We start from the raw sequence: 50,456 nt of genomic DNA, 5'->3' as shown, positions 1-50,456 counted from the left end.
CGACCTCCGGCGTGACAGGCCGGCGCTCTAACCAACTGAGCTACACCCGCTCTCTAGCGAGGAGGCGGCTGTTACGGTGCCGCCTCCCACCCGTCAACAGATTCGCGAAATTTTCTAACCCTGCCCCGAAGAAATGTCGTCGCGGCGTTCGGTTCGCATCCGCAACTCGCCCGGTTCTTGGACCAGCGTCCCATGCTCGAACAGGAAGCCGGCGATATCCGGGCGGCCGGCTGCGTCGAGGATCGTCTGGATGATGATGAGCAGCGGCACCGCCAGCAGTGCACCCGGCGTCCCCCAGACCCACCCCCAGAAGCTTAGCGAGATCAGGATCAGGATCGGGTTGATCGTCAGACGATGCCCGACGATGAACGGCGTGATCGCATTCGCCTCGACCAGATGCGCGCCGACCATGATCGCCGCCGGCACCAGCGCCAGCCAGATGTCGTTGAACGTCATCAGTCCGCCCAGCGCCAGCAGCGCGGCTGCCAAAATCGGCCCCAGATACGGGATGTAGTTCAGCAGCGCGACGATGCCGCCCCACATCAGGGGCGTCGGCATGTCGATCGCCCACAGGCCACCGGCAACCACCAGGCCCAGGCACAGGTTGATGACGGTGATGGTACCGAGATAGGCGGAGGTATCGTCGACGACCTGCTGGATCACCCGCGCGGTCGCCATGGCGCCGCCGAAGCTGGTGCGCCGCGTGATCGCCGCGCGGCGGGTGCGGGTCCAGCCGGCCAGGAAGAAGTAGATGACCAGCACCGCATAGAACATCTCGACGAAGGCCGAGGGGGCCGACGTGGCGAACAGCTCGACGATCGACTGCGGCGGTGCTGCGGGGGCGACCTGCTGACGCTGCGGCGACGCCGCCATCTGGCGCAGCGTCTTGTTCACGAACTTCTCGAGATTGGAATACAGGTCGATCAGCGGCGACAGGTTATGCTGGATCTGGTCGATCCGTTCGGGAAGTATCCGCACCCACTGCCACGCCGGTACGACGATCGACGCGAGCGCGGCGTTGACGACGCCCAGGAACAGCAGCACGCAGAACAGCGCGGCCAGTCCCGAGGGCAGACGCCGCCGCTCCATCCATTCCAGCATCGGCACCATCGCGATCGCGATGACGATGGCCGCGGTCGTCGGCAGGAAGAACACCGATCCCGCCTGAAGCGCGAACGGCACGGCGACGACCAGGCCGACACCCGCGATCAGCGTCAATCCGGCGAGCAGGCGGTCGCGGCGCAGCACCTCGACATGAGACCCGTCGTCGGCGGCTAACGGTGTCGGTGCGGGGGCGTCGGCCACATGTCTCTCCTGAAGGTGGCGTGTCTGTAGCGCCATTCCCTGTCCCTGTAATCCCGGTTACGATACTGGGCATGGGAGAGATTTTGCTGGTCATCGATGCCGGGACGACATCGACCCGCGCGATGCTGTTCGCGCCAGACGGCCGCTGCCTCGGCGCGCAGGCCGCCGACCTGACGCAATCCTACCCCGCCCCCGGCCGTGTCGAACATGACGCGGCCGAAATCTGGGAAAAGACACGCGACTGTACCGCGGCGATGGTGGAACACGCGGGCGGCGCCGACCGGATCGCCGCGATCGGTATCACCAATCAGCGCGAAACGGTCGTCTTCTGGGATCGCACGACCGGCGAACCGCTTGCGCCCGCGATCGTCTGGCAGGACCGCCGCACGGCCGAAACCTGCCGCGCGCTGAAGGATGCGGGTGAGGAGCCCGGCGTGCAGGCGCGCACTGGACTGCTGCTCGACCCCTATTTTTCCGCGACCAAGATCGCTTGGGGCCTGCGCGAATGGCCGCAGGTGCGCGCAGCGGGCGACCGGCTGGCGGTAGGGACGGTCGAAAGCTGGCTGGTCTGGAAATTGACCGCAAATGCGTCCCAGGGCGGCACGCACGTGACCGACGCGACCAACGCCTCGCGCACGCTGCTGATGGGTCTCGGCAGCGGCCAGTGGGACGACGGGCTGCTCGCGCTGTTCGACGTGCCGCGAGCGGTGTTGCCCGCGATCGTCGACAGCGCAGGTGAGATCGGGCGGACCACGGCATTCGGCGGATCGATCCCGATCTGCGGCCTCGCCGGCGACCAGCAGGCCGCGACGATCGGCCAGGCGTGCCTGCAGCCCGGCATGACCAAGGCGACGTTCGGCACCGGCGCGTTCGTGCTGACGCAATATGGCGACCGCCTGCCCGCCTCGCGCAACCGCTTGCTCGCGACCGTCGCCTGGCAGATCGCGGGCAAGCGGGCCTATGCCCTCGAAGGATCGGTGTTCGTCGCCGGCAGCCTGATGCAATGGCTGCGCGATGCGGTCGGGCTGATCGGCGCGGCGGGCGACAGCGAAGCGTTGGCGCGCAGCGTTGCGGACAATGGCGGCGTGTATCTGGTGCCCGCGCTCGCCGGCCTGGGTGCGCCCTACTGGCAGCCGGACGCCCGCGCGACGCTGACGGGCCTCAGCTTCGGTGCCACCCGCGCGCATATCGTCCGCGCCGCGCTGGAGGCGATGGCGCATCAGGCGCACGATCTGAAACGCGCGTTCGCGGCCGATGGCGCGGACTGGAGCCGCCTGCGCATCGACGGCGGCATGGTCGCCAACGACTGGATGGCGCAGGATCTGGCCGACATGCTTGGCATTCCCGTCGAACGCCCCGCGTTCGTCGAGACGACTGCGCTGGGTGCAGCGATGCTGGCGGGCGTCGGCTGCGGGATGTTCGAAACGCTCGCGCAAGCGGCGGCGATGCGGGGCGCGGTCACGACGTTTACCCCGGCGATCGACGACGCGACCCGCGAGCGACGCCTGACCGGATGGACGGATGCGGTGCGGCGAACACTGGCAGGTTGACGAAAAAACGCGCTGACCGATGTTAATCGGTGGAGGCACTTATCGATGCCTGCCGCATTGAGCGGGCCATGCAGACACCCGCCTTCCAGAACGACCACCCCCTCGCCCTCGATTTCCAGTCCGCCGTCCGCGACCCCGCCTTTCCCTGCGTCGGCGCGAAGTCGGCGCTGTCGCGCGGCAACATGCAGTTTCTGGTCGCCCGCAATATCGAATCGGCCTGGGACGATCTGCGCGTCCACGCCGCGATCCGCGCCTTCGTCGCCGATTATCGCGCCGACCCGGGGCTGTTCCGGTCGTTCATCCTGCTGTTCGAAAGCGACCGCGGGCTCGACGAAACGGGGTTCGAACAGGCGATGTGGGATCGCCTGCAATCGCTCTCCGACAAGGACGAGTGGCTGGGCCAGGCGGCCGACCCGCGTGTCAGCGACGATCCCGACGACCCGCATTTCTCGCTGAGCTTCGCCGGCGAGGGATTCTTCGTCGTCGGCCTGCATCCGAAAGCCAGCCGCCCTGCCCGCCGTTTCCCGCAGCCGGCGCTGGTCTTCAACCTGCACGACCAGTTCGAACGGCTGCGCGCGGAGGGCCGCTACGAAAAGCTGCGGACGTCGATCATCGACCGCGACGTGGCGCTCGCCGGATCGGTCAACCCGATGCTGGCGCGCCACGGCACCCTGTCGGAAGCGCGCCAGTATAGCGGGCGTGCGGTCGGCGACGACTGGCGCTGTCCCTTCTCGGGCCGGAGGAATTTCAGCGATGCGGCATGAGATCGCACCGCGCACGGGCGCAGGCTTCGAACTGCGCGAAGGACAGACGCTGACGGTGTACGACCCGCGCGGCGAGCAGGTGGCTGACCTGCTCGCCTACGCCAGGCACGACCTGCGCGAGGTCATCTCGTCGGGCCGAACGCTGGACTACGCCAGCCGCCTGTTCCTGACGACCGGCGACCCGCTGTATTCGAACCGGTCGAACGTGATGCTGGAGATCGTCGCGGATACCGTTGGACGCCACGATTTCCTGCTGACGCCATGCAGCAAGGACACGTTCCGCATCATCTACGGCGACACCGATCCGCACCGCGGATGTTTCGGCAATCTCGCAGCGGCGCTGGCGCCGTGGGGTATCGAGCCGGACAGCATCCCGACCGCGTTCAACTGCTTCATGAACGTCGGCGTGAACGGCGACACCGGCGAAATCACCGTAGATCCGCCGACGAGCCGGGCCGGCGATCACATCGCCTTCGTGGCGCGGATGGATCTGGTGATCGGCCTGACCGCCTGCTCGGCGCTGCAGTCGAACAACGGCAGCTTCAAGCCGATCGAATATGAAGTGACTGGTTAAGACGGTGCCTATCCCGCTTCGAACAGCGCCTTCAGTTCCTTTTTCAGGATCTTCCCGTTCGCGTTGCGCGGCAGCACCGTGTCGGAGAAGCGGATCGCGACAGGCACCTTGAACGCCGCCAGCCGCTGGCGCACGAAGTCCTGCAACTCGGCTTCGCCAGCCTGCGTGCCCGCGGCGAGATGCACTACCGCCACGGGCTCCTCACCCAATGTACGATGCGGTATGCCGACCAACGCCGCATCGGTTACCGCTGGGTGCGCGTAGAGGACGTTCTCGACCTCGATCGAATAGATGTTCTCGCCGCCGCGGATGATGATGTCCTTGGCGCGATCGACGATGTAGCAGAACCCCTCGTCATCCAGCCGCGCGAGGTCGCCGGTGCGGACCCAGCCATCGATGAAGGTCTCCGCGGTCGCCTCCGGCTTGTTCCAGTAGCCCTTCACGATCATCGGCCCGCGCGCCCACAGCTCCCCCACCTCGCCGACGGGCAGCTCGTGGGTACCCTCGACGCTCATGATCTTCAGGTCGGCGCTCGCGACCGGCGGACCACAGCTGTCGGGACGGTTGATGTAATCCTCACCTCCATGCTGGGTGACGGTCGCCATCGTCTCGGTCATGCCCCAGCCGTTGGCGGGCAGCGCGCCGAATTCTTCGTAGATGCGCTTGACCAACTCAGGCGCCGAGGGAGCCCCGCCATAGGCGATCATCTCCAGGCTGGAGAGGTCGTAGTTCGCGCGGTCGGGATGTTCGAGCAGCTGCCACGCGATCGTCGGCACGCCGCCGGTCACGTTGACCCGCTCGCGCTCGATGATCCCCATCGCCTCGACCGGGTCCCATTTGCGCATGAAGACGAGCGTCGAACCCGACACCAGCGTCCCCATCATCGTCGCCGAGCACGCGGTCACGTGGAACAGCGGGATCACCGCCAGATAGACCTTTGGCATCGGCTCGGGCGGAACCTCCCCGCGGCGCAGCGACACGCGCGCCTGGACATAGCCCGATGACAGGATGTTGGTCGTCAGGTTACGGTGTGTGCCCAGCGCTCCCTTCGGCGCGCCCGTCGTGCCGCTGGTATAGAAGATCGTCGCATCGTCGTCGGGTTCGATCGCGGTTTGCGGGAAGGGAATGTCGGCTAGCGTCGCCCAAGTCGGTGCCGCCCCGATCAGCGCATCGAGCGCCGTCGCCTTGCCGGCCAGCTTGCCTTGCGGCCGCGCGACGAGGACGTGTTCGAGCTCGGGCAAGCGATCATAGACGTCAACCAGCCGCGCATGCCGCTCGCCGTCGACGATCAGCACCTTCGACCCCGAATCGGTCAGGCCGTATTCGAGCTCGCCGCCGGTCCACCAGGCGTTCAGCGGCACGCAGATCGCGCCGAGCGAGACGATCGCGAAGAACGCCACCGGCCATTCGGGCAAGTTGCGCATGGTCAGCGCGACGCGGTCGCCCTTCCTGACGCCCATCCCGCTGAGCTTCGTCGCAAGATGCGCGACCGCACGAACCGCGGCATCGAAGCTGATCCGCTCGTCCTGATAGATGGTGAACGGCCGCTCGCCATGGCTGCGCGCGAACTGGACGAGCAGCGCCAGGTTCGGCGGCGCGTTCTTCCACACCCGCGTCGGGATGCCACGGATATCGACCGTCTCCATCTCGAACTTCTGCCCCGCCGCGCAAAGCGCCGCCTCAGCCTGCGCCAGCGTCATCTTCGGCCAGGCGGGATCGAGCTGGATCAGCGGTTTGTCGGACACGGGCTTCCTCTCGTCACTAGAAGATCGGGTTTGCTCGACCCGACCTCATTTTCCGGCAAGGTTAGTGTTGATTTGCGCGCGGCTCAAGCGATAGAAGCAGGGTAACGGCGTCGAACCGGCGACGAAGCGTTTCGAATGAGAGGTATGTCACGGCGATGGAACTGGCGAAGCCCGAGGATCATGGCTTCGATGCCGGTCGCCTGCGCGCGATCGATGCGTTTCTCGCCGAACGCTACGTCGATTCGGGGCGGTTTGCGAACACCCAGCTATTGATCGGTCGTGACGACGCGATCGTGCATTTCTCGTCGAACGGCGTCGCGCGCGACGGTGGAACGGCGCCGGTCGATGCGCAGACGATCTATCGCATCGCCAGCATGACCAAGCCGGTGACGTCGGTCGCCTTCATGCAGTTGCTGGAGGAAGGCCGCGTCGCGCTCGACACGCCGGTGCATCACATCCTGCCCGAGTTGAAGGGCGTCGGCGTCTATGCCGGTGGCGGCGGCGACACGGCGTTCACCACGACGCCGACTGTCGAGCCGATGCGGATGATCGACCTGCTGCGCCACACCGCGGGTCTCACCTACGGCTTCCAGGAACGTACCCCGGTCGATGCTGCGTACCGCGCAGGCCGGATCGAGAACTGGCACGGCAATCTCGACCTCGACGGTTTCGTCGCGGCGCTGGGCGAACTGCCCTTGGAATTCTCGCCGGGCGAAGCGTGGAATTATTCGGTGGCCACGGACATACTCGGTCTGGTTGTGCAGCGCATCGCCGGCAAGCCGCTGGGCGACGTCTTCCGGGAGCGGATCTTCGCCCCGCTCGGCATGGACGATACGGGCTTCATGGTGCCCGCCGACAAGATCGACCGTCTGCCGGACTGTTACGCCTTCGTCCCCGGCAAGGGCCGCGTGATGTACGATCGCGGCGCGGACTCCGCCTGGTGCCACGCGCCGAAGCTGGTGTCCGGTGGCGGCGGGCTGGTATCGACGTCACTCGACTATTACCGCTTCTGCCGGATGCTGCTGAACACGGGCACGCTGGACGGTGCGCGCATCCTGTCGCGCAAGTCGGTCGAACTCATGACGATGAACCACCTGCCGGGTGGCCGCGACCTCGCCAGCATGAGCCGGTCGCTGTTTTCGGAAAGCACCAACGCCGGCGTCGGCTTCGGCCTGGGCTTTGCCGTGACGACCAACGTGCCGCCAACACTTGTGCCCGGGTCGGTCGGCGAATTTTATTGGGGCGGCATGTTCTCGACCGCCTTCTTCGTCGACCCGGTGGAACGGATCATCATGATCTTCATGACGCAACTAAGCCCCAGCAGCACCTATCCGGTGCGGCGCGAGATCAAGACGCTGCTTTATTCGGCTTTGACATAATCAACCTCGCCCCCGCGCAGGCGGGGGCCCATCTCCCGGACTGGCCATGTGGGCAGCGCCGGAGATGGATCCTCGCCTCCGCGGGGATGACGACAGAGAGGAACTGGCATGACCGACCCGATCACCACCCGCAAGGACGGCGACGTCCTCATCATCACTTCGGATAACCCGCCGGTGAACGCTCTGGGCGCCGCCGTCCGCCAGGGCCTTGACCGCGCGGTCAAGGAAGGCCTTGCCGACGACGGCGTGAAGGCGATGGTCATCGCGTGCGATGGCAAGACGTTCTTCGCCGGCGCCGACATTACCGAGTTCGGCAAGCCGATGCAGGAGCCGGGCCTGCCCACGCTGGTCGACAGCATCGAGGCATCGGACAAGCCGATCGTCGCCGCAATCCACGGCACGGCGCTCGGCGGCGGATGCGAAGTCGCGCTCGCCTGCCATTACCGCATCGCCGTCCCTTCCGCGAAGCTCGGCCTGCCCGAAGTGAAGCTGGGCATCCTCCCTGGCGCCGGCGGCACGCAGCGCCTGCCGCGTGTGGCCGGCGTCGAATTCGCGCTCGAGCTCGCAACCAAGGGCGATCCCGTTCCTGCATCGAAGGCACAAGCCGCCGGCCTGGTCGATCGGCTTGCGGGCGAAGACAGCCTGCTGGCCGACGCGGTCGCCTATGCCCGCGAAATCGCCGACGCCCGCCCCCTGCCTCGCGCCAGCGAGAAGCCGGTCACGGTCGAGCCCGGCGTGTTCGACGCCTTCCGCAAGACCAACGCCAAGCGCTTCCGCGGCTATGACGCGCCCGCCGAAATCATCTCGGTCATCGAGGAAACCGCATCGCTGCCGTACCCCGAGGGCGTGCAGCGTGAACGCAACGGCTTCATGAAACTCATCATGGGCGTCCAGTCTGCCGCGCAGCGCCATATCTTCTTCGCCGAGCGCAAGGCGTCGAAGATCGATGGCGTCGCCGACGACGTCCAGCTCCGTCCGATCAAGCGCGTCGGCGTCATCGGCGCCGGCACGATGGGCGGCGGGATCAGCATGAATTTCCTGTCGGCCGGCATCCCGGTGACGATCGTCGAGATGCAGCAGGACGCGCTCGACCGCGGCACCGGCACCATCCGCAAAAACTACGAAGCGACCGCCGCCAAGGGCCGGATGAAGCCCGAACAGGTCGAACAGGCGATGGGCCTGCTGACCCCGACGCTGAAGATGGAAGACCTCGCCGACTGCGACCTCGTGATCGAGGCCGTGTATGAGGAAATGGGGGTGAAGAAGGACATCTTCGGCAAGCTCGACGGCATCTGCAAGCCGGGCGCGATCCTCGCGTCGAACACCAGCTATCTCGACATCAACGAGATCGCGAGCGCGACGCAGCGGCCCCAGGATGTGCTGGGCCTGCACTTTTTCTCGCCGGCAAACGTCATGAAGCTGCTGGAGGTCGTGCGCGGCGACAAGACCGCAGACGACGTGCTGGCAACCGCGATGGCGCTGGCCAAGAAAATCCGCAAGGTCGCCGTCGTGGCCGGCGTCTGCTACGGTTTCATCGGCAACCGGATGCTCATCCCGCGCCAAATGGAAGCGATGAAGATGCTACACGAAGGCGCGACGCCCGAGCAGGTCGACCGCGTTCATGTCGAATTCGGGATGCCGATGGGCCCGTTCCAGATGAGCGACCTGGCCGGGGTCGATATCGGCTGGCACCGCGACCCGTCGCGCATCGAGAATATCCGCGACGCGCTGGCCGCCGAAGGCCGCTGGGGCCAGAAGAAGAGCGCGGGCTTCTACGACTATGACGAGAAGCGTCGCCCGTCGAATTCCCCCCGCGTCGCCGAGATCATCGAGGACTTCCGCACGAAGACCGGCACGCCGCAGCACGAGATCACCGACGAGGAAATCGTCGAGCGGACGCTGTACACCATGGTCAACGAAGGCGCGCTGATTCTGGAGGAAGGCAAGGCACAGCGGGCGTCGGACATCGATGTCGTGTGGATCTACGGCTATGGCTGGCCCCCGTACCGCGGCGGGCCGATGTTCTGGGCGGACACGGTCGGGCTGAAGACGATCGTCGCCGGCCTGGAAAAGCACGGCTTCCCGGTCGCCAAACTGCTCCGCGACAAGGCGGAAAAAGGTGAGCGATTCAACTAAACTAAGAATCCTCCCCGCTCGCGGGGAGGGGGACCATGCGCAGCATGGTGGAGGGGGTTCGCCGCGAGCGACCCCGGTGCGGCCCGCCCCCTCCACCACTCAGCTATCGCTGAGCGGTCCCCCTCCCCGTTTCGGGGAGGAGCAAGAGAGGATGCCATGACCGACCTCGACACCTTCCGCACCGAAACCCGCGCCTGGCTGGAGGAAAACTGCCCGCCATCGATGCGCGAGCCGGTGCGGTCCGACAAGGACGCCTGCTGGGGCGGCCGCGATCAGTCGATGCTGACGCCGGACCAGAAACTCTGGATGGACCGGATGGCCGCGCGCGGCTGGACCGTGCCCGACTGGCCCAAGGAATATGGCGGCGGCGGGCTCAGCGCGGCGGAAACCAAGATCCTGCGCGAGGAAATGGCGCGCATCCGGGCGCGCAATCCTTTGTCGAGCTTCGGCATCTCAATGCTCGGGCCGGCGCTGCTGAAATACGGCACGCACGAACAGAAGCTGGAGCATCTGACCAAGATCGCCCGCGGCGAAATCCGCTGGTGCCAGGGCTATTCCGAACCGAATGCGGGGTCGGACCTCGCCGGGTTGCAGACCTCCGCCGAGGACAAGGGCGACCACTTCCTGGTCAACGGCCAGAAGGTCTGGACCAGCTACGCCGACAAGGCCGACTGGATCTTCTGCCTGGTCCGCACCGACAGGACGACCAAGCAGGGCGGCATCAGCTTCGTGCTGTTCGACATGGCCAGCGAAGGCGTGTCGACCAAGCCGATCCTGTTGATCAGCGGCTATTCGCCGTTCTGCGAGACCTTCTTCGACAATGTGAAGGTGCCGAAGAAGGACCTGATCGGCGAGCTCAACAAGGGTTGGGACGTCGCGAAATATCTGCTGGGCCATGAACGCGAGATGATTTCGGGCATGGGTCTGGCGGCGCATGGCGGCAACCCGCTGATCGAAGGCGCGATCGCGACGATCGGACTTGACGACCAGGGCCGGCTGGCCGACCCGCTGCTGCGCGCGAGCCTGGCGATGTTCGAAGTGCGCGCCAAGGCGTTCGGCGCGATGAGCGAGAAGTTCATCGACGAACTGAAGGCGGGGCAGGCCCACCCCGCCCAGCCGAGCATGATGAAATACTACGGCACCGAGCTGAACAAGGCGCGGTACGAACTCATCATGGCGAGCGGCGGGTCGGACGCGCTCGAATGGGAAAGCGAGGCTTCGGCGAAGGGCGCCAAGCCGCGCGCGTGGCTGCGCACCAAGGCGAATTCGATCGAGGGCGGGACCAGCGAAGTCCAGCTCAACATCATCGCCAAGCGCATCCTGGAAATGCCGGGCGCCTAACATCCGGTGCTCCCGCGCAGGCGGGAGCCTAGAGCCACATACGCTGCGCTCGGGGCTCTGGATCCCCGCCTGCGCGGGGATACGAGGACTTTGAAATGCCCCTGTACCTCAACGACGAACAGACGATGCTCCGCGATACGGCAAAGGACTTCGTCGCCGACGCCGCACCCGTCTCGCATTTGCGCGCGCTGCGGGATGCGAACGACTCCGCCGGTTTCAGCCGCGACCTGTGGAAGCAGTTCGCCGAAATGGGCTTCACCGGCATCCTGATTCCGGAGGGCGACGGCGGCCTGGGCCTCGGCCATGTCGAGGCGGGCGTGGTGCTGGAGGAGATCGGCCGCAACCTGTCGCCCTCCCCGTTCCTCACGACTGCGGTCGCGGCGGTCGAGGCGCTGAAGGGCAGCGCGCACGCTGCGCAGCATTTCCCCGGCATCCTGTCGGGCGAGACGGTCGCCGCGCTCGCGATCGACGAAGGCCCCAAGCACCGCGCCACCGTCGCGATGCGCGCCGAGCGTGCCGGGAACGGCTTCCGCCTGACCGGCGCCAAGCAGTTCGTGACGCACGGCCATGTCGCCGATCTGCTGATCGTCGCGGCGCGCACCGCCGGCAGCGCGGATGAAGACGACGGGATTACCCTGTTCGCCATCCCGCGCGACGCCGCCAATCTGACCACCACGCCCGAGCGGCTGGCGGACAGCAGCATCGCCGCGCGAATGGAGTTCGACGGGGTCGAGGTCGATGCCGACGCGGTCATCGGCGAGGTCGATGGCGGTGCCGCCAATCTGAAGCGCCTGCTCGCCGCCGGGCGCACCGGGGCCGCGGCCGAGATGATCGGCGTCGGATCGGGCGCGATGGACATGACCGTCGGCTACCTCAAGGAACGCAAGCAGTTCGGTGTCACCATCGGCAGCTTCCAGGCGCTCCAGCACCGCGCCGCGCACCTCTATTCCGAAATGGAGGTCGCCCGCGCCGCGACGTTGAAGGCGCAGCAGCTGCTCGACGCCGGTGACGAACGCGCGGCGAACGCGGTGTCGGTCGCAAAAGCGATGAGCGGCCTCGCCACGACGCTCTCGGTGCAGGAAGCCATCCAGATGCACGGCGGTATCGGCATGACCGACGAATATGACATCGGCTTCTACATGAAGCGCGCGCGCGTTCTGGCCGAGATGTTCGGCGATACCAATTTTCACGCCGATGCGCTGGCGACGGCGGGCGGGTATTGACGATCACGATCCTCCCCGTATCGGGGAGGATGCAGGATGACCGACGACACCACGCCCCCACCCCGCGCCGAAACGCCTGAAGACCTCGTCGCGCAGCTCGTCACCCTTCTGGACGTCGAGACGATCGACACCGATCTGTACCGCGGGCCTCGCCAGCCGGGCGGGGTCGGGCGCGTGTTTGGCGGGCAGGTGATCGCGCAGGCGCTCCAGGCCGCGCAGCGCAGCGTCGAGGACAAGGCCGCGCATTCGCTCCACGCCTATTTCATGCGGCCGGGCGACGAGAATTTCCCGATCATCTTTCGCGTCGTGCGCGACTTCGACGGCGGCAGTTTCGCGACGCGGCGGGTGATCGCGATGCAGAAGGGGCAGCCGATCCTGAACATGGCGGCGTCGTTCCAGCGCGCCGAGGACGGGCTGCACCACCGCGACGCGATGCCCGACGTGCCGCCGCCCGAAGCCCTGCGATCGGAAACCGACCTGCGCCGCGAGCATATCGAGGAAATTCCGGAGCGGATGCGCCCGTTCTTCCTGCGCGCGCGCCCGATCGAGATGCGCCCGGTCACGCCGCGCTCGCTCATCAGGCCGCAGCCTGCCGATCCGGTCTGGCACGCGTGGTTCCGCGCCAGCGCGCCGCTGCCCGACGATCCGGCGCTCCACCGCGCGATCCTGAGCTATGCGTCCGACATGGCGCTGCTCGGCACCGCGATGATGCCGCACGGCAAAAGCTGGCTGAGCGGCAAGATGCAGACCGCCAGCCTGGATCACGCGGTCTGGCTGCACGAACCGTTCCGCGCCGACGACTGGCTGCTGTACACGACCGACAGTCCGTGGTCGGGCCATGGTCGCGGGTTCAACCGCGGGCGCATCTTCGCGCGCGACGGCCGCTTGGTCGCGAGCACCGCGCAGGAAGGCCTGATCCGCGTCCGCGAGTAACCCCCGCGGCCGGCCTCAGTCGATGATCGGCGGTGGCGGCGGCGGTGGCGGGGTCCGCATATCTTCGTCGCCCTCCGGCAGCTTGAAGCGCACCCGCTCGACGCAGCCCGATGCCCCGCGGGTCGACGGCGCGCGGCGCGCGCTTGACAGGATCTGGCGGGCCTGATCGCCGAACGCGGCGGCCGGTTCGCTGGCGATGACGCTGACGTTGCCGACCTGCCCCCAGGGCGCGACATCGTAGCGCATGATCGCCCAGCCCTCGATCCCGCGGCGGCGGAACGGTTCGGGAAAGGTCATCCGCGGCAGGTTCGCCCAGGGCGCCGCCTCCAGCGGGCAGCCATCGCCCGCGGTGCGGAAGCCATCGAGCGATGGGGACTCCGGCGCTTCCAGCGGGTCGCGCTGGCGGCGCATCATCGGCAGCACACATCCGGTTCGGGCACGATCCGTCTTGAAGCGCGATTTCGCAGCGGCCTGGCGCGTCGCGGCGTCCAGCGCGGCATTTCCGTCGCTCTGCACGGTGCGCACCCGGACCGGCTTCCCGTTGCGGTCGAGGTCGAACCCGGCAACCGTCATCGACAGGGTCCCGGCCGCCTGCGGGACCGCGTCCAGATCGGGATAAGCGCGGAGCAGCGGCGCCAGGCCTCGCCCGTCATAGCAATCACCGTCGGCATCCTGCGCGCGCTTCCGCATCTCGCCTTCGAAATAAGCTGCGTCGTGCGGCAGCGTCAGATACCGGCGGACCAGTTCGGCCGGGGCATCGGCGATCGGGCGGGCCTGAACATCATACTCGATCGTGCATCGCGCTTGCGGTGCCCCCGTGGCAAAGCGCGACGCGGCCAGCGCCGGTTGCAGATCGGGGGTCGGGACATAGGGGCCCGACCCGACCCGCGTTTCGGGCACGACACCAAGCACGCGTCCATCGTCGGCGATCCGGAAGCGAAAGCGATACGGCGCGATCGCCTGACCGGGCGTCATGACTCCGGCGGACGGGATCGGTCGCGCAACGGCAACCGGTGCCGGCGTCCCGCCGTCGCACGTTGCCGTGCCGGGCATAAATTCGAATATCGCGCGGGTCGATCCGCTGACGACCGGCGGGATCGGCGGTGCGGGCGGCACTTGCGGATGCGCGGTGGCGACGACGGTGAGCATTGTCAGGATCGGCATGGCGGCATCCTGCACCGGAGCCATGACATTGCCAAGACGACGCAGCTACACGGCGGTCTTGCCGTAGTCCTGTCGATTGAACGGGTGGCTCGACGACAGTCCGCCATCGACGACGATCGCCTGGCCATTGACATAGCTCGCCGCATCGGAGGCAAGGAAAGTCACGACTTCGGCCAGTTCCTCGGGTTCGGCTCCGCGGCGCAAGGGATTGAGCTGACCCAGCCGGTCGCCCTTCCCCGCGGCGCGCGCGCTGTCGAAGATGAATTGCGTCATCCCCGTCTCGGTCAGGCCCGGGCACACCGCATTCACCCGCACGTTCGATCCGCTCAACTGCTGCGCGCCGACCTGTGCTAGGTTGATGACGCCCGCCTTCGAAGCCGAATAGGCGGGCGAGCCCGCGCCTGATCGCAGGCCAGCGACGCTGGCGGTCAGGATGATCGACCCGCCGCCGCCGGCGACCATGTGGGGCGCTGCGTGCTTCAGCGCCAGGAACGGGCCGATCACGTTGACGCGCAGCACGTCGGTGATGAGTTCGACCGAGGTGTCGAAGATATTGGCGAGCCCGCCCGAAATCCCGGCATTGGCGAACATTACGTCGAGCCGCCCGTGCCGCTCCATAGCCAGATCGACCGCGCTGACGACATCTTCCTCACGCCCCGCATCGATCCGCAGCGGCGTTGCAGCGTCGCCGATCATCGCTGCCGTCGCGTCCGCGCCCTCGGTCAGGTCGGCGCAGATCACTCGCCCGCCCTCGCGCGCGAACTGGATGGCGGCGGCGCGCCCGATGCCCGAGCCCGCTCCGGTCACGATGATCGACTTGCCTTCGAAGCGTTGCACTGCCCTCTCCTATAAACCTACGTCACCCCCGCGCAGGCGGGGGTCCATCTCCCGGACACGCCGCGCGGATAGCGCGGGAGATGGATTCCCGCCTTCGCGGGAATGCCGGCTGTTATGCCGCCCCCGCCTTCTTCGCGAAGTCCCACGCCGCGCCGGCCAGCCGGTACACCTGCGCCGCCGATGCCTCCGCCTGCGCGCTGGATGCCGTGCCGTCGACGATGCGCTTCTTGATCCCCTGGACGATGCCGGTCAGGCGGAAGAGGTTGTAGGCGAAATACCAGTTGAGGTCGGGCACGCCGTCGCGGCCGGTGCGTGCGCAGTAGCGCTCCACCATCGCGTCGATCGTCGGGATGCCCGTCGCCGGCCCGGTCCGGCCCATGACGCCCGACCGCCCCTCGGGCTGGGTGACCCAGCTCATCAGGAAATAGCTGAAATCCGCCAGCGGGTCGCCGAGCGTCGACAGCTCCCAGTCGAGCACCGCGATGACGCGCGGGGCGTCGGGCGCAAAGATCATGTTGTCGATGCGGTAGTCGCCGTGGACGATGCTGGTCGCGGTCTGCGGCGGCAGCGTCGCGGGCAGCCATTCGATCAGCCGGTCGACCTCGGGCATCGTCTCCGTCTCGGACGCGCGATACTGCTTGGTCCACCGTGAGACCTGGCGCTCGAAATAATTACCCGGCTTGCCGTAATCGGCGAGGCCCGCCGCGACGTAATCCGTCGTATGCAGGTCGGCGAGCGTGTCGCACATCGCCTCGTAGATCGCGGTACGCTCGGCCGGCGCATAGCCCGGCAGCGTTCCGTCCCACAGATTGCGCCCGTCGGCGAACCCCATGACGTAGAATTGCGCGCCGATCACGCTTTCGTCGGTGCACAGGCCGTGGGGCTTCGCGACCGGAAAGCCGGTGGGATGCAGCCCCGCGATCAGGCGGTATTCGCGATCGACCGCATGGGCCGAGGGGAGCAACGACCCGAACGGCTTGCGCCGCAGCACATAGCGCGCGCCATTGGCGTCCTCGATCAGATAGGTCGGATTCGACTGGCCGCCGGAGAATTTCCGATACGTCAGCGGCCCGCCGAAATCGGCGACATTCGCCGCCATCCACGCGGTCAGCGCCGGCTCGTCGAGCCGGTCCCTGTCGGCGACCGCGGTAGTCTGCGGGGCCTCGGCCGGCGTCACGAGGCCGCCCCACCCCATTTGCCGAACTCGTTGCGCGCGATGGCGCGGTTGTGGACCTCGTCCGGGCCGTCGGCGAAGCGCAACGTCCGGACGTTCGCCCAGTCGTGCGCCAGATGGAAATCGCCTGACACACCGGCACCGCCGTGTGCCTGCACGGCGTCGTCGAGGATCTTCAGCGCCATCGTGGGCGCCTGGACCTTGACCATCGCGATTTCGAGCTGGGCGGACTTGTTGCCCGCCTTGTCCATCATGTCGGCCGCCTTCAGGCACAGCAGGCGCGTCATCTCGATGTCGATGCGGGCGCGCGCGATACGCTGTTCCCAGACGCTCTGGTCGGCGATCCGCTTGCCGAACGCGACGCGCGACAGCAGCCGCTTGGCCATCGCCTCGATCGCAGACTCCGCCACGCCGATCGTGCGCATGCAGTGGTGGATGCGGCCCGGCCCGAGGCGCCCTTGCGCGATCTCGAACCCGCGCCCTTCGCCCAGCAGGATATTCTCGGCCGGCACGCGGACGTTCTCCAGCACGACCTCGCCGTGGCCGTGCGGCGCGTGGTCATAGCCATAGACCGACAGCATCCGCTCGATCCGCACGCCGGGTGCGTCCATCGGCACCAGGATCATCGACTGCTGGGCATGGCGCTTCGCCGATGTGTCGGTCTTGCCCATCAGGATCGCGACCTTGCAGCGCGGGTCCCCGACGCCCGACGACCACCATTTGCGGCCGTTGATGACATAGTCGTCGCCGTCGCGGACGATGGACGTCTCGATGTTGGTCGCATCGGACGAGGCGACCGCGGGCTCGGTCATCAGGAAGACGGAGCGGACCTCGCCTTCCATCAGCGGTTTCAGCCACCGGTCCTTCTGCTCGCGCGTGCCATAGCGGTGGAACACTTCCATGTTGCCGGTGTCGGGCGCCGAGCAGTTGAAACATTCGCTCGCCCAGACGATCCGCCCCATCTCCTCGGCGCACAACGCGTATTCGAGGTTGGTCAGCTGTTCGCCCTCGAACACGAAGCTGTCGTCGACATGCGCCTGGCCCGAATTGGGCGGCATGAAGAAATTCCACAGCCCGGCCGCCTTGGCCAGGGCCTTGACCTCCTCGATCACCGGCAGCACCTTCCAGCGCTCGCCCGTCGCACACTGGCGGTGGTATTCGGCGTCGCGCGGGGCGATCTCGCGGTCGATGAAGGCGCGCACCCGGTCGCGCCAGTACGTCTCGCGCTCGCTCAGCGTGAAGTCCACGGGCCTCTCTCCTCGAGATCGTCGTTCGCCGCCGAGGGTAGGGCGTACCCGTTTTTCGGTAAACCCCGCTCATCCGATTTTTATCGCCTGCGGTCGCGCGTACCGGCTTGTGCAAAAAGCCTCTAGGCGTTTCACGCGACGATGCTATCCTCGCTGACAAGATGACGGCGACCGTGACCAGAGAAAGGGGGACCAAGCGGTTCCAGGCCAAGCGCGACGCGATCCTGGCCGCGGCCGCCGAAGCGATCAACGACCAGAGCGCCAAGGGCATGACCTTTGCCGATGTCGCGGCGCGCGTCGGGCTGAACACCACCAGCGTCACCTATTATTTCCGCCGCAAGGAAGACCTGGCGTCGGCGTGCTTCGAACATACCATCGACCAGTTGGGCGCGATGCTGGACGACGCGATGGAAGAGCCGACGCCGGAGCGGCGTGTCGCGCGCTATCTCGCGATCAATTTCCAGCGGATGGGCCGGATCGCGCGGGGCGAGGAAACCGCGTTTGCGATCCTGTCTGACCTGCGCGCGATGGACGAGCCGATCAAGGGCAAGCTGCTGACAGGCTGGCAGCGGGTGTTCCGCAACACGCGCGCGCTGTGGGGCGAGCCCACCGACCGCACCGCCAAGGACCTGAACGGTGCCCGCGCCCACGTGCTGCTTGAAAACACCTTCTGGCTGTCGATCTGGCTGACGCGGTACGACGTCGACGAATACGACCGCGTCGAATCGCGCCTGATGGACGTTTTTCGACACGGCCTGGCCGGCAGGGCCGCACGCTGGACGCCCCACCTGCTGGAGGTGGACGACAGTGACCAGGAACCCGGCCGCGCCGCGTTCCTTACCGCCGCCACCCGCCTCATCAACGAACTCGGCTATCGCGGCGCGTCGGTGCAGAAAATCGCTAGCGAGTTGAACGTCACCAAGGGCAGCTTCTATCACCACCTCGACGCCAAGGACGAGCTGGTCACCGAATGCTACCGCCGCAGCTTTGACCGCATCGCCGCGGCGCAGGCAAGCGCACACAGCGCAGGCGGCACATATTGGCAGATGCTCGAAAACGTCATGGCGACGCTGCTCGACATCCAGTTTTCCGAACGCGGGCCGCTGCTCCGGACCACCGCCCTGTCGGGCCTGCCGCCGCGCGATCGCCAGACGATGATCGATCGCTCGAACCGCCTCGCGCGGCGCTTTGCCGGTATGATCTCCGACGGAATCGCCGAAGGATCGATCCGCGCGGTCGATCCGCTGGTCGCCAGTCAGGCGCTGATGGCGATCCAGAACGCCGCGTTCGATATGCGCAAATGGGCCAGCACCATGCCGCGCGAGCGGGCCGTCGCGATGTACGCGTCGACGCTGATGTTCGGCCTGTTCGACGATCGGGTGATCGCCTGACGCTAGCCGCTCAGGCGCTCGCGCGTTTCAGCAGGACCCCTGCCCGCCAGTAATGGAACAGCGCCCAAGGTGTCACCGCGGCAAAGCTCAGCATCGCCCAGCGCAGCGATTCCGCATCGCCCATCGACGGCTTCAACTGGTCGGAGATCACGCCGATCAGCGTCGGCCCCAGCCCCAGCCCGATCAGGTTGATGACCAGCAACGTGACCGCCGCCCACAGGGCCCGCAGACGCAGCGGCGCCAGCCCCTGGATCAGCGCGAACGTGGGCCCGAGATAGCTCTGCGTCAGCAGCAGCGACAGCCAGTAGAGCGGCACCGCCGCCCACGCATCAGTCGCGAGATAGAACAGGAAAGACAGCGGCAGGCCGACGATCTTCATCGCCAGCACGAGCCAGCTCTGTGCGTACAGCCCCCAGCGCTTCGCCGCCCGGTTGGCGAGCCACCCGCCGCCGACCGCCGACAGCGTCCCGCACACAGCGCCGATCGGCGCCACGATCGAGGCGATCTCGACCTTGCTGAGGCCGATCGAGCGGATGAGGAAGCTCGGTCCGAAGGCGGTCTGGCCGTATCCGATCATCGAGGTCAACGTGACGCCCATCACTAGGTGGACCGCGGCGCGGTTGGCGAACAGCGACCGGAACCCCGCGGCAAAGCCCGGCGTCGCGTGCGCCTCCTGCTGGTCGGCGACGATTTGCACGTCCGATAGCCCGCGGCGCGGCTCGACCACGAATAGTTTGATGACGACTGCCAGGACGATGCCCGGCAGTCCCACCGCGAACATCGCGACGCGCCAGCCATACAGGTGCGCGACGAACCCGCCGATCATCGTCCCGAATGCCGACCCCAGCACGACGCCCAGCGAATAGATGCCCATCGCACCCGCACGCTGGTCGGCGGGGTACAGGTCGGCGATGATCGAATGGCTGGGCGGGCTCGACCCCGCCTCGCCGATCCCGACGCCGATGCGGGCGAGCAGCAGTTGGACGAAATTCTGTGCCAGGCCACAGACCGCGGTCATCGCGCTCCAGATCGCCAGCGCGATCGCGATGATGTTCACGCGGTTGCCACGGTCCGCCAGCCGCGCGACCGGAAGGCCGAGCGTCGCGTAGAAGATCGCGAAGGCGAACCCGGCGAGCAGCCCGAGTTGCGTGTCCGACAACAGCAGTTCGGCGCGGATGTCCTCCTGCAGGATCGCCAGGATCTGGCGGTCCATGTAGCTAAAGAAATAGGCGGCGGTCAGCAGCGCGAGCGTCGGCGTGCGGCGGCGCAGCGCCAGCCCGTCCGCCAGCGGCGCGGTGATCGGCGGCGCGCCCGCGCTCATCGCTGGGCTCCGCGGAGAAGCGGGAATCGCTGGCGCATGTCCTCTCCTGTCGTTGATTTCGAAGCTGCGGTATGGCGTCCGCGGCGTCAAGCACGCTGCGGCGGGTCGATCGACGATGACGGTGGGATTTCGCTGCCGAGTCCGATACGCCGCAATATCATGATCGATTCCCGCATCCGGTACGATATGCCAACACCCCCCGACACGGAGCCTGCCGCATGACCGCGCTCGCCGACATCTTCGCCGCGCTGGAACCCGTCGAGGACGGTTTCCGTGGGCAGATTCCCGCCGGCTGGTTGCAGGGGCGCACGGCGTACGGCGGCTTGTCATCCGCGCTAGCGCTGCACGCCGCCCAGGCCTGCGAGCCCGACCTGCCGCCGCTGCGCTCCGCGCTCGTCGCCTTCGTCGGCCCGCTCGCGAACACAGTGACGATCACCGCGCGCCGCCTGCGCCGCGGCCGCAACGCCGCGTATATCGACGTCTCCATCGCCGGAGACGGCGGCGTCGGATACCGCGCGACGTTCGTTTTTATGCGCGAGATGGAATCATCGATCGCTTTCGATCGGAGCGATACGGCGACCCTCGCGCCGCCGCCCGCCGGGGCAAGGCTCCACCGCGGCCCGGCCGACCATTTCACGCACAATTTCGAGTTTCTCGACCACGGCACCCCCGACGCCCGGGGCGAATGGCGGCGCTGGGCACGGCTGGTGGAACGCGATGGGCTCGATCCTGAGGTCGCGCTGATCGCGGTGGCCGACGCACTGCCCCCGGCTGCCTATCAGCTACACCGCGGGGAAGCGGCGATGAGTTCGCTGACGTGGCAGCTCAACCTGCTCGTCCCCCGCCCGACGAACGACGACGGCTGGTGGCTGATGGAAAGCCGCACCGACCGGGTGGTCGGCGGTTACTCCAGCCAGCGGATGACGATGTGGGCGGCAGATGGCACGCCCGTCGCCGACGCGATGCAGGGGGTCGCGATCTTTGCCTGATCCTGCGACACTTCGCGACACTTTCGCACGCGCCGGACACAGATCTGCGACCGGGCGCGACGATACAGGCACCACCGCGGGCCCGCCTGCCCCGACACCTCACCCCCCGACACCTCACCGGAGTGACCGCACATGCTTAAGTCCCTTACCGCCGCCGCACTGGTCGGCTCGGTCGCCTTGGGCGGCCTGGCCTATGCCCAGACCGCTACCCCCGCAGCACCCGCACCCAAGGCGGCGAAGGCCGATGCGAACGGCGATGGCCAGGTCAGCCGCGCCGAGTTCATAGCGCGGGCCGAAGCGAGCTTCGCGCGCATGGACGCGAACCGCGACGGGATGCTGACCGCCGAGGAACGTCGCGCCGGCAAGCCGCCCAAGGCGCGACGCGACGCGGCCGCGATGGCGACCCCGTACGCCGCGCCGCAGGACATGGGCGCGCCACGACCCGACGGTCCGATGGCCGGGCGCCCTGGTGGCGGAATGCGCGGCCCTGGCGGCGGGCTTGCGCGGATGGACGGTGACGGCGATGGCCGCGTGACCCGTGCCGAGTTCGACGCGGGCGGTCGCACCCGGTTCGAGCAGATGGACACCAACCGCGACGGCAAGATCGATGCGACGGAAATGGCCAGCCTGCCCGGCGGCGGTCGCGGGATGCGCGCCGATACCAACGGCGACGGAACGCTGACCCGCGCCGAATATGACGCCCAGTCGAAGGAGCGGTTCGACCGCAGCGACGTGAACGGCGACGGCGTGCTCGACGCCGCCGAATTGCAGTCCGGGCCGATGCGCGGCGGTCGCGGCGGTGGTCAGCGCCGCGGCGCGATGCCGCCCGCCCAGCCCCAGCCGGCAGCGCCAACCGGCGCCTGACTGGCCCACCGCCGGATCGGCTACGCGGCTCCTCCCACGCGTGCCGGTCCGCCGGTGGTCAATCCCACTCGACGCGGTTACCGACATGACCATGGCCTCCCCCGACCTGCCCCATCTGCTGCTCGTCGACGACGAACGCTCGATCCGCGAGCCGCTGGCGCAATATCTGACGAAACAGGGCTTTCGCGTGACGCAGGTCGGCGATGCCGAGGCGGCGCGCGCGCGCCTCAACGCGTATGCGATCGACCTCGTCGTGCTCGACATCATGATGCCGGGTGAGGACGGCCTGTCGCTCTGCCGCCACATCCGCGCGACGAGCGAGACACCCGTCATCCTGCTGACCGCCAAGAGTGAGGAGACCGACCGCATCGTCGGGCTGGAAATGGGTGCCGACGATTATGTCGTGAAGCCGTTTTCCCCGCGTGAGCTGGCCGCCCGGATCAAGGTCGTGCTGCGCCGCGTCGCTGCTGGCGGCACGCGCCAGCACGCCCCCGAAACCGGCAGCTTCGCCTTCGCCGGCTGGGTGCTGAAGACCGGCGAGCGCAACCTGGTCGATCGCGAAGGCGTGGCAGTGCCGCTGTCGACCGGTGAGTATAATCTGCTCCACGCGCTGGTTACGCGCCCGCGTCAGGTCCTGACGCGGGACCAGTTGCTCGACCTGACGCAGGGGCGCGAGGCCGCAGCTTTCGATCGCGCGATCGACAATCAGGTCAGCCGGCTGCGCAAGAAGATCGAGCCCGATGCAAAGAACCCGCAGTTGATCAAGACCGTGTGGGGCGGCGGCTACACGCTTGCGGCCGAGGTCACGCGGTTGTGAAGGCGTGGCGACCCTGGCCACGCAGTCTCGCCAGCCAGATGGCCGTCCTGATCGCGCTCGCGCTGTTCGTCGCGCAGGCGATCAATTTCGGCCTGATCCTGAACGAACGATCGAAGGCGCGGGTCCTACAGGCCGCCCGCCCGGCCGCGATCCGCATCGCCGACGCGCTCGATCGCGAAGTCGAGGGCGGTCGCGACCTGGTGGCCGATCGGGGGCGCGTCAGGCGGTTTCCGGCAAATCCGATCCTGCCCGTCGTCGTGAAACGCGATCCCGAGCTAGCCGCCGAGGTTCGCCGCCAGTTGACCGAGCAGGGGGTCACTTATCGCCGTGTCGATACCGGACAGCTCAACCAGAGCGACCAGGGCACCGATCGCGCGGGATGGAAGGGCGCCCGCCACTACAATCGTCCGGCCCAGATGATGATCGCAGTCGAACAGCCCGATGGGCGGTGGGTCGCGGTGCGGGCGCCCTGGCCCCAGCCGGGCCCGCGCCTGCTGATCGCGCTGCTGACCCAGACGATGATCCTGTACGGCATGATCCTGTTGCCGGTCATCTGGATCGGGCGGCGGATGTCGCGACCGCTGCGCGACCTGGCGTCCGCCGCGCGCGCCTTTCGCCCCGGCGAGGCGACCGCTCCAGTCGAGGAACGCGGGCCCGCCGATGTCCGCGCGGTCATCGCCGCCTACAACACGCTCGGCACGCGGGTGACCGCGATGCTCGATGAAAAGGACCGGATGCTGGGCGCGATCGGCCATGACCTGCGTACCCCGCTCGCCGCGCTGCGCGTCCGCATCGAATCGGTCGAGGACGACGACGATCGCCAGCGCATGGCCGATACCGTCGACGAGATGGCGCGGATGCTGGAGGACATCCTGTCGCTCGCACGCCTCGGCCGGTCGAGCGAGCCGCCGTCGGAAGTCGATCTCGCCGCGCTGGTCGACGCGGTGGCGGAGGATTTCCGCGACCTGGGTCACGACGTCGAGACGCGCGATGCCGACCGCCTGCCCTGGCGCGTGCGACCGGCGATGATGCGGCGCGCGGTGCGCAACCTGGTCGAGAATGCGATCAAATACGCCGGCAGCGCGGAAGTCGTCGTCGAGCGGCGTCCGGACGGCGCCTGCATCGCCGTGCTCGATCGCGGCCCCGGCATCCCGGAGGACCGGCTGGCACATGTGTTCGAACCGTTCATCCGCGTCGAGACATCGCGCAACCGCGATACCGGGGGGATCGGCCTGGGCCTCGCGCTTGCGCGCGCGATCGTCCAGGAAATCGGCGGCACGCTGACCCTCACCAATCGCGACGGCGGCGGCTTGGCTGCGACGATCACGCTGCCGCTCCCACGAAACTAACGGCCACAATCAACCGTTCACTGTTGCAAGGATTTCGTGCTGGAGCCGCGTCATGACCGATCATCGCCATCGCCCCGAGGATGAACCCGGTCATGCCGTCGCCGAGGACGGTGTAGTCGTGCTCGACGGGCCGAACGGGGTCGCAGTGGCGATGACGCCTGACGCTGCCGACGGCACCGCGCGCAGCCTTACCGCTGCCGCCGCCGAAGCGCGGCTCCAGACACCCGAGGGCGGATGACGCCACGGCCGCTGCGTCCCGCATGATCACCGTCGCGTCCTATAACATGCGCAAGGCGATAGGCACCGATCGCCGCCGCGATCCCATGCGCGTGTTGGAGGTCCTGCGCGAAATCGACGCCGACGTCATCGCGCTGCAGGAGGCCGATCGCCGCTTCGGTACCCGCGCCGGTGTCATCTCCCCGCATCTGCTCGACGAACACAGTCCGTGGAAGGCACTGCCGGTCGGCGTCCGCACCCAGTCGATGGGCTGGCACGGCAACGCGCTGCTGGTGCGCAAGGACGCGGTCGTTTCCGACTGCGAGCCGATCCACCTGCCGACGCTCGAGCCGCGCGGTGCGGTCATGGCGGATGTCCGCGTCAACGGCACGCCCTTACGCGTCGTCGGGATGCACCTCGACCTGTCGGGGCTGTGGCGGCGGCGGCAGGCGCACGCGATCCTGGCGCATCTCGCTGCATCTGCGGTGCACTATCCGACGGTGATGATGGGCGACCTCAACGAATGGACCCGCGCCGCCGGGTGCCTGAAGGACTTCTGCCGCGATTTCACCAGTGCCGAAACCGGCCCCAGCTTCCACGCCCGCCGGCCGGTCGCCCGGCTCGACCGCATTCTCGTCTCGCGCGACTGGCGGATCGTCGACTGCGGCGTCCACGCCAGTCTTGCCGCGCGCACCGCTTCGGATCATCTTCCGATCTGGGCGCGGCTCGACCTCGCCTGAGAGACCGAGGGCCGATGCGCGAGAAGGAATTGCGGCTGGCGCTGATCTGCTACGGCGGGGTCAGCCTGGCCGTGTACATGCACGGCATCACCGGGGAAATCTGGCGGTTGGCGTGTGCGAGCCGCAACTTCCAGGACGGCGAGACACCCGGCACCGGGTCGGAAGGCGTCTATCACGCGCTGCTCGAGGAGATCGCGCAGCAAGCCGGCGTCCGACTGCGCATCCTGCCCGACATCATCGCGGGCGCGAGTGCGGGCGGCATCAACGGCATATTCCTGGCGCAGGCGCTGGCGACCGGCCAGTCGCTGGAACCGTTGACGACGATGTGGCTGGAGAATGCCGATATCGAGGCGCTGCTCGACCCCGATGCCGCGCCCGACCGCTTTTCCAAGATTTGGGCGACACCGCTGGCGTGGATGGTGGCCGACCGGAACCATATCGAGGGCACGGTCGAGCCCGGGTCGCGCGAGGAGGTGTCGCGCAAGCTCCAGCATTTCGTGCGCGCCCGCTGGTTCGAACCCCCGTTCGGCGGCGCGCGGCTGACGCATATGCTTCTCGATGCGCTCGACGCCATGGCGGCGGGTCCGGCCGGTCGGCGCCTGCTGCCGCCGGGACAACCGCTCGACCTGTTCGTCACCGTCACCGATTTCCGCGGCCATCCCGAGCGGCTCCGGCTCAATTCGCCGAGTGAAGTGGTCGAAACCGAACATCGGCTGGTCTTCCCCTTCTCCGACGACGGCGACGGTCGGCTCGGCGACGCGCCCGAACTGGCGCTCGCCGCGCGCGCGACCTCCAGCTTTCCCGGCGCCTTTCCGCCATTGAAAGTCGCGGAGGTCGACGCGGTGCTGGCGGAGCGCGAGCGGCGCTGGCCAGGGCGCGCGGCGTTCCTCAAGCGTGTGCTGCCGCGTCACGTCGCGGTCAACGCGGTCGATAGCGCGGTGCTGATCGACGGATCGGTCCTCGCCAACGCGCCGTTCCGCCCGGCGATCGACGCGCTGCGTGACCGGCCGGCCAAGCGACAGATCGACCGCCGCTTCGTCTACATCGACCCCGTTCCCGGCTATGACTTCAACCTGGGGCTGTCGAAGGTCGCGTCGCCCGGCTTCTTCCAGACTATCATCGGCGCGGTCAGCGAACTGCCGCGCCAGCAACCGATCCGCGACAATCTCGACGCGATCGACGCCCGCACCGCGCGGGTCGAGCGGTTGCGTGCGATCCTCGCGGGCCTGCGCGGCGACGTCGAGACCGCGGTCAGCAAGCTGTTCGGCTACACATTGCTGCTCGACTACCCGACACCTGCGCGGCTCAACGCCTGGCGCCGCCGCGCGCAGGTCGCCGCGGCAAAGGACGCCGGGCTGACCTATGCGGCCTATGCCCGGCTGAAGCTCGCCGACGTGACCGCAGGCACCGTCGCGACGCTGGCGCGCGCAGGCGGCGATACCGGACCCGACGGCGCGCGGCGCATCCGCACCGCGGTCGAGCGAGCCTTTGCCGATCGCGGTGTCACCATGGACACTGCCGCGGAGCTTTCGACGACGTCGCCCATCGTCACCGTCCTGCGCCAGTTCGACCTCGGCTTTCGCATCCGCCGGTTGCGGCTGATGGCGCGACGGCTGGCCGAGATGGACGATGTCGGCATCGACGCCATGCTCGGCCCGGTGCGCGAGGCGGTCTATGCCTCGCTTGCGGAATATCTCGACCTCGAACGCAGCGATGCCTTTGCCGCGCTGCGCCCCGATGTCCGCCGCATCTCGGCCGATCCCTCGGCCATGCTTGCTGCGCTGGACGCCGCGATGGACCTGCCCGCGATCGACGAACGCACCGACCAGCGCCTGTCGGTCGGCCTGACCGCCCTGCCCCGCGATCTGCGCCGCCCGCTGCTGCTCGGCTACCTCGGCTTCCCTTTCTACGACATCGCGACGCTGCCGATGTTGCAGGGCGAGGGGCTGGACGAGTTCGATCCCGTAAGGGTCGATCGCATCTCCCCCGACGACGCGACCGCCATCCGCGAAGGCGGCGCGGCCGCGACGCTGAAAGGCACGCAGTTCCACAATTTCGGCGCCTTCTTCAGCCGCGCGTACCGAGAGAACGACTATCTGTGGGGCCGGCTGCACGGCGCCGACCGGCTGATCGACATCGTCGTCTCGACCCTGCCTGCCAGCGCCCGGCTGAAGCCCGGTCGCATCGCCGCGATCAAGCGCGACGCGTTCGTGGCCATCCTGGCGGCGGAGGAAGAGCGCCTGACCGCGATCCCCGGCCTGTTCGAGGCGTTGCGCCGCGAGATTGGGTAGGACTGGTCAAATCTGAAAACCGTGCATAGGGTCATCCCATGCAGTTCCTCAAGACGTTGCTGATCGTGTTCACCGTCGGTCTGGCGGTGGCCTTCGCCTTCAACAACTGGACGAGTGTCGACATCCGCCTGTGGGGCGGGCTGCTCGTCGACATCAACAAGCCGTTGTTAATGCTGGCGTGTTTCCTGCTCGGCCTGGTCCCGACGTGGCTGTGGCAGCGTGCGATCCGCTGGCGACTGGCGCAGCGACTCGCGACCAGCGAACGGACGGTTGCCGACCTGCGTGTCGCCGTCGCGACGCCGACGCCGCCTGCGACGACCCCGGTGAGCGCGATCCCCGCGGCTGACGGCGATCCCGTGCCACCGGTTGCCGGGATGAGCCCGCTGTCATGAGCTCGCGGCTCTACGTCGCACTCGACACCCCCGATCTCGCCCGGGCCAAGGCGATCGCCCAGCGCGTCCGCAATCACGTCGGCGGACTGAAGCTGGGCCTGGAATTCTTCATGGCGAACGGCCGTGCCGGGGTGCGCGAGATGGCCGACATCGGCCTGCCGATCTTCCTCGACCTGAAATTCCACGACATTCCCAATACCGTCGCAAAGGCGATCCAGTCGCTGCGTCCGCTGGAGCCCGCCATCCTGACCGTTCACGCCAGTGGCGGCCGCGCGATGTTGGAGGATGCCAAGGCCGCGGCTCCGGTGGGCACGAAGGTCGTCGCGGTGACGGTGCTGACCAGCCTGGACGGCAGCGATCTCACCTCCATCGGTCTCGCCGCCGATCCGCACGAACAGGTCATTCGCCTGACCGAACTCGCACGCGAGGCCGGGATCGACGGCGTCGTCTGCTCGGGCGAAGAGGTAAAGGCGGCGCACAAGGCATGGCCATCGGGGTTTTTCGTCGTGCCTGGCGTCCGACCGGCCAACGGGATCGCGGGCGACCAGAAGCGCGTCGTGACGCCGCGCGCCGCGCTCGATGGCGGCGCGTCAATCCTGGTCGTCGGCCGCCCGATCACCCAGGCCGAAGATCCCGATGCCGCCGCGCGGGCGATCGAAGCGACGCTCTGAACCCGGCCCTTGGCGTCAGTCGCGCGCCAGATGCACGAAGTCGCGCTCGAAGCTCTTCAGATGCGCACCGCCATCGACGAAGATCACCTGCCCCGTCACGGCCTGCGCCTGCGCCAGCCAGAACACGGCATCGGCGACTTCCTCCGCCCGCGCGTTGCGGCCGAGCGGCATCAGCGCCCCGACCCGCTCGACCTGCCCCGGCGCATAGTCCTCTGTCGGCAGCACCAGCCCCGGCGCAACGCCGTTCACACGCGCCCGCGGGGCGAGCGCCACCGCCAGGGTCCGCGTCGCTTCCGCCAGTGCCTGTTTCGACAGCGTATAGGTCAACTGGTCGACCGGCGGATTGGCGATGCGCTGGTCGAGGATGTTGACGATCGCGCTCCCCGCTTGCGCCTCGGCCACCGCCGCCGCCAGTGCGACCGGCGCGGCCAGGTTGGTCCGCAGATGGTCGATCACGCCGTGATAGGCGCCCTCGGCACCCTCCATCGCGGCGAAGCGCGACGCGCAGTTGACCAGCAGGTCGATCGGCCGACCGAACCGCATCGCAACCGCGCGCGGCAGGTCGGTGACCGCGTCGGCATCGTCCAGATCGGCGACAAACATCTCGCACCGCCGCCCGTCCAGCCGCGCCGTCAGCCAGTCTTCGGGCGCATCGCCGCTGCGCGAATGCAGCGCCAGATCATAGCCCCCTTCCGCCAGTCGCGCGGCGATACGCGCGCCCAATCGCCGCGCACCGCCCGTGACGAGTGCCAGCGGCACGATCAGCGCCGATGCCGGACGAGCGTGATGCCGATCGATTCGCCGGCTTCGGCGATCGCCAGCTTGATGATCTTCACCTGCACCCGCTTCACCCGCGGGTCCTGCAGGAACAGCGTCTCGGCGATATGGTCAGCGACCCCCTCAATCAGCGTGAAGTGCACGCCTTGCGGCAGCGCCTCGGTCGCGGCGTGGCGCAGGTCCATGTAACTCTTGGACGCCGACAGCGGCGTGTCCGGCGTGAAGTGCGGCGGGCAATCCATCTCGACGTCGAGCGAGATGCGCAGCGGCTGCGCCAGATGCGTTTCTTCGGAATAGATGCCGGTCAGCACCATGGCTTCCAGGTCGTGGACCTGAAGCGTCAGACTGTCATGCACTGCGGTCGTCATCCCGGAATCGCCTGTCTATCGGTGCGGCGCATAGCAGATGCGCCCGGCTGCGAAAGCCCGTCAGACGCGCGCGCGGACGGCGCCGCTGTGGTGCGGCACGCCGTCGCCGCGGGCGAGCAGGCGACGCGGCTCGAACCGCCCAGGCAGGCGCCACGCGGCCGTCGCCTCCGCGGTGAAGCCAAAGAAACGGCCGTAATATTCCGGATCGCCGATTAGCATGAGCGCGCGCGCGCCGGCGATATCGGAGGCATCCGCCGCGGCAAGCATATGCGCCATCAGCTGCCGCCCGATCCCGCCGCGCTGGATGGCGGGCTCGACCGCGACCGGGCCGACCAGGATCATCGGCACGGCGGCACCATCGTCGCCGGACAGTTCCACCGGCCAGCACTGGATCGTCCCGGCAAGGTCCGCCCCGTCAAGGATGGCGAAGCTCAGCGCGGCGATCGGCACCGTTCCTGCGCGCAGACGATAGGCCGTCCGTCCATGCCGATCGGCACCGAACGCACGATCGAGCAGCGATTCGACCGCAGGCGCGGGAACGTCGGATAGCGGGATGATCGTCACGGGCGGCAGTCGCTTGAAACACAAACCCCCGCCGGACCGGCTGGTCCAGCGGGGGTGTGGCGCGCCCGGAACGATTCGAACGTCCGACCCTCAGATTCGTAGTCTGATGCTCTATCCAGCTGAGCTACGGGCGCTTGGGAGTGGCGCTGATACGAGGCGAATCGGGGGTTGGCAACCCATTGCTTGCAGAAAAATGCATCCCTAGGTTTCGGCCATGAAATATCGCTCGCTGCTGCTGCCGATCGCCCTTTCCGCTTGCGCAAGCCAGCCGGATACCGCCCCATCGCTGCTGCCGCGGGCGATCGAAACCCGCACCGATACGCCGATCGTGCGCGACGAAACCGTAAACCCCGATCCTGCGCTCGATGGGCAAATCCGCGAGCGGGTCGCGACGTTCGACCGGGCGGTCGCGGCGTTCGACGCGGGCAGGACGACGCTCGGGCGCCGGATCACGGCCGGCCGCGGTGCCGCCGAGGGGTCGGAACGCTGGCTGGATGCGCAACAGGCACTGGGCGAGCTCCAGCAGCTGCGCACCGCGACCGATGGTGCGCTGACCGAGATCGAGACGCTGGCGATCGACCGGGGCGCGAAGGGTCTGCTCCCCTACCCGGCGCTCGACGCGGCGATCGCGCGCGCGCAGGGCGTCGTCGATCGCCAGGTAACCGAGGAGAATCGCCTCCGCGCGCTGCTCGCCTGACCTGTCAGCGAAACTCGCGCAGCACGGGAAGGATCGTCGCATAGTCGTCGGTCCACGGCGCCAGGTCGCGCCGCGGGTAGAGCGGCCGCCACGCGCTGCCGTCGCTGATGACGGTCGCAAATGTGCCGGGCTCGCGTGTCAGCACGATCCAGTCGCTCATCGTCGCCTGCGCGCCTTCGCTCTCATGCGGCTGATATTGCAGCATCGCGCCCATCCATCCCCGCGCCGACGCCGCGACGACCGGTTCGAGCTGGAGGAAGCGGTTGGAGGTGTGGACGAGCAGCAGCCCGTTCCGACGCAGCACCCGGCCATAGGTCGCGAACGCCTCGCGCGTCATCAGGTGCATCGGGATCGCGTCGGACGAAAAGGCGTCGAGCACCAGGATGTCGAGCGAGCCGCTCGGCTGCTGCGCCAGCCGCATCCGCGCATCGCCGATGACGATGCGCGCGTCGGGCAGGCAGCGCGACAGGAACGAGAATTTGGAAGGATCGCGCGCGATGGCGACGACTGCCGGATCGATCTCGAAGAACGTCCAGCGCTGGCCGGCCCTGGCGTAGCAGGCGAGCGTCCCGGTCCCGAGCCCGACCGCACCGATCCGCGCGTTGGGCCCATATAACTGCGGCGCCATGCGCAACGCGACGCCGACGCCCGAGCCCTGAACGTAGTAGCTCGTCGGATATCTTTCGCGCTCGGGTGACCCGGTCAGCTGGATGCCGTGCAGCGTCGTGCCGTGCGCCAGCGTGCGTTCGTTGTCGTAGCTGCGGATCGTGTACACGCCGAAATAGCTGCGGGTGCGGTGCTGGCCATCCATCGTCACTTCCAGCGCCCGCCAGCCGCCGAACAGCAGCAACGCACCGACCAGCGCGATCATGTACGGCACGCGCCGCCCGACCAGCAGGACGCCGAGCGCGCAGAGAATCAGATAGACGATGTTCTCGACCGACGAATCGCCCGCCGCCTCCCGCAGGATCGCGAGCACCGCGAGTCCCGCGACGACCAGCGCGACGACCGCTACCCGCACCGTCATTCCTCGCCGATCGGTCGACCACAGCCGCGCGGCCAGCGGCAACAGGTAGCGTTGCGGCACCAGCAACCCGGCCGCGATCACCAGCAGCGGATATTCGTAGGTCCAGTCGAACACCACCGGCGCGACCAGCCCCGAAAACACGCCGCCCAGCGCACCGCCGACCGACATCGCCAGGTAGAAACCGGTCAGCCGGTCGGGTGCCGGCCGCAGGTCGTACATCCGCGTGTGGAGTGCGACCGACACGACGAACAGCAGCAGCAACGCGATGCCGGCGTTGAGATACGGCATCGCGTGGTGCCCGGCGATCATGACGCCGCCGAACAGCAGGATCGTGATCGGCGAGAACTGCGTTATGACCTCGGCGATGCCCCGCCGCACCGCGAACGCGACCGAGAAGCTCAGCAGATACAGCCCGAGCGGCAGCACCCACAGCAGCGGCACCGCGACGATGTCGGTCGTCAGGAAGGTCGATGTCGCCAGCATCAGCCCCGACGGGACGAACGCCAGCGCGATCCACAGCAGCACGCGCCGGATGCGGGCCGGCGGACTGACCTCACCCACCGGCGCATCCTCCGCCACCCGACGCGGCAGCCGCCACGCGCAGGCGGCGACCAGCACGAACAGCGCGACATAGCCCGCGCTCCACATCAGGCTCTGGCTGTCGAGCGCCATCGTCGGTTCGACCAGCAACGGATAGGCGATCAGCCCGCCGAAACTGCCGATGTTGGACGCGGCGTACAGCGCATAGGGATCGCGGCCCGGGGCGGCGACCGCATACCAGCGCTGCATCAGCGGCGCCTGCGCGGAGACCGCGAAGAACAGCGGTCCGATCGACGCGCCCAGCAGCCACGGCACCCACACCGCGGGCTCGGCATCGGCCGGCATGTCGAAATCGTAGAGCCCGATCGGCAGCCACAGCGCGGCGACCGCCAGCACCGCCAGATGCACGACCGCACTCTGCCGCGGGCGAAGCTTGCTCAGGCCGTGCGCATAGGCGTAGCCACCCAGCAGCAGCGCCTGATAGACGAGCATGGCGGAATTCCACACCGCCGGTGCACCCCCCAGTCGCGGCAACGCCATGCGCGCGACCATCGGCTGGACGAGGAACAGCAGGAACGATCCGCTGAGGATCGTCGCGACGAACAGCGCCCGCGCGACGCGCGGCGTGGACGCCTCGCTTGCCTCGCTCACGCCCCCAGCAACCGCGCGGCCAGAGGTGCGTGGTAGGTCAGCACGCCCGAACACCCCGCGCGCTTGAACGCCATCAGCGTTTCCAGCACCACCGCGTCGCGGTCCGCGGCGCCGGCGGCGACCGCCGCCTCGATCATCGCATACTCGCCGGACACCTGGTACGCGAACACCGGCACGCCGAACTCAGCCTTCACCCGCGCGACGATGTCGAGATAGGGCAGGCCGGGCTTCACCATCACGCTGTCGGCGCCCTCGGCCAGGTCGAGCGCAACTTCGCGGATCGCCTCGTCGGCGTTGGCCGGATCCATCTGGTACGTCTTCTTGTCGCCCTTCAACAGCCCGCGGCTGCCGACCGCGTCGCGGAAGGGCCCGTAGAAGCCGCTCGCGTACTTTGCGGCATAGGCCATGATCTGGACGTTGCGGTGACCGGCACCCTCCAGCCCGTCGCGGATCATGCCGACGCGACCATCCATCATGTCGGACGGCGCGACGATGTCGGCCCCTGCGTCGGCCTGCACGAGCGCCTGGCGGACGAGCACTTCGGCGGTTTCATCGTTCAGGACATAGCCCGCGGCATCGATCAGGCCGTCATGGCCATGGCTGGTGTACGGGTCGAGCGCGACGTCGGTCAGCACGCCCAGGTCGGGTGCGGCATCCTTGATCGCGCGGATCGCGCGGCACATCAGATTGTCGGGGTTGAACGCTTCCTCGCCCGCCTCGGTTCGCAGGTGCGCCGGCGTATTGGGGAACAGCGCGACGCACGGGATGCCGAGGGCCGCTGCCTCCTTCGCGCGCTCGGCGATCTTGGCCAGCGACCATCGCGAGACGCCCGGCAGGCTGACGATCGGTTCCTCGTCCGCGCCTTCGCTGACGAACAGCGGCCAGATCAGGTCGGCCGGGGTCAGGACGGTCTCGGCATGGAGCCGCCGGCTCCAGGCGGAGGCGCGGGTACGACGCAGGCGAAGCGCGGGGTATTGGGACATGGCCGCCAGCCTTGCGCCATCGGCCGGAGCGCATCAAGCGTTACGCACCCGAAACCGGCTGCTGGGCGTTGCACCGCATCATGACCCGATTCACCTCCGCCGCCCTGATCGTCAACGCCAAGTCCCGCCGTGGCCAGGCGCTGTTCCAGAAGGCGTGCCAGGCGCTGGACGCGGTCGATTTCCCGGTCGACGCCCATGCCGTCGAGGACCCGAAGGACCTGGAGGCGACGGTCGAGCGCGCCCTGGCCAAGAAGCCGGAACTCGTCATCTTCGGCGGCGGCGACGGGACGATCAGCGGTCTCGTCGACCTGCTGGTCGGGAAGAATGTCGTGCTGGGCGTCCTGCCGCTCGGCACCGCCAACAGCTTCTGCCGCACGCTCGGCATCCCGTTCGATATCCCGTCCGCGGTGCGGGTGCTGAGCGAGGGGCGCCCGAAGCGGATCGACCTCGGCATGATCGACGACGATTATTTCGCCAATGCCGCCACGATGGGCATTGCGCCGCGCATCGCCGAAACCGTGCCCCACGACCTGAAGAAGTGGCTGGGTCGCCTGGGCTATCTCAGCTGGGCGGCGGTCCAATATGCCAAGTTCCGCCCGTTCCCGGTCACGGTCGATGACGGCACCGGTCACCCCCGCGTCATGCGCGCGGTCGAGGTCCGGATCGCCAATGGCCGCTTCCACGGCGGGCAGGAACTGATGGAGGATGCGGCGGTCGACAGCGGCGAGATCGTCGTGGAGGTGGTGCGCGGGCATCTGCGCAGCCGCCTGCTCTACAATTGGGCCGCCAACGTCCTGCGCCTGCCGCAACGGCGCGAGAAGGTGACCGTCTTCCGCGGGCAGGCGCTGCGCATCGACAGCGACAAGCCGCGCCCCATATCGATCGACGGCGAAGTGCTGGCAAAGACGCCGGTGACGGCCAAGGTCGCGGCGGGGATCATCGAGGTGATGGTGCCGGCCTGACACTTAACCCGTTCGCCCTGAGCGCGTCGAAGGGCTGAGCTTCTTCGTGCAGCAGGAACGCGGGCCCGACGAAAAGGCAGTGCTTCGACAGGCTCAGCACGAACGGTGTGAAGGATGTCTCATCCTGTCGGATGCACCCGCCCCGCCGGCTCACCCCCGGCGTGCGCCTGCTCCATGCACTCCGCCGGCTCGGGCGCCAGCAGCGCCCCGCCCCGCCAGTTGCCGTAGCGATAATAGGCCGCTGCCATCATCAGGTTCGCCACCGAGCCCGCCGGAAAGCTCCACCACAGCGCATCGGCGCCCCATGCCGGCAGCAAGGCCGCGACGAAACCCAGCCGCACCGGATACATCGACACGAACAGCATCACGAGCGGCGCGACGACCGCGCCGTTCGCGCGGACGGTCGAGAACAGCACCATCGTGGCGCCGAACAGGATGAAACCCCACGCCGCGACCAGCTGGATGTGCTGCGCGATCGGCATCGACGGGCTGCCTTCCGCGAGAAAGAGACCCAGCACCGTACGGTCGAACACGGTTGTCGCCGCCACCATGACGCCGGTCAGGGCGAGGTTGGTGAGGAGGCCCGCCCGCGTGATCCGGTCGACCCGGTCCCACCGCCCCGCGCCGATATTCTGCGCCGCCATCGCGCTCACCGCCGCGCCGATCGCCAGCGCCGGCATCTGGATGTAGGTCCAGAGCTGCTGCGCGACGCCGTAGGCCGCGACGGTCTCGACGCCCTGCCGGTTGACGAGCCCCGCCATGGCGAGGCCGGCCGACGAGATGACCAGCATCTGCGCACCGATCGGCAGCCCCTTGGTCGTGATCGTCCGCACCAGCGGTCCATGGGGTTTCAGATAGCCGAGCTCGCTCCCGCGCAACCGCAGCGGCAGGTCGCGGGCGTAGATGAAGAGGATCAGGCAGCCGAGCGAGATGTGATTGGCGATCAGCGTCGCGGTCGCCGACCCGGCGATCCCCATCTGCGGGAACGGACCGATCCCGGCGATCAGGAACGGGTTGAGGCCTGCGTCGATGACGACGCTCAGCGCCATGAACCAGAAGGGCGTCGTCGAGTCGCCCGTGCCTCGCAGCCCCATCATCACCAGCACGCTCAGCATCGAGGCCGGCAGACTGAGAAAGATGACGCGCAGATAGGCGAGCGCCAGCGGAAAGGCATCGCCCGGCGTCGCCAGCAACGTCAGGATCTGGGGCGCAAAAATCCAGCCGAGCGCCGCGATGACGACCGCCCCGCCCAGCACCAGCCCGACCGCCGTCCCGAACGCGCGGCGCGCCGCATCGATATCGCCGCGGCCGATCGCCTGGCCCACCAGGATCGTCGCCGCCATGCCGAAGCCGAACACGGCGCCGAACATCAGGAACATGATGATGTTCGCGTTCGACGTCGCCGCCAGCGCCGCTTCGCCCAGGAAATGTCCGACCCAGATCGTGTTGATCGACCCGTTCAGCGACTGGAGGATGTTGCTGCCGAGCGTCGGCAACGCAAAGGCGAGCAACGTGCCCGCGATCGGCCCGGACGTGAGGTCGCGGCCCTTGCCGGCCCTTCCGCTGGTGAGCGGACGTTCTGGTACTGCCTCGCCGTCCGCCACAACACGCCCCTTCGACAATCCTCCCCTGCAAGGGGAGGTGGCAGGCCGCAGGCCTGACGGAGGGGTGTCAGCCCATCGATAGCGGGACACCCCTCCACCATCCTGCGGATGGTCGCCCTCCCCTTCCAGGGGAGGATTTTCGTTCAGCCCAGACGCCCGAGCGCCGCCGTCAATCGCTCGGCCTCCGCCGATTTCTCGGCATGATCCGCCTTGGCTTTTTCGACCGCCTCGGGCTTCGCGCGTTCGACGAAACTCGGATTGCCCAGACGCCCGGCCAGCGCATCGCGTTCCTTTTCCGCCGCAGCGATCGCCTTGGTCAGCCGCGCGCGTTCGGCCGCGAGGTCGATGACGTCGCCCAGCGGCAGGACGAACGTCGCTTCGTCGACGACGATCTGCAGCGCCCCGCCCTCCGGCGCTGCGCCCTCCGTCCGGTCGATGCGGGCGAGCCGCGCGATGACGGCTGCCTGGGCGGACAGGCGCGCATCGGTCGTCACCGACGCCTCGCGGACATACACCGGCAGGCGCGCGCCCGGCGGCACGTTGAGTTCGGTCCGCGCCGCACGAACTTCGCTGACCAGCCGGATGAGCCATTCGATCTCCGCCGCGGCTTCAGGATCGAGCGCGCGCGCGTCCGCCATCGGCCATCTGGCGACGATCAGGTCGTGTTCACGGGGGTGGGCGGGACCGGCAAGCGCGTGCCACAGTTCTTCGGTGATGAAGGGCATGAACGGGTGGAGCAGCACCAGAATCTGATCGAGCACCCAGCCCGCGACGGCGCGAGTCTCGTCCGCGCCCGCGACGCCGTCGCCTTGCAGCACCGGCTTTATGAGTTCGAGGTACCAGTCACAGAACCGGCTCCAGACGAACTGGTAGATCGCATCCGCCGCCCCATCGAAGCGATAGTCGGCCAGCGCCAGATCGACCGCCTGGATCGCCTGCACCGTCTCCGCGACGATCCATTTGTTGACCGCCAGCGTCGCCACCGGTGGCTCGAGCGTCGCTGATGCGCCGATGCCGTTCGACTGGCAGAAGCGGCTGGCGTTCCACAGCTTCGTCGCGAAGTTGCGATACCCCTCGACCCGCTTCTCATCCATCTTGATGTCGCGGCCCTGGCTCTCCATCGCCGCCATGAAGAAGCGCAGCGCGTCGGCACCGTATTGGTCGATCAGCCCCAGCGGATTGACGACATTGCCCTTCGACTTCGACATCTTGGCGCCATCGGCGGCGCGAACCAGGCCATGGAGGTACAGCGTGCGGAACGGCACATCCTTCAGGAAATGCATCCCCTGCATCATCATGCGCGCATCCCAGAAGAACAGGATGTCGAAGCCGGAAATGAGCACGTCGTTGGGGTAGCGGCGCTGCCATTCGGGCAAATCCTCCCCGGCAGGGGGAGGATTTTGATCCGGCCAGCCCATCGTCGCGAACGGCCACAGCGCGGAGGAGAACCACGTGTCGAGCACGTCGGGATCGCGGATCAGTGCGACGCCCGCACCGGCTTGCGCCTGTGCCTCTTCCTCGGTCTCGGCGACGTAAGCGGTGCCGTCCGAATCGAACCACGCCGGAATCTGATGCCCCCACCACAACTGTCGGCTCACGCACCACGGCTGGATGTTCTCCATCCAGTTGAAAAACGTCTTCTCCCACGTCTTCGGCACGATCTGGATGCGTCCGTCGCGCACCGCCTCGATTGCCGGCTTGGCCAGCGTCGCGGCGTCGACATACCATTGGTCGGTCAGCCACGGCTCAATCACGACGCCAGACCTGTCGCCATACGGCGTCTGGATCGTCCGCGGCTCGGCGTCATGCTCTTCGCCGTCCTTGTCGACGTGCGGGATCAGGAAGCCCTCATCCTTCAACTGCGCGACGACTGCATTGCGCGCCTCGGCAGTCGACAGGCCCAGGAATGCGTCCGGAATCAGCCCGTCTGCGGTCTGAACGATGCGCGCCTTCGCATCGAGCATGTTGAGCATGTCGCGCGCGGCGATGCCGGCGCGCTTGCCGACCTCGAAGTCGTTGAAGTCGTGGCCCGGCGTGATCTTCACCGCGCCCGACCCCAGTTCGGGATCGGCATGTTCGTCGGCGACGATCGGGATAAGGCGCCCGGTAATCGGCAGCCGAACCTGCTTGCCGATCAGCGCGGTGTAGCGCGCGTCGTCGGGATGCACCGCGACCGCCATGTCGGCCAGCATCGTCTCGGGCCGGGTCGTCGCGACCTCGATATGGCCCGACCCGTCGGCCAGCGGATAGCGCAGGCGCCAGAAGCTGCCCTTCACTTCGCGCGTCTCGACCTCCAGGTCGCTGATCGCGGTGCCGAGGCCCGGGTCCCAGTTCACCAGCCGCTTGTCGCGGTACAGCAGCCCCTCGCGGTGAAGCTCCACGAACACCTTCAGCACGGCCTTCGAGAAGCCGGGGTCCATCGTGAACCGCTCGTTCTCCCAGTCCATCGAGCAGCCCAGGCGACGCAGCTGCGACGTGATCTCGCCGCCGCTCTCCGCCTTCCACTGCCACACGCGGTCGATAAATTCGTCGCGGGTGAAGTCGGTGCGCTTTTCGCCCGCGGCGTTCATCTGCCGCTCGACGACCATCTGCGTCGCGATGCCGGCGTGGTCGGTGCCGACCACCCACAGCGCATCCTTGCCCTTCAACCGCGCGTGGCGGACCAGGATGTCCTGCAACGTGTTGTCGAGCGCGTGGCCGATGTGCAGGCTGCCCGTGACGTTGGGCGGCGGATTGACGATCGTCCAGGGCTCGGCATGCGGGCGGTCGGGGCGGAACTGGCCGCTCCCCTCCCAATGCGCGTACCATTTCGCCTCAATGGCGGTCGGATCGAAGGTCTTTGCGAGTTCGGTCATACGGGCGGCCTTAACCGCCCGCAGCCGTCAAAAACAACCGCCGTTTACTTCGCGGCCTTGCCCGTCCACCGGTTGAGCCAGCCGAGCACCTCGCCATACCACTGCCGCGAGTTCTTCGCTTTGAGCACCCAGTGGTTCTCGTCCGGGAACACCACCAGCCGCGAGGGGATGTTACGCCGCTGGAGTGCGGTGAAGCTCGCCAGGCCCTGGGTATAGGGGATTCGGAAGTCCTTCTCGCCGGTGACGACCAGCATCGGGGTCTGCCACTTGGCGACGTGGTTGACCGGGTTCCAGCGCTCGAACGCCGCCGGGTCCTCGAAATACGCCTTGCCGCCATGCTCCCACTCGTCGAACCACAGCTCCTCGGTCTCGTACGCCATCGCGCGCGCATCGAAGACGCCGTCATGCTGGACCAGGCACTTGAACCGGTCGGGCCACTGACCCGCGATCCAGTTCATCATGTACCCGCCATACGACGCGCCGAGCGCACAGGCGTTGTCGGCGTCGAGCCAGCCGAACTTCGTGGTCGCCGCGGCGAGGCCCTTTTGCAGGTCCTCCAGCGGCCAGCCGCCCCAGTTGTTGCGGATGGCGTCGGTAAAGGCCTGGCCGTAGCCGGTCGACCCGTGGAAATCGACCGCGACCAGCCCGTAGCCGGCGCCCGCGAAGACCGCCGGGTTCCAGCGATACGACCAGCTGTTGTTGCTCGACCCCTGAGGGCCACCATGGACCATGTACGCGATCGGTACCTTGCCGCTGCTGCCCGCGGGCTTCACCGCATAGCCCCAGACGGTATCGTTGTTCGCGCCGGCAAAGCTGAACCGCGTCACGGTCGGCCAGTCAATGTCCTTCAGCCTGGCCGCATTGACGCTGGTCAGGCGAACCGTGCGCTTGCCCTCCGCGCGATAGAAATCGTCGGGCGCGACCAGGCTATTCATTGCGTACACGAAGCCCTTCGCGGTCGGCACGACGGCGGTGACGTTGCCCGCCTGCGTCAGCCGCGCGACCTTGCCGCTCGTCGCATCGACCGACCACACCGGGTTCTCCTGCGTGTCCTCGGCGGTAATCAGCAACCGCTTGCTGTCGGGCGTCCACGCGATCGAGCCGACCGAGCGATCCCAGCCGCCGGTCAGCGCACGCACCTGGCCCGACTGGAGGTCGCGGACCATCAGCGTCAGCTTGTCCGCCTCGTAGCCCGGCCGCGCCATCGCCGCCCAGGCGAGCCAGCGACCATCGGGCGAGACGGTCGGGAACGTGTCGGTCGCGTCGTTGGCGTCCGTCAGGTTGACCGGCGCGGCCGAAGCGTCGGCGGGGACTGAAAAGATATCGAGGTTGGTTGAGGTCGATTCGATCCGCCCCGCCTCGCGCAGCGCGAAATAGATGGTGCGGCCATCCGCGCTCCACGCCACTTCCTCACCACCGCCGAACGGCTTCGACGGCGTGTCGCCGATCAGACGGCCGGTGATCGCGACGCCGTCGCCCGGTGCGCCGTCTGCGCCCAGCGGCAGTACGAACAGTTGCGAGCGGTCGCCGTTCGCCCATGTATCCCAGTGGCGGACGAACAGCTGGTCGTACGTGCGCGCCGACCCGGCGTTGGCGTCCTTCTTCTCCATCGCCGGGGCCAGCGTCGGCGCACCGGGCTTGCGGTCCGCCCAGATCAGGATCTTGTCCCCGGTCGGTGCGACCTTGAACCCGCCGAAGCCGCCCTGGAAACCGGTCAGCTTGCGCGCCGCGCCTCCGGTGAGGGGAATCGCCCACACCGCGTCGTCGCCGCCCTTGTCCGACTGGAAATAGACGGTGTCGCCGACGATCTGCGGGCCGGTTTCGTTGACGTCCGCCTCCGCGACCAGCTTTTCGGGCGCTGCACCCTTGCGGGTCAGGTCGACCCGCCACAGGTCGAACCGGCCGCGGTTCGCGGCCAGGTCCGTCTCGCGCTGTTGCCAGACCAGCCAGCGCCCGTCCGACGACACGGCCGGCGTCGATACCCGCGACAGCATCGTCACGTCGTCGATGGTGATCTGGCGGGCGGTCGCCGGAGTGGACACGGCAGCGGCGGAGAGCAGCGCGGTCGCTGCGAGCAGGATGTGCTTCATGGCGCGCAGGTTACCCCAGCCGCCGCGTCAGACAACCCCGTTCGGCCCCTCCAGCAACGTGCGGATGCGCTGCGCCAGTTCGGCCCGGCGATAGGGCTTGCGCACGAGGTCGAACGACGAGCTTTCGGCATCCAGCGCGCGGTCGGAATAGCCGGTCGTCAGCAGGATCGGCATCGCGGGGAAGCGGCGGCGCACTTCCTTGGCCAGTTCGACGCCGTTGATCCCGCCGGGCATCACGATGTCGGTAAAGATCAGGCGGAAATCGCTGTCGGTGTCGAGCAGGTCGATCGCCTTGCTGGCGCTCGGGCACTGCACGACGTCGTATCCCAGATCCTCCAGGATCGCGCGGCCGAGCTGGGCGATCTCTTCCTGGTCCTCGACCATCAGGATGCGCTCGCCGTGCCCGCGAGTCTGGCTGGCCTGCAACTTCTCGGGCTCGACCATGCCCCGCGCGCGCGGGAAGAACATCGCCACGCGCGCGCCCTTGCCCTCGACATTCTCCGCCAGCACCGCCCCGCCCGACTGGCGGACGAAGCCATAGACCATCGACAGGCCGAGCCCGGTGCCCTTGCCGACGTCCTTGGTCGAAAAGAACGGGTCGAAGACGCGATCGATCTGCGCCACGTCGAAGCCCTTGCCGTCATCGGTCACCGCGACGCGGACATATTCGCCCGGCTCCAGCCCCGGCGCCAGCGGATGGTCTGCCGGCGAGACGACATTGTCGGTCTCGATCACCACGTCGCCCTTGCCCTCGACGGCATCGCGTGCGTTCGACAGCAGGTTGAGTAATGCCATTTCCGCCTGCACCGGATCGACGCGGCAATTCCACAGCTCGTCCTGGAACACCCGGCGGACGCGCACGCCGTCGCCGACGCTGCGTTCGACGATCGTCCCGAAATCGGTGATGAGCGTGTTGAGATTGAGCAACCGGTCGCGCAGTTCCTGCTTGCGGGCAAAGGCGAGCAACTGCTGCGTCAGCGTCGCGCCACGGTTGGCCGCCATGCCGATCGCCTCGACCGCGCGGCGCGAGGCGCGGTCACTGGCGTCGATCCGCGCCTCCAGCATGTCGACATAGCCGAGCACGACCTGAAGCAGGTTGTTGAAGTCGTGCGCGATGCCGCCGGTCAGCTTGCCGACCGCTTCCATCTTCTGCGCCTGGTGCAGCGCTTCCTCGGCCTCCTTGCGGCGCGAGATGTCGAGCTGGCTGCCGAAGAAATAAAGAAGCTGGCCATCCTCGCCGAACACCGGCGACACGAACAGCGCGTTCCAGAACGTCGATCCGTTCTTGCGATAGTTCAGGACCTCGACCGCGACTTCCTCGCGCGTGCGGACCGCCTCGCGGACCTGGTCGATCGCGTCGTAATTCGTCTCCGGCCCCTGCAGAAACCGGCAGTTGCGCCCGATGATCTCGTCGAGATTATAGCCCGTCATCCGCGAAAACGCGTTGTTGCAAAAGACGATCGGGTTGTCGGGCTGGTTCGGGTCGGTGACGATCATCGGCATCCGCGTCGTTTCGACCGCGGCGAAGAAGATGTTGTGCGACGACGCCTTCGTCGGCGTTGCCGGATCGCTGAGGAGCGGAGCCGGCGGCATCCGCCCATGCGTGGTCGTCAGGTCTTTTTCGGGCGGTGACGGCGCTACGGACATCCAGGCCTAACTCATCGGGGCATCAGCGGTTGCCCGCTTAGAGGCCGCGGCCTGAAATACGAGCGATTTCCTTGGCCACCATCGTCTCGACGATGGACGGCAGGTTGCTGTCCAGCCAGTCGCGCAGCATGGGCCGCAGCATTTCGCGGACCAGCCCCTCCAGCGTATCGGCGCCCGCGACATCGGGCTTCACGATCAGCCGCGACAGCGCCTCCAGCGGGCTGCGGCTCGCCTCGACCGTGTCGGGCGACGCGAGCGCATCGGGCCGCGCCGGCGCAGGGTCGCCGTGGATCGAGGCCGGATCGACTGCGGGCGGCGGCCGCATCGGACGAATGGTGTCGCGCCGCAGCGGCGGCTCTGCAGCCGGAAACGGTGCACGCTCCGACAGTTCCAGCACTTCGTCGCCGTCGCCGTCGTCGATCATGTCGTCCTGCGCCACGATCGGGCGCGGTACCACACGACGACCGCGGCTGTTACCCGCCGGCGTCTCGCTTTCCTCGATCACCCGTTTGATGGAGGACAGGATTTCCTCCATCGTCGGTTCGCTACTGACATCGCCCATGCCCACAGGCCCCCGACGCAAGACGTGGTTAACGCGGAGTACCTGAGGGATTGGCCGGGGTGGTGTCAACCGATTGTGATCCGGTACGGCCCGCCGGCGCCCCTTGCGGCGGGGTGCCGGGGTTCAGCGCGGCGGGGTCGGCGCCCGGCGGCCGCGCGAGTGCGGGGTCCTCGAGTTCGGGATTGCGCCCGACGATCGGCGTCTGCGCGGGCGTATCGACCGTGCGCGTCGCGACCGGCAGCGGCTCGGGGTCCGAACCCCAGTCGCCGATCTTGCGACGGACGCGGTCGTAGTTCGCGACCGGATCGTACAGCGAACCGATGTCGGTCAGGTTCAGGTCGTTCGCCTCCGCCCGGCCCATCGCCGCCAGCAGGGCGAAGCCCGCGACATAGGCGTTGCGGCGCGCGGTCACCAACGTCACCTGCGAATTGAGCAGTTCCTGTTCGGCGTTCAGGATGTCGAGGATCGTGCGCGTGCCAACGCTGTTTTCGGCGCGTACGCCCTCCAGGCTCAACCGGTTGGCGTTGACCGCGACTTCGCTGCTGGCGATGACCTGCTGCGCCGACTGCCAGCTGGCGTACGCGGAGCGGACCTGCGCGATGACGCCGCGTTCGGTCGAGGTGACCTGCTCGATCGCCTGGCTTTCACGCGCCTGCGACTGGCGCACCTGCGCCGCCGGACGCCCGCCCTGGTAGAGCGGCAGCGTCAGCCCGATGCCGGCGGTAAAGCCATAGTCGCTCTGCGGCGCTGCCGCGACGGGCGACGACGAACCCAGCGTATTGAGGAAGTTGTAATAGGTGCCGCCGGCCTGCACGCTGATCCGCGGCAGCTTGGCGGTGCGGGCCACGCGCGTGTCGTAGCGCGTGGCATCGCGCGCCTTTTCCGCCGCCTCGATCAGCGGGTTTTCGGCAAGCGCGGTCGTGACCGCGGTCGCCGTCGTATCGGGCAGGTTCGGCAGCGCGGGCGGCGATTCGAGCGTCCCGGCGGGCGCACCGACGATCCGGATGTAGTTTTCGCGGCTGGCGATCAGCTGCGCCTCGGCCTGGCGCAACTGCCCTTCGGCCAGCGCGCGGCGCGCTTCCGACTGGGCGACGTCGGTCCGGGTCAGGTCGCCGACCTCGAACCGGTCGCGCGAGGCCTGGAAGTTGACGCTCAGCGCGCGGACGTTCTGCTGGTTGAGCGCGACCACCGCTTCGTCGCGGATCACGTCCATGTACGCCGCGACCACGTCGGTGAACAGGTTCGCCTCGGTCCCGCGCAGGTTCGCGCGGCCCGCCTCGACCCGCGTCTCGGCTGCGCGGACCGAATTCTTGACCGCGCCGAACGCGATGATCGGATAGCTGACCGTCGCCTGCCCGTTGATTTGCCGGTCGGGGGCAAAGATGTTGTTGCCGGTCTGGCGCAACGTCTCGGTAAAGCTGCCTTGCGCCGTCGACGACGGCAGGCCCGATGCGCGCGCGATCGGCACATTCTCGTCCTGCGCGCGCAAGTCGGCGCGCGCGCCGGTGATGGTCGGGTTGGTGCGATAGGCGCGGATCAGCGCCTCGCGCAGCGTCTCGGCCGAAGCGCCCCCCGCCCCGGCAACCGCCAGCACCGCGCCTGCGGTCGTCAGAAGAAACCGTCGCATCGATTATCCCGGAAAATGAAAGGCACGCGGGCGTGCGAAGCCCGGCAAGATCACGCAATCGATGTCGGCAAAGGGGACCAGCGCGAAGCCGTCCGACTTCACCCCGCTCGCCAGCCGAGCGACACCGCCGTCGATCAGTCCGGCCAGCACGCGCCCGCCGGTCTTCACCTGCGCCACAAGAGCGTCGGGCAACTGCTCGACCGCGCCGTCGACGATCAGCACGTCGTAGGGACCGTGATCGGGCGCACCGGCCGACAATGCCCCCTCGACCACGGTCACGCTGCCGCGACCGGCAAGCGCAGAGCGCGCGGCACCGGCCAGTTCGGCCTCGCTCTCGACCGCGACGACCTTCGCCACCAGCCCTGAAAGCACCGCCGCGGTATAGCCGCGCCCGGCGCCGATCAGCAGGACGGTATCGGTCGGCGACAGATCCGCAGCGGTCAGCAACCGGCCGGTCGCCAGCGGCGCGTTCTGTTCGCGGCCCGCGCCCAGCGGCACCGGGCGGTCGCGATAGGCGAGCTCGGCCGCCTGCGGCGCCACGAACGCCTCGCGCGGCACCTCCGCCATCGCCGCCACCACGCGCGGGTCGCTCACCGCGCTGGTGCGCAACTGGCTCACCACCATCGCGGCGCGCGCCGCAGCCTCCGTGCCCTTTGCCATCATCGTCGTCATGTCCCCGACATCGCACAACTGTTTTAGTCGCGCAACACAGTTGTTGTCCCGCCGCTCGCTCTATCGTGCGTGCACGCCCGCGCCAAGCGGTCGCAGGGCAACACCGCGCCGGATTTCGCTTAACCGCGCATACGGTGTCACCAACGTTACAAAAGGTTCACTTGAGATCGAACCGGAATGAACGTTTAGTCGGCGCCGCTGATCGCCAGCACCGGAGAGATGTTATGCGCAAGATCGCCCTTTGCCTCGCCGCCTCGGCCCTGTTCGCCACCGGCGTCGCCAATGCCGCCGGACCCTGCCGCGATGCGCAGAAGCGCTTCGTCAAATGTCCGCAGAAGGCCGCCGCAAAGCCGGTTCGCTGCAAGACCGCCGCCGGAAAATTCGCCAAATGCGGAACGCCTGGCGCCAAACCGGCCTGATCGTCGTCGATCGTGGGTGGGCGGTTCGGTGCGACGGTCGCCCGAACCGTGTCGGTTTTCATATCGACCCACTCAGCCATCCTAATGGCCCGCCGAGGAATTTTCAAAACCGGCGTGCGGCGAGTTTTCACCCGATCTGCTCGCCTGGCGCCTGTTTTCAGATCGGCCTGCTCACATCACCGCCGGCGCAGCCATTGCATGGGATGATGAAGGGTTGATTCGAAGTGCGGTCAGCGAAGTTCGAGCAGGCGGGTCCGGTCCCAGCCGCCCGGGATGATCTGCTTCGCGCCGCTTAGCCGCGCGCGTTTATGTGCGGACGACCAGTTGATCCCCAGCCGCGCCGCGAGTTCGGGTATGCTCATGATCGCGGCAGCGCGTTTCTCGACGTCGACGGTCGCATAGGTCCGGGGGTTGGTCCCCTGGTATTCCAGCTTCGCGAGAAGCCGCTTGCCGCCAACCCCGACGTTGAGGATCTCGAGGGCATCCCGCTGTACCATGCTGCTGCGGAAGCACAGATCGGTATGATCATCGCGTTCGAAGGCCAGGGAGCGAACCCGATCGGCATCGCACCGATCGATGCGAATGCTGTCGACGAGGCAGATACCGTCTGACAGCTGGTACCCGACGGCCGCCCGATGAAGCATGTCGACGAGCGGGCCCCAAGGTTTTGCGCGCCCGCCGATCGACTCCATGATCCGCTTGAGCGGTACGGGGTCGCTGAGGTCGGCGCCGGCGTTCTCGCTGATCCGGGTGAGGAAGTCGTTGATCGTAGCCGATCTGAAATGGTGTCCCGTACCGGGGAGCGCCGGACCATCGGCGACGATCGTGCCGATCGCGACGATCTGCTCGAGGCCGTAATACGGTATGCCTAGTCGGTAGGACAGCGCGTCGGGCTCGACGCGGTCGTGCCATGCCGAGGCGAACGCATCGAGTTCCGCGATGTCGAACGCGGGCAGATTGCGGTCACCATGTGTCCGGACGTGCTGTGTCACCAGGGCGTTCTCCCAGACGGCGAGCATCACTTCCGGCGAGAGGCGGGCGAGTTCGTATGCCGGGCGGATGCCGACCACGGTCGGTGCGTCGGTCGCGGCCGGCATCGTCTTGCGCTTGTTGGTCGAGGCCTGCCTCTGAACGGCCGGGTCCCCCGCTCCGACGATGAATGCCGACGGGGCCAGCGTACGCCACTGCTGGCGGAGTTCGCTGATCGCGTGTCTCGTGGTGGCATCGTGCCATTGGAGGCTCTCCCATCCCGACGGCCATCGGCCGAGCGCCTCGCACGCGAGGTGCAGACCGTTCAGTCTTCTCGCCGGTTCCTCGATCGGCTGCTCTTCGGCGTCCGCGTCGAGCGCCCGCGCGAGCCGGATGATGAGCCGGTAGAGCTGCGTCCGGTCGGCGTCACGGAGTGCGGGTGGGAGATCGGACGGTTTCGAGGATCGCTGCTCGGCGTGCGGATCGACGATCGCCTGCAGGATCGACAGGGCGGGTCTGATCTCGGGCGGTACCGCGAACGGCTCGAGCCTGTGCAGCGGATCGCCGCACTTGTCGCATTCCTCGATCCCGTTCAGCGTTCGGGTCCAGCCCTGGACGATGCCGTCCCCCTCGCAGAAGCATCTGTCCTGCAGCATGTCCCAGCCGACGAAGCAGAACGGGATGTCCTTCAACTCCCAGACGGCGCGGTGGAAGCGCTGGGCCGGGTCGGCCAGCGCGCTTGGCGAGAAGCGTCGGATACGTTTCTCGATCCGACCGACGTTCAGTTCCAGACCCTGGAAGGACACGCGACCAGGTACCGTGGGCTCGTATCGCCGGAGGACGACCTCGTGCTCGGCAACCCCTAGGGCGTAGGCCAGCTCGGCGGGATCGATCCCCGGATGCTCGGACACGATCACGCTGTTGCGATGCAGGAGGCCGAGGTGCTGCAGGACGCCCCAGCTGTTCGGGATGTCGTTGCGCTTGCAGGCCCGGGCGACGAGACCGCGTAGCGACTCGCCGGGCATTGGCGGCGTCTGCTTGTCGAGCCGTCTCCACTCGGCTCGCGCGGTTGCGGTGGACGGGACGCGCGGACCGCGGTCGGCGACGAGGTCGTCGCCCACGTTGCGCAGGAAGGCACCGAACGGAGTGCGCTGGCGGTCGACGGTCCCGTCCATGCCGGATCAGAGGCGCCGGAGCGGGTTGCTGCGCGCGAACCCGTGCTCCATCGACCACTCGTCCACGGCGATGGAGATGTCGTCGGTCGTGACGACGTCCCGCTGCTCTCGCACGGCGTTGCGCAGGGCCATCGTCATCACGCGCATGAGCTGGCCGATGACGCCGTCGCAGACCTCGCCGAGCGCGAGCGCCAGGCCTTCCTCCGCGAGGCCCGCCCCCGAGGCGACGATGCCGTCCGACACCATGCGGTCGTCGAGGGCGCCCAGGAAGCCCAGCCACAGCTCGAGGTCGTCGTCGTCGGCCATGTCGAGCGGATCGAGGCGGCATGGCGAGAACATTCGCCCGGACAGCTCGCGGTCCGAACCGACTATCGGGATCGCGGCCTCGGTGCCGAGCAGGACGATCGGCACGCGTCCGGTGTCCAGCATGATCTTCAGCTCGGCGGTGACTTCGCGGCTGAAGCCCGACTTCTGTCCGCTGTGCTGGGTCTCGTCGAGGATCAGGAGCTCGACGCCGTTGTCCTCCATCGCACGCATGGCGCGCCGGCGGAGCGTGTGCTCCGTGCCGCTGCTCGCGAAACCGTCACCGACCTCGGACATGATCGAGCTGTAGAGGTCCCTCGCGGTTCCGCTGGTGCCCATCCGGGCGTGGAGCACCGACCTGACCCCGGGCGGATCGTCCTGCGCGCGCATCAGCTTGAACTGCGTCGCGACGGTGGACTTGCCGGTGCCGGTCCGGCTGAACACGTTCAGGGCGAGCTGCTGCTCGCCGCGCATCTCGCGACCCAGCAGCAGCAGTTCCTCGATCTCGGCCATCGCCTCGATGTGCCGGGGATACGGCAGTCGGATGCGCATGAGCTGGGAGAGGGCCAGCGCGACGCGCGACGAGCGCTGCGCCAGCTGGCTCTTGCGGAACGCGCGGAAGGCGTCCTGCATCTCCGGCGAAAGCGTCTGCTGGGGCTCGGGCTCGGGAGTGGCGAGGTCGCGCTGCGGGAGCAACGCGTCGACGACGGGATCGCCCGCATCGGAGGCGCCGGCGGTCCAATCACCGGATGTGGAGGCTGCCACGGCGACGTCACGGGATTTCGCCGCGACCTCCAGCCCGTCGGCGCGCTCCGACCGCACGGCCTCGGCGGTGACGGCGTTCGTTTCCCGCTCGATGACGTCGCTGGCCCGTTCGGCGACCACCGGGCGGGAATTCCCGGCACGCGCCCTTTCCGAGACCGGGCCGCCTGCGTTCCTGGGATCGCGCTTGGCCTTCCCGCTGCCGAACTGGCGACGGGGCGCGTTGGGAGCCCGGCGCGTGATGGCGGCGCTTCCGTCGTCCTTGATCTTCGTATTGCTGGTGGTCACTTCAGGTCTCCCCATTTCAGGCGGTTGGAGCGGACGCGCGTCGGCGCCCGCTGGTCGGGCCCATTGGCCGACTTGGTGTGCGCCCCCGCGTCGCGGCGGTCGTCGTTCCTGGTCTTGCTGCGCGCCGTGTGGCGCGGCGGCGGAGCCGCCGGATCGCGGGCCGTGACGCTCGGCGCCCCTGCGCGGCGCGTGGTGACGGGCTCCTTCGGCGGGTTGGGCTTGGGCCGGGGCGTCGCGATGTGCGCGTCCTTGCGCGCGCCCGTGGCGAGCTCGTGCGCGGCCGGCGCATGCTCTTCCGGCTGCGCCTCGCCGAACTCCTCGATCTCCTCGTCGCGGAGCTCGACGTAGCCGTTCATGACCTTGCGGGTACGCGGGTCGTGGAGCGCCTTGCCGAGCGTTCGCCGCTCGCGCTCCGCGGCCTGCGAGTCGACGTTCGCGATGTCCTCGAAGAGGCGGGCGCGGACGATGGCCTGGCCCTCGGGCGTCAGGTAATCCATCGCC

43 protein-coding genes and 2 tRNA genes (1 of these 45 only partly in view) are annotated in these 50,456 nt (G+C 68.0%); 21 read left to right on the top strand and 24 right to left on the bottom strand.

The features are described 5' to 3' along the window. Positions 1-48 (bottom strand) — tRNA-Asp (locus ASE86_RS16310) (it extends 82 nt beyond the left edge of the window). Between the two features lie 66 nt (positions 49-114). Further along, entirely contained in the window at positions 115-1,305 is a 1,191-nt protein-coding gene (locus ASE86_RS07985) for an AI-2E family transporter (RefSeq protein WP_056424336.1), read from the bottom strand. A gap of 71 nt (positions 1,306-1,376) precedes the next feature. Between ASE86_RS07985 and ASE86_RS07980 the strand changes: the two genes are divergently transcribed. The 3 genes from ASE86_RS07980 (at position 1,377) to ASE86_RS07970 (ending at position 4,193) form a co-directional block, all read left to right on the top strand. Continuing rightward, positions 1,377-2,855 (top strand): FGGY family carbohydrate kinase, encoded by a 1,479-nt coding sequence (locus tag ASE86_RS07980; RefSeq protein WP_056424333.1) that lies wholly within the window; start codon positions 1,377-1,379, stop codon positions 2,853-2,855. Between the two features lie 68 nt (positions 2,856-2,923). Continuing rightward, the gene (gene gntA / locus ASE86_RS07975) at positions 2,924-3,619 is read left to right on the top strand and encodes a guanitoxin biosynthesis heme-dependent pre-guanitoxin N-hydroxylase GntA (RefSeq protein ID WP_056424330.1); all 696 of its coding nucleotides are present in this window, start codon (positions 2,924-2,926) and stop codon (positions 3,617-3,619) included. After that, complete coding sequence (locus ASE86_RS07970; protein ID WP_056424327.1) at positions 3,609-4,193, top strand: DUF1989 domain-containing protein; 585 nt, start codon at positions 3,609-3,611, stop codon at positions 4,191-4,193. The genes gntA and ASE86_RS07970 overlap by 11 nt, the downstream gene beginning before the upstream one ends. A gap of 8 nt (positions 4,194-4,201) precedes the next feature. Here the strand turns inward: ASE86_RS07970 and ASE86_RS07965 are convergent, their stop codons facing one another. Further along, positions 4,202-5,893 carry a class I adenylate-forming enzyme family protein gene (locus ASE86_RS07965; protein WP_056426844.1) on the bottom strand — a complete coding sequence of 564 codons (1,692 nt, stop codon included), beginning with the start codon at positions 5,891-5,893 and terminating at the stop codon, positions 4,202-4,204. A gap of 200 nt (positions 5,894-6,093) precedes the next feature. Between ASE86_RS07965 and ASE86_RS07960 the strand changes: the two genes are divergently transcribed. From ASE86_RS07960 to ASE86_RS07940, 5 genes are all read left to right on the top strand, one after another. Further along, complete coding sequence (locus tag ASE86_RS07960) at positions 6,094-7,317, top strand: serine hydrolase domain-containing protein (protein ID WP_056424324.1); 1,224 nt, start codon at positions 6,094-6,096, stop codon at positions 7,315-7,317. A gap of 108 nt (positions 7,318-7,425) precedes the next feature. Next, a complete protein-coding gene (locus ASE86_RS07955) occupies positions 7,426-9,453 on the top strand; it encodes a 3-hydroxyacyl-CoA dehydrogenase NAD-binding domain-containing protein (protein WP_056424321.1) in 2,028 nt (675 codons plus the stop codon). Positions 9,454-9,609: 156 nt separating this feature from the next. After that, a complete protein-coding gene (locus tag ASE86_RS07950) occupies positions 9,610-10,794 on the top strand; it encodes an acyl-CoA dehydrogenase family protein (RefSeq protein ID WP_056424319.1) in 1,185 nt (394 codons plus the stop codon). A gap of 95 nt (positions 10,795-10,889) precedes the next feature. After that, positions 10,890-12,017: an acyl-CoA dehydrogenase family protein gene (locus tag ASE86_RS07945; RefSeq protein ID WP_056424316.1), complete on the top strand. Its 1,128-nt coding sequence runs from the start codon at positions 10,890-10,892 to the stop codon at positions 12,015-12,017. A gap of 36 nt (positions 12,018-12,053) precedes the next feature. Then, complete coding sequence (locus tag ASE86_RS07940; protein WP_056424312.1) at positions 12,054-12,950, top strand: acyl-CoA thioesterase; 897 nt, start codon at positions 12,054-12,056, stop codon at positions 12,948-12,950. 15 nt (positions 12,951-12,965) lie between these two features. Here the strand turns inward: ASE86_RS07940 and ASE86_RS07935 are convergent, their stop codons facing one another. From ASE86_RS07935 to ASE86_RS07920, 4 genes are all read right to left on the bottom strand, one after another. Further along, entirely contained in the window at positions 12,966-14,114 is a 1,149-nt protein-coding gene (locus ASE86_RS07935; protein WP_162233322.1) for an energy transducer TonB, read from the bottom strand. A gap of 45 nt (positions 14,115-14,159) precedes the next feature. Next, positions 14,160-14,951 carry an SDR family NAD(P)-dependent oxidoreductase gene (locus ASE86_RS07930; RefSeq protein ID WP_056424306.1) on the bottom strand — a complete coding sequence of 264 codons (792 nt, stop codon included), beginning with the start codon at positions 14,949-14,951 and terminating at the stop codon, positions 14,160-14,162. Positions 14,952-15,063: 112 nt separating this feature from the next. After that, on the bottom strand, positions 15,064-16,146 hold the full coding sequence (locus tag ASE86_RS07925) for a phosphotransferase family protein (protein WP_056424303.1): 1,083 nt from the start codon (positions 16,144-16,146) through the stop codon (positions 15,064-15,066). Further along, complete coding sequence (locus tag ASE86_RS07920) at positions 16,125-17,372, bottom strand: acyl-CoA dehydrogenase family protein (protein WP_056424299.1); 1,248 nt, start codon at positions 17,370-17,372, stop codon at positions 16,125-16,127. Before ASE86_RS07920 ends, ASE86_RS07925 begins: the two co-directional genes overlap by 22 nt. Before the next feature lie 161 nt (positions 17,373-17,533). On the opposite strand from ASE86_RS07920, the gene ASE86_RS07915 reads away from it, so the two are divergent. Continuing rightward, complete coding sequence (locus ASE86_RS07915) at positions 17,534-18,763, top strand: TetR/AcrR family transcriptional regulator (RefSeq protein WP_056424296.1); 1,230 nt, start codon at positions 17,534-17,536, stop codon at positions 18,761-18,763. A gap of 10 nt (positions 18,764-18,773) precedes the next feature. On the opposite strand, the gene ASE86_RS07910 is transcribed toward ASE86_RS07915, so the two are convergent. Further along, positions 18,774-20,084, bottom strand: coding sequence for a spinster family MFS transporter (locus ASE86_RS07910; RefSeq protein ID WP_056424293.1), 1,311 nt, complete (start codon positions 20,082-20,084; stop codon positions 18,774-18,776). A gap of 218 nt (positions 20,085-20,302) precedes the next feature. Between ASE86_RS07910 and ASE86_RS07905 the strand changes: the two genes are divergently transcribed. The 9 genes from ASE86_RS07905 to pyrF all read left to right on the top strand — a co-directional run bounded on the left by ASE86_RS07905 (position 20,303) and on the right by pyrF (position 28,413). Beyond that, entirely contained in the window at positions 20,303-21,073 is a 771-nt protein-coding gene (locus tag ASE86_RS07905; RefSeq protein WP_056424290.1) for a thioesterase family protein, read from the top strand. Positions 21,074-21,205: 132 nt separating this feature from the next. Further along, positions 21,206-21,937, top strand: coding sequence for a hypothetical protein (locus tag ASE86_RS07900; protein ID WP_056424288.1), 732 nt, complete (start codon positions 21,206-21,208; stop codon positions 21,935-21,937). A gap of 91 nt (positions 21,938-22,028) precedes the next feature. Further along, a complete protein-coding gene (locus tag ASE86_RS07895; RefSeq protein ID WP_056426841.1) occupies positions 22,029-22,754 on the top strand; it encodes a response regulator in 726 nt (241 codons plus the stop codon). A 38-nt stretch (positions 22,755-22,792) separates the two neighbouring features. Beyond that, positions 22,793-24,103 carry a sensor histidine kinase gene (locus ASE86_RS07890; protein ID WP_082441754.1) on the top strand — a complete coding sequence of 437 codons (1,311 nt, stop codon included), beginning with the start codon at positions 22,793-22,795 and terminating at the stop codon, positions 24,101-24,103. Between the two features lie 52 nt (positions 24,104-24,155). After that, positions 24,156-24,341: a hypothetical protein gene (locus tag ASE86_RS07885; protein ID WP_056424282.1), complete on the top strand. Its 186-nt coding sequence runs from the start codon at positions 24,156-24,158 to the stop codon at positions 24,339-24,341. A gap of 22 nt (positions 24,342-24,363) precedes the next feature. Then, complete coding sequence (locus tag ASE86_RS07880) at positions 24,364-25,059, top strand: endonuclease/exonuclease/phosphatase family protein (RefSeq protein WP_056424278.1); 696 nt, start codon at positions 24,364-24,366, stop codon at positions 25,057-25,059. A gap of 14 nt (positions 25,060-25,073) precedes the next feature. Further along, a complete protein-coding gene (locus ASE86_RS07875) occupies positions 25,074-27,350 on the top strand; it encodes a patatin-like protein (RefSeq protein WP_056424275.1) in 2,277 nt (758 codons plus the stop codon). 38 nt (positions 27,351-27,388) lie between these two features. Further along, a complete protein-coding gene (locus ASE86_RS07870; protein WP_056424273.1) occupies positions 27,389-27,742 on the top strand; it encodes a hypothetical protein in 354 nt (117 codons plus the stop codon). Then, positions 27,739-28,413: an orotidine-5'-phosphate decarboxylase gene (gene pyrF / locus ASE86_RS07865; protein WP_056424271.1), complete on the top strand. Its 675-nt coding sequence runs from the start codon at positions 27,739-27,741 to the stop codon at positions 28,411-28,413. The genes ASE86_RS07870 and pyrF overlap by 4 nt, the downstream gene beginning before the upstream one ends. A gap of 15 nt (positions 28,414-28,428) precedes the next feature. Here the strand turns inward: pyrF and ASE86_RS07860 are convergent, their stop codons facing one another. From ASE86_RS07860 to ASE86_RS07845, 4 genes are all read right to left on the bottom strand, one after another. Continuing rightward, entirely contained in the window at positions 28,429-29,172 is a 744-nt protein-coding gene (locus tag ASE86_RS07860) for an SDR family oxidoreductase (protein WP_235524020.1), read from the bottom strand. Between the two features lie 2 nt (positions 29,173-29,174). Beyond that, complete coding sequence (locus ASE86_RS07855; protein ID WP_082441855.1) at positions 29,175-29,546, bottom strand: dihydroneopterin aldolase; 372 nt, start codon at positions 29,544-29,546, stop codon at positions 29,175-29,177. Between the two features lie 72 nt (positions 29,547-29,618). Continuing rightward, positions 29,619-30,122, bottom strand: coding sequence for a GNAT family N-acetyltransferase (locus ASE86_RS07850; protein WP_056424266.1), 504 nt, complete (start codon positions 30,120-30,122; stop codon positions 29,619-29,621). A gap of 57 nt (positions 30,123-30,179) precedes the next feature. Further along, positions 30,180-30,256: transfer RNA gene (locus ASE86_RS07845), tRNA-Arg, on the bottom strand. 80 nt (positions 30,257-30,336) lie between these two features. Here ASE86_RS07845 and ASE86_RS07840 point away from each other — a divergent pair. Further along, positions 30,337-30,819 (top strand): hypothetical protein, encoded by a 483-nt coding sequence (locus ASE86_RS07840; protein WP_056424264.1) that lies wholly within the window; start codon positions 30,337-30,339, stop codon positions 30,817-30,819. Positions 30,820-30,823: 4 nt separating this feature from the next. Here the strand turns inward: ASE86_RS07840 and ASE86_RS07835 are convergent, their stop codons facing one another. Together ASE86_RS07835 and hemB are read right to left on the bottom strand one after the other, a co-directional pair. Next, positions 30,824-33,037, bottom strand: coding sequence for a fused MFS/spermidine synthase (locus tag ASE86_RS07835; RefSeq protein WP_056424262.1), 2,214 nt, complete (start codon positions 33,035-33,037; stop codon positions 30,824-30,826). Then, the gene (gene hemB, locus ASE86_RS07830) at positions 33,034-34,020 is read right to left on the bottom strand and encodes a porphobilinogen synthase (protein WP_056424259.1); all 987 of its coding nucleotides are present in this window, start codon (positions 34,018-34,020) and stop codon (positions 33,034-33,036) included. Before hemB ends, ASE86_RS07835 begins: the two co-directional genes overlap by 4 nt. An 80-nt stretch (positions 34,021-34,100) precedes the next feature. Here hemB and ASE86_RS07825 point away from each other — a divergent pair, with 80 nt between their 5' ends. Further along, the gene (locus ASE86_RS07825; protein ID WP_056426838.1) at positions 34,101-34,982 is read left to right on the top strand and encodes a diacylglycerol/lipid kinase family protein; all 882 of its coding nucleotides are present in this window, start codon (positions 34,101-34,103) and stop codon (positions 34,980-34,982) included. A gap of 119 nt (positions 34,983-35,101) precedes the next feature. Here ASE86_RS07825 and ASE86_RS07820 read toward each other — a convergent pair whose 3' ends face one another. The 7 genes from ASE86_RS07820 to ASE86_RS07790 form a co-directional block, all read right to left on the bottom strand. After that, positions 35,102-36,586 (bottom strand): MATE family efflux transporter, encoded by a 1,485-nt coding sequence (locus tag ASE86_RS07820; RefSeq protein WP_056424257.1) that lies wholly within the window; start codon positions 36,584-36,586, stop codon positions 35,102-35,104. 143 nt (positions 36,587-36,729) lie between these two features. Then, positions 36,730-39,441 (bottom strand): valine--tRNA ligase, encoded by a 2,712-nt coding sequence (locus tag ASE86_RS07815; protein ID WP_056424256.1) that lies wholly within the window; start codon positions 39,439-39,441, stop codon positions 36,730-36,732. Positions 39,442-39,485: 44 nt separating this feature from the next. Further along, complete coding sequence (locus tag ASE86_RS07810; RefSeq protein ID WP_056424253.1) at positions 39,486-41,531, bottom strand: alpha/beta hydrolase family protein; 2,046 nt, start codon at positions 41,529-41,531, stop codon at positions 39,486-39,488. Positions 41,532-41,558: 27 nt separating this feature from the next. Next, a complete protein-coding gene (locus ASE86_RS07805) occupies positions 41,559-43,178 on the bottom strand; it encodes a histidine kinase famiy protein (protein ID WP_082441753.1) in 1,620 nt (539 codons plus the stop codon). 37 nt (positions 43,179-43,215) lie between these two features. Continuing rightward, positions 43,216-43,740: a DUF2497 domain-containing protein gene (locus ASE86_RS07800; RefSeq protein WP_056424248.1), complete on the bottom strand. Its 525-nt coding sequence runs from the start codon at positions 43,738-43,740 to the stop codon at positions 43,216-43,218. Positions 43,741-43,768: 28 nt separating this feature from the next. Further along, positions 43,769-45,367 (bottom strand): TolC family outer membrane protein, encoded by a 1,599-nt coding sequence (locus ASE86_RS07795; RefSeq protein WP_082441752.1) that lies wholly within the window; start codon positions 45,365-45,367, stop codon positions 43,769-43,771. Between the two features lie 3 nt (positions 45,368-45,370). Beyond that, the gene (locus tag ASE86_RS07790; protein WP_056424246.1) at positions 45,371-46,039 is read right to left on the bottom strand and encodes a protein-L-isoaspartate O-methyltransferase family protein; all 669 of its coding nucleotides are present in this window, start codon (positions 46,037-46,039) and stop codon (positions 45,371-45,373) included. A gap of 224 nt (positions 46,040-46,263) precedes the next feature. On the opposite strand from ASE86_RS07790, the gene ASE86_RS07785 reads away from it, so the two are divergent. Continuing rightward, positions 46,264-46,458: a hypothetical protein gene (locus ASE86_RS07785; RefSeq protein ID WP_056424244.1), complete on the top strand. Its 195-nt coding sequence runs from the start codon at positions 46,264-46,266 to the stop codon at positions 46,456-46,458. A 230-nt stretch (positions 46,459-46,688) separates the two neighbouring features. Here ASE86_RS07785 and ASE86_RS07780 read toward each other — a convergent pair whose 3' ends face one another. The 3 genes from ASE86_RS07780 to ASE86_RS16215 all read right to left on the bottom strand — a co-directional run. After that, the gene (locus ASE86_RS07780) at positions 46,689-48,602 is read right to left on the bottom strand and encodes a TniQ family protein (RefSeq protein WP_056424243.1); all 1,914 of its coding nucleotides are present in this window, start codon (positions 48,600-48,602) and stop codon (positions 46,689-46,691) included. A 6-nt stretch (positions 48,603-48,608) separates the two neighbouring features. Next, positions 48,609-49,955: a TniB family NTP-binding protein gene (locus ASE86_RS07775; RefSeq protein ID WP_056424240.1), complete on the bottom strand. Its 1,347-nt coding sequence runs from the start codon at positions 49,953-49,955 to the stop codon at positions 48,609-48,611. Further along, a partial coding sequence (locus tag ASE86_RS16215; RefSeq protein ID WP_056424237.1) for a hypothetical protein occupies positions 49,952-50,456 on the bottom strand: 505 nt, incomplete at its 5' end. The genes ASE86_RS07775 and ASE86_RS16215, both read right to left, overlap by 4 nt.

The organism is Sphingomonas sp. Leaf33 (assembly GCF_001421785.1).
GTDB lineage: Bacteria > Pseudomonadota > Alphaproteobacteria > Sphingomonadales > Sphingomonadaceae > Sphingomonas.
Note: the sequence above shows the minus strand (reverse complement) of the source record. Positions and strands in the feature narration are given on the sequence as shown.

Excerpts from the sequence above, each read along its gene's own strand:
- ASE86_RS07900 (WP_056424288.1), top strand. The coding sequence starts at position 21,206 with ATGCTTAAGTCCCTTACCGCCGCCGCACTGGTCGGCTCGGTCGCCTTG.
- ASE86_RS07785 (WP_056424244.1), top strand. The coding sequence starts at position 46,264 with ATGCGCAAGATCGCCCTTTGCCTCGCCGCCTCGGCCCTGTTCGCCACC.
- ASE86_RS07790 (WP_056424246.1), bottom strand. The coding sequence starts at position 46,039 with ATGACGACGATGATGGCAAAGGGCACGGAGGCTGCGGCGCGCGCCGCG.
- ASE86_RS07915 (WP_056424296.1), top strand. The coding sequence starts at position 17,534 with ATGACGGCGACCGTGACCAGAGAAAGGGGGACCAAGCGGTTCCAGGCC.
- ASE86_RS07955 (WP_056424321.1), top strand. The coding sequence starts at position 7,426 with ATGACCGACCCGATCACCACCCGCAAGGACGGCGACGTCCTCATCATC.
- hemB (WP_056424259.1), bottom strand. The coding sequence starts at position 34,020 with ATGTCCCAATACCCCGCGCTTCGCCTGCGTCGTACCCGCGCCTCCGCC.
- ASE86_RS07905 (WP_056424290.1), top strand. The coding sequence starts at position 20,303 with ATGACCGCGCTCGCCGACATCTTCGCCGCGCTGGAACCCGTCGAGGAC.
- ASE86_RS07880 (WP_056424278.1), top strand. The coding sequence starts at position 24,364 with ATGATCACCGTCGCGTCCTATAACATGCGCAAGGCGATAGGCACCGAT.
- ASE86_RS07895 (WP_056426841.1), top strand. The coding sequence starts at position 22,029 with ATGGCCTCCCCCGACCTGCCCCATCTGCTGCTCGTCGACGACGAACGC.
- ASE86_RS07965 (WP_056426844.1), bottom strand. The coding sequence starts at position 5,893 with ATGACGCTGGCGCAGGCTGAGGCGGCGCTTTGCGCGGCGGGGCAGAAG.
- ASE86_RS07840 (WP_056424264.1), top strand. The coding sequence starts at position 30,337 with ATGAAATATCGCTCGCTGCTGCTGCCGATCGCCCTTTCCGCTTGCGCA.
- ASE86_RS07935 (WP_162233322.1), bottom strand. The coding sequence starts at position 14,114 with ATGCCGATCCTGACAATGCTCACCGTCGTCGCCACCGCGCATCCGCAA.
- ASE86_RS07875 (WP_056424275.1), top strand. The coding sequence starts at position 25,074 with ATGCGCGAGAAGGAATTGCGGCTGGCGCTGATCTGCTACGGCGGGGTC.
- ASE86_RS07980 (WP_056424333.1), top strand. The coding sequence starts at position 1,377 with ATGGGAGAGATTTTGCTGGTCATCGATGCCGGGACGACATCGACCCGC.
- gntA (WP_056424330.1), top strand. The coding sequence starts at position 2,924 with ATGCAGACACCCGCCTTCCAGAACGACCACCCCCTCGCCCTCGATTTC.
- ASE86_RS07970 (WP_056424327.1), top strand. The coding sequence starts at position 3,609 with ATGCGGCATGAGATCGCACCGCGCACGGGCGCAGGCTTCGAACTGCGC.
- ASE86_RS07795 (WP_082441752.1), bottom strand. The coding sequence starts at position 45,367 with ATGCGACGGTTTCTTCTGACGACCGCAGGCGCGGTGCTGGCGGTTGCC.
- ASE86_RS07910 (WP_056424293.1), bottom strand. The coding sequence starts at position 20,084 with ATGAGCGCGGGCGCGCCGCCGATCACCGCGCCGCTGGCGGACGGGCTG.
- ASE86_RS07940 (WP_056424312.1), top strand. The coding sequence starts at position 12,054 with ATGACCGACGACACCACGCCCCCACCCCGCGCCGAAACGCCTGAAGAC.
- ASE86_RS07960 (WP_056424324.1), top strand. The coding sequence starts at position 6,094 with ATGGAACTGGCGAAGCCCGAGGATCATGGCTTCGATGCCGGTCGCCTG.
- ASE86_RS07945 (WP_056424316.1), top strand. The coding sequence starts at position 10,890 with ATGCCCCTGTACCTCAACGACGAACAGACGATGCTCCGCGATACGGCA.
- ASE86_RS07885 (WP_056424282.1), top strand. The coding sequence starts at position 24,156 with ATGACCGATCATCGCCATCGCCCCGAGGATGAACCCGGTCATGCCGTC.
- ASE86_RS07780 (WP_056424243.1), bottom strand. The coding sequence starts at position 48,602 with ATGGACGGGACCGTCGACCGCCAGCGCACTCCGTTCGGTGCCTTCCTG.
- ASE86_RS07825 (WP_056426838.1), top strand. The coding sequence starts at position 34,101 with ATGACCCGATTCACCTCCGCCGCCCTGATCGTCAACGCCAAGTCCCGC.
- ASE86_RS07925 (WP_056424303.1), bottom strand. The coding sequence starts at position 16,146 with ATGGGGTGGGGCGGCCTCGTGACGCCGGCCGAGGCCCCGCAGACTACC.
- ASE86_RS07815 (WP_056424256.1), bottom strand. The coding sequence starts at position 39,441 with ATGACCGAACTCGCAAAGACCTTCGATCCGACCGCCATTGAGGCGAAA.
- ASE86_RS07950 (WP_056424319.1), top strand. The coding sequence starts at position 9,610 with ATGACCGACCTCGACACCTTCCGCACCGAAACCCGCGCCTGGCTGGAG.
- ASE86_RS07810 (WP_056424253.1), bottom strand. The coding sequence starts at position 41,531 with ATGAAGCACATCCTGCTCGCAGCGACCGCGCTGCTCTCCGCCGCTGCC.
- ASE86_RS07890 (WP_082441754.1), top strand. The coding sequence starts at position 22,793 with ATGGCCGTCCTGATCGCGCTCGCGCTGTTCGTCGCGCAGGCGATCAAT.
- ASE86_RS07870 (WP_056424273.1), top strand. The coding sequence starts at position 27,389 with ATGCAGTTCCTCAAGACGTTGCTGATCGTGTTCACCGTCGGTCTGGCG.
- ASE86_RS07800 (WP_056424248.1), bottom strand. The coding sequence starts at position 43,740 with ATGGGCGATGTCAGTAGCGAACCGACGATGGAGGAAATCCTGTCCTCC.
- pyrF (WP_056424271.1), top strand. The coding sequence starts at position 27,739 with ATGAGCTCGCGGCTCTACGTCGCACTCGACACCCCCGATCTCGCCCGG.
- ASE86_RS07805 (WP_082441753.1), bottom strand. The coding sequence starts at position 43,178 with ATGTCCGTAGCGCCGTCACCGCCCGAAAAAGACCTGACGACCACGCAT.